At 62.2% G+C, this 54,453-nt stretch carries 56 protein-coding genes, 1 tRNA gene and 2 pseudogenes; 28 read left to right on the forward strand and 31 right to left on the reverse strand.

Annotation, left to right across the window (positions count from 1 at the left end):
- Positions 1-152: 152 nt before the first annotated feature.
- Together RMO25_RS01870 and RMO25_RS01875 are read right to left on the reverse strand one after the other, a co-directional pair.
- Complete coding sequence (locus RMO25_RS01870; protein ID WP_309660907.1) at positions 153-413, reverse strand: recombinase family protein; 261 nt, start codon at positions 411-413, stop codon at positions 153-155.
- Between the two features lie 618 nt (positions 414-1,031).
- Positions 1,032-1,310, reverse strand: coding sequence for a hypothetical protein (locus RMO25_RS01875; RefSeq protein ID WP_309660908.1), 279 nt, complete (start codon positions 1,308-1,310; stop codon positions 1,032-1,034).
- Between the two features lie 426 nt (positions 1,311-1,736).
- Here RMO25_RS01875 and RMO25_RS01880 point away from each other — a divergent pair, with 426 nt between their 5' ends.
- Together RMO25_RS01880 and RMO25_RS01885 are read left to right on the forward strand one after the other, a co-directional pair.
- A complete protein-coding gene (locus tag RMO25_RS01880) occupies positions 1,737-2,039 on the forward strand; it encodes a hypothetical protein (RefSeq protein ID WP_309660909.1) in 303 nt (100 codons plus the stop codon).
- A 197-nt stretch (positions 2,040-2,236) separates the two neighbouring features.
- A complete protein-coding gene (locus RMO25_RS01885; protein ID WP_309660910.1) occupies positions 2,237-2,392 on the forward strand; it encodes a hypothetical protein in 156 nt (51 codons plus the stop codon).
- Between the two features lie 340 nt (positions 2,393-2,732).
- Here the strand turns inward: RMO25_RS01885 and RMO25_RS01890 are convergent, their stop codons facing one another.
- Positions 2,733-2,912: a hypothetical protein gene (locus RMO25_RS01890; RefSeq protein ID WP_309660911.1), complete on the reverse strand. Its 180-nt coding sequence runs from the start codon at positions 2,910-2,912 to the stop codon at positions 2,733-2,735.
- Between the two features lie 9 nt (positions 2,913-2,921).
- Positions 2,922-3,626: a VIT family protein gene (locus RMO25_RS01895; RefSeq protein ID WP_309660912.1), complete on the reverse strand. Its 705-nt coding sequence runs from the start codon at positions 3,624-3,626 to the stop codon at positions 2,922-2,924.
- A gap of 99 nt (positions 3,627-3,725) precedes the next feature.
- Here RMO25_RS01895 and RMO25_RS01900 point away from each other — a divergent pair, with 99 nt between their 5' ends.
- A complete protein-coding gene (locus RMO25_RS01900; protein ID WP_309660913.1) occupies positions 3,726-3,941 on the forward strand; it encodes a hypothetical protein in 216 nt (71 codons plus the stop codon).
- Positions 3,942-4,570: 629 nt separating this feature from the next.
- Here RMO25_RS01900 and RMO25_RS01905 read toward each other — a convergent pair.
- The 4 genes from RMO25_RS01905 to RMO25_RS01920 form a co-directional block, all read right to left on the reverse strand.
- Positions 4,571-5,893, reverse strand: a complete 1,323-nt coding sequence (locus RMO25_RS01905; RefSeq protein WP_309660914.1) for a phosphoribosyltransferase — start codon at positions 5,891-5,893, stop codon at positions 4,571-4,573.
- 57 nt (positions 5,894-5,950) lie between these two features.
- Complete coding sequence (locus RMO25_RS01910; RefSeq protein ID WP_309660915.1) at positions 5,951-6,601, reverse strand: BON domain-containing protein; 651 nt, start codon at positions 6,599-6,601, stop codon at positions 5,951-5,953.
- A gap of 29 nt (positions 6,602-6,630) precedes the next feature.
- Positions 6,631-7,077: a CBS domain-containing protein gene (locus RMO25_RS01915; RefSeq protein ID WP_309660916.1), complete on the reverse strand. Its 447-nt coding sequence runs from the start codon at positions 7,075-7,077 to the stop codon at positions 6,631-6,633.
- A gap of 118 nt (positions 7,078-7,195) precedes the next feature.
- Positions 7,196-8,539: an erythromycin esterase family protein gene (locus RMO25_RS01920; protein ID WP_309660917.1), complete on the reverse strand. Its 1,344-nt coding sequence runs from the start codon at positions 8,537-8,539 to the stop codon at positions 7,196-7,198.
- A 133-nt stretch (positions 8,540-8,672) separates the two neighbouring features.
- Between RMO25_RS01920 and RMO25_RS01925 the strand changes: the two genes are divergently transcribed.
- On the forward strand, positions 8,673-8,999 hold the full coding sequence (locus tag RMO25_RS01925) for a TraR/DksA family transcriptional regulator (RefSeq protein WP_309660918.1): 327 nt from the start codon (positions 8,673-8,675) through the stop codon (positions 8,997-8,999).
- Between the two features lie 295 nt (positions 9,000-9,294).
- Positions 9,295-9,645: a c-type cytochrome gene (locus RMO25_RS13830; protein WP_405051824.1), complete on the forward strand. Its 351-nt coding sequence runs from the start codon at positions 9,295-9,297 to the stop codon at positions 9,643-9,645.
- On the opposite strand, the gene RMO25_RS13835 is transcribed toward RMO25_RS13830, so the two are convergent.
- From RMO25_RS13835 to RMO25_RS01945, 5 genes and pseudogenes are all read right to left on the reverse strand, one after another.
- The gene (locus RMO25_RS13835; protein ID WP_405051822.1) at positions 9,609-9,824 is read right to left on the reverse strand and encodes a rhodanese-like domain-containing protein; all 216 of its coding nucleotides are present in this window, start codon (positions 9,822-9,824) and stop codon (positions 9,609-9,611) included. The genes RMO25_RS13830 and RMO25_RS13835 overlap by 37 nt on opposite strands.
- A pseudogene (locus tag RMO25_RS01930) lies at positions 9,805-9,930 on the reverse strand (heavy metal-binding domain-containing protein); the annotation flags it as partial. The pseudogene RMO25_RS01930 and the gene RMO25_RS13835, both read right to left, overlap by 20 nt.
- Positions 9,931-9,935: 5 nt before the next feature.
- On the reverse strand, positions 9,936-11,318 hold the full coding sequence (locus RMO25_RS01935; protein ID WP_309660919.1) for an MBL fold metallo-hydrolase: 1,383 nt from the start codon (positions 11,316-11,318) through the stop codon (positions 9,936-9,938).
- A 34-nt stretch (positions 11,319-11,352) separates the two neighbouring features.
- Positions 11,353-13,872 (reverse strand): cation-translocating P-type ATPase, encoded by a 2,520-nt coding sequence (locus RMO25_RS01940; RefSeq protein ID WP_309660920.1) that lies wholly within the window; start codon positions 13,870-13,872, stop codon positions 11,353-11,355.
- A gap of 181 nt (positions 13,873-14,053) precedes the next feature.
- Positions 14,054-14,581: a pyridoxamine 5'-phosphate oxidase family protein gene (locus RMO25_RS01945; protein ID WP_309660921.1), complete on the reverse strand. Its 528-nt coding sequence runs from the start codon at positions 14,579-14,581 to the stop codon at positions 14,054-14,056.
- Between the two features lie 272 nt (positions 14,582-14,853).
- Between RMO25_RS01945 and RMO25_RS01950 the strand changes: the two genes are divergently transcribed.
- Complete coding sequence (locus RMO25_RS01950; protein WP_309660922.1) at positions 14,854-15,762, forward strand: universal stress protein; 909 nt, start codon at positions 14,854-14,856, stop codon at positions 15,760-15,762.
- A 10-nt stretch (positions 15,763-15,772) separates the two neighbouring features.
- Entirely contained in the window at positions 15,773-16,807 is a 1,035-nt protein-coding gene (locus RMO25_RS01955; RefSeq protein ID WP_309660923.1) for a 2-hydroxyacid dehydrogenase, read from the forward strand.
- A 7-nt stretch (positions 16,808-16,814) separates the two neighbouring features.
- Here RMO25_RS01955 and RMO25_RS01960 read toward each other — a convergent pair whose 3' ends face one another.
- The 4 genes from RMO25_RS01960 to RMO25_RS01975 form a co-directional block, all read right to left on the reverse strand.
- A complete protein-coding gene (locus RMO25_RS01960; RefSeq protein WP_309660924.1) occupies positions 16,815-17,435 on the reverse strand; it encodes a response regulator transcription factor in 621 nt (206 codons plus the stop codon).
- Positions 17,435-18,586, reverse strand: coding sequence for a PAS domain S-box protein (locus RMO25_RS01965; protein ID WP_309660925.1), 1,152 nt, complete (start codon positions 18,584-18,586; stop codon positions 17,435-17,437). The genes RMO25_RS01960 and RMO25_RS01965 overlap by 1 nt, the downstream gene beginning before the upstream one ends.
- Positions 18,587-18,623: 37 nt before the next feature.
- Complete coding sequence (locus RMO25_RS01970) at positions 18,624-18,974, reverse strand: hypothetical protein (protein ID WP_309660926.1); 351 nt, start codon at positions 18,972-18,974, stop codon at positions 18,624-18,626.
- A gap of 120 nt (positions 18,975-19,094) precedes the next feature.
- Complete coding sequence (locus RMO25_RS01975; RefSeq protein ID WP_309660927.1) at positions 19,095-19,400, reverse strand: hypothetical protein; 306 nt, start codon at positions 19,398-19,400, stop codon at positions 19,095-19,097.
- A 280-nt stretch (positions 19,401-19,680) separates the two neighbouring features.
- Between RMO25_RS01975 and RMO25_RS01980 the strand changes: the two genes are divergently transcribed.
- Entirely contained in the window at positions 19,681-20,676 is a 996-nt protein-coding gene (locus tag RMO25_RS01980) for a L,D-transpeptidase family protein (protein WP_309660928.1), read from the forward strand.
- Here RMO25_RS01980 and RMO25_RS01985 read toward each other — a convergent pair.
- Together RMO25_RS01985 and RMO25_RS01990 are read right to left on the reverse strand one after the other, a co-directional pair.
- The gene (locus tag RMO25_RS01985; RefSeq protein WP_309660929.1) at positions 20,673-21,554 is read right to left on the reverse strand and encodes a ribose-phosphate diphosphokinase; all 882 of its coding nucleotides are present in this window, start codon (positions 21,552-21,554) and stop codon (positions 20,673-20,675) included. The two genes, RMO25_RS01980 and RMO25_RS01985, sit on opposite strands and share 4 nt — an antisense overlap.
- Before the next feature lies 1 nt (position 21,555).
- Positions 21,556-23,085 (reverse strand): thymidine phosphorylase family protein, encoded by a 1,530-nt coding sequence (locus RMO25_RS01990; protein ID WP_309660930.1) that lies wholly within the window; start codon positions 23,083-23,085, stop codon positions 21,556-21,558.
- A gap of 117 nt (positions 23,086-23,202) precedes the next feature.
- Between RMO25_RS01990 and RMO25_RS01995 the strand changes: the two genes are divergently transcribed.
- The gene (locus tag RMO25_RS01995; RefSeq protein ID WP_309660931.1) at positions 23,203-23,631 is read left to right on the forward strand and encodes a hypothetical protein; all 429 of its coding nucleotides are present in this window, start codon (positions 23,203-23,205) and stop codon (positions 23,629-23,631) included.
- A 14-nt stretch (positions 23,632-23,645) separates the two neighbouring features.
- Here RMO25_RS01995 and RMO25_RS02000 read toward each other — a convergent pair whose 3' ends face one another.
- The 4 genes from RMO25_RS02000 to RMO25_RS02015 form a co-directional block, all read right to left on the reverse strand.
- Positions 23,646-23,909, reverse strand: coding sequence for a CC0125/CC1285 family lipoprotein (locus tag RMO25_RS02000; protein WP_309660932.1), 264 nt, complete (start codon positions 23,907-23,909; stop codon positions 23,646-23,648).
- A 348-nt stretch (positions 23,910-24,257) separates the two neighbouring features.
- Positions 24,258-25,394 (reverse strand): glycosyltransferase, encoded by a 1,137-nt coding sequence (locus RMO25_RS02005; protein WP_309660933.1) that lies wholly within the window; start codon positions 25,392-25,394, stop codon positions 24,258-24,260.
- The gene (gene asnB, locus RMO25_RS02010) at positions 25,384-27,303 is read right to left on the reverse strand and encodes an asparagine synthase (glutamine-hydrolyzing) (RefSeq protein ID WP_309660934.1); all 1,920 of its coding nucleotides are present in this window, start codon (positions 27,301-27,303) and stop codon (positions 25,384-25,386) included. Before asnB ends, RMO25_RS02005 begins: the two co-directional genes overlap by 11 nt.
- A gap of 127 nt (positions 27,304-27,430) precedes the next feature.
- The gene (locus RMO25_RS02015; protein WP_309660935.1) at positions 27,431-28,846 is read right to left on the reverse strand and encodes a lipopolysaccharide biosynthesis protein; all 1,416 of its coding nucleotides are present in this window, start codon (positions 28,844-28,846) and stop codon (positions 27,431-27,433) included.
- A gap of 211 nt (positions 28,847-29,057) precedes the next feature.
- Between RMO25_RS02015 and RMO25_RS02020 the strand changes: the two genes are divergently transcribed.
- The 8 genes from RMO25_RS02020 (at position 29,058) to msrB (ending at position 35,280) form a co-directional block, all read left to right on the forward strand.
- Positions 29,058-30,188 carry a glycosyltransferase gene (locus RMO25_RS02020; RefSeq protein WP_309660936.1) on the forward strand — a complete coding sequence of 377 codons (1,131 nt, stop codon included), beginning with the start codon at positions 29,058-29,060 and terminating at the stop codon, positions 30,186-30,188.
- 195 nt (positions 30,189-30,383) lie between these two features.
- Entirely contained in the window at positions 30,384-31,607 is a 1,224-nt protein-coding gene (locus RMO25_RS02025) for a hypothetical protein (protein ID WP_309660937.1), read from the forward strand.
- Between the two features lie 92 nt (positions 31,608-31,699).
- Complete coding sequence (locus RMO25_RS02030) at positions 31,700-32,269, forward strand: sigma-70 family RNA polymerase sigma factor (protein WP_309660938.1); 570 nt, start codon at positions 31,700-31,702, stop codon at positions 32,267-32,269.
- The gene (locus RMO25_RS02035) at positions 32,259-32,555 is read left to right on the forward strand and encodes a DUF4880 domain-containing protein (RefSeq protein ID WP_309660939.1); all 297 of its coding nucleotides are present in this window, start codon (positions 32,259-32,261) and stop codon (positions 32,553-32,555) included. The genes RMO25_RS02030 and RMO25_RS02035 overlap by 11 nt, the downstream gene beginning before the upstream one ends.
- A 212-nt stretch (positions 32,556-32,767) precedes the next feature.
- Positions 32,768-33,325 (forward strand): fasciclin domain-containing protein, encoded by a 558-nt coding sequence (locus RMO25_RS02040; RefSeq protein ID WP_309660940.1) that lies wholly within the window; start codon positions 32,768-32,770, stop codon positions 33,323-33,325.
- Between the two features lie 139 nt (positions 33,326-33,464).
- Complete coding sequence (locus tag RMO25_RS02045) at positions 33,465-34,037, forward strand: sigma-70 family RNA polymerase sigma factor (RefSeq protein WP_309660941.1); 573 nt, start codon at positions 33,465-33,467, stop codon at positions 34,035-34,037.
- On the forward strand, positions 34,034-34,759 hold the full coding sequence (locus RMO25_RS02050) for an anti-sigma factor domain-containing protein (protein ID WP_309660942.1): 726 nt from the start codon (positions 34,034-34,036) through the stop codon (positions 34,757-34,759). The genes RMO25_RS02045 and RMO25_RS02050 overlap by 4 nt, the downstream gene beginning before the upstream one ends.
- 35 nt (positions 34,760-34,794) lie before the next feature.
- Positions 34,795-35,280, forward strand: coding sequence for a peptide-methionine (R)-S-oxide reductase MsrB (msrB, locus tag RMO25_RS02055; protein ID WP_309660943.1), 486 nt, complete (start codon positions 34,795-34,797; stop codon positions 35,278-35,280).
- 82 nt (positions 35,281-35,362) lie between these two features.
- On the opposite strand, the gene RMO25_RS02060 is transcribed toward msrB, so the two are convergent.
- On the reverse strand, positions 35,363-35,587 hold the full coding sequence (locus RMO25_RS02060; RefSeq protein ID WP_309660944.1) for a hypothetical protein: 225 nt from the start codon (positions 35,585-35,587) through the stop codon (positions 35,363-35,365).
- Positions 35,588-35,690: 103 nt separating this feature from the next.
- Positions 35,691-36,008: a hypothetical protein gene (locus RMO25_RS02065; protein WP_309660945.1), complete on the reverse strand. Its 318-nt coding sequence runs from the start codon at positions 36,006-36,008 to the stop codon at positions 35,691-35,693.
- Between the two features lie 173 nt (positions 36,009-36,181).
- On the opposite strand from RMO25_RS02065, the gene RMO25_RS02070 reads away from it, so the two are divergent.
- Positions 36,182-37,033 carry an aldose 1-epimerase gene (locus RMO25_RS02070; RefSeq protein WP_309660946.1) on the forward strand — a complete coding sequence of 284 codons (852 nt, stop codon included), beginning with the start codon at positions 36,182-36,184 and terminating at the stop codon, positions 37,031-37,033.
- 46 nt (positions 37,034-37,079) lie between these two features.
- A tRNA-Ser gene (locus RMO25_RS02075) sits at positions 37,080-37,172 on the forward strand.
- Positions 37,173-37,186: 14 nt separating this feature from the next.
- Here the strand turns inward: RMO25_RS02075 and RMO25_RS02080 are convergent.
- The 3 genes from RMO25_RS02080 to RMO25_RS02090 form a co-directional block, all read right to left on the reverse strand.
- Positions 37,187-39,571: a bifunctional salicylyl-CoA 5-hydroxylase/oxidoreductase gene (locus tag RMO25_RS02080; protein ID WP_309660947.1), complete on the reverse strand. Its 2,385-nt coding sequence runs from the start codon at positions 39,569-39,571 to the stop codon at positions 37,187-37,189.
- 239 nt (positions 39,572-39,810) lie between these two features.
- A complete protein-coding gene (locus RMO25_RS02085; protein WP_309660948.1) occupies positions 39,811-40,233 on the reverse strand; it encodes a hypothetical protein in 423 nt (140 codons plus the stop codon).
- Positions 40,234-40,384: 151 nt separating this feature from the next.
- Positions 40,385-41,176, reverse strand: coding sequence for an alpha/beta fold hydrolase (locus RMO25_RS02090; RefSeq protein WP_309660949.1), 792 nt, complete (start codon positions 41,174-41,176; stop codon positions 40,385-40,387).
- A 130-nt stretch (positions 41,177-41,306) separates the two neighbouring features.
- Between RMO25_RS02090 and RMO25_RS02095 the strand changes: the two genes are divergently transcribed.
- The 7 genes and pseudogenes from RMO25_RS02095 to RMO25_RS02125 all read left to right on the forward strand — a co-directional run bounded on the left by RMO25_RS02095 (position 41,307) and on the right by RMO25_RS02125 (position 48,683).
- Positions 41,307-41,858, forward strand: coding sequence for a 2Fe-2S iron-sulfur cluster-binding protein (locus RMO25_RS02095; RefSeq protein WP_309660950.1), 552 nt, complete (start codon positions 41,307-41,309; stop codon positions 41,856-41,858).
- 14 nt (positions 41,859-41,872) lie between these two features.
- A complete protein-coding gene (locus RMO25_RS02100; protein ID WP_309660951.1) occupies positions 41,873-42,859 on the forward strand; it encodes an RcnB family protein in 987 nt (328 codons plus the stop codon).
- A 101-nt stretch (positions 42,860-42,960) separates the two neighbouring features.
- Positions 42,961-44,817, forward strand: a complete 1,857-nt coding sequence (locus RMO25_RS02105) for a DUF885 domain-containing protein (RefSeq protein WP_309660952.1) — start codon at positions 42,961-42,963, stop codon at positions 44,815-44,817.
- Between the two features lie 95 nt (positions 44,818-44,912).
- On the forward strand, positions 44,913-45,704 hold the full coding sequence (locus tag RMO25_RS02110; protein ID WP_309660953.1) for a YkgJ family cysteine cluster protein: 792 nt from the start codon (positions 44,913-44,915) through the stop codon (positions 45,702-45,704).
- Positions 45,705-45,902: 198 nt separating this feature from the next.
- The gene (locus tag RMO25_RS02115) at positions 45,903-46,838 is read left to right on the forward strand and encodes an aldo/keto reductase (protein WP_309660954.1); all 936 of its coding nucleotides are present in this window, start codon (positions 45,903-45,905) and stop codon (positions 46,836-46,838) included.
- 225 nt (positions 46,839-47,063) lie between these two features.
- Positions 47,064-47,264, forward strand: a pseudogene (locus RMO25_RS02120) (DUF885 family protein); the annotation flags it as partial.
- 258 nt (positions 47,265-47,522) lie between these two features.
- Complete coding sequence (locus RMO25_RS02125; protein WP_309660955.1) at positions 47,523-48,683, forward strand: S8 family serine peptidase; 1,161 nt, start codon at positions 47,523-47,525, stop codon at positions 48,681-48,683.
- Positions 48,684-48,818: 135 nt separating this feature from the next.
- Here the strand turns inward: RMO25_RS02125 and RMO25_RS02130 are convergent, their stop codons facing one another.
- The gene (locus RMO25_RS02130) at positions 48,819-50,369 is read right to left on the reverse strand and encodes a lysine--tRNA ligase (protein ID WP_405051825.1); all 1,551 of its coding nucleotides are present in this window, start codon (positions 50,367-50,369) and stop codon (positions 48,819-48,821) included.
- A gap of 71 nt (positions 50,370-50,440) precedes the next feature.
- Between RMO25_RS02130 and RMO25_RS02135 the strand changes: the two genes are divergently transcribed.
- Complete coding sequence (locus RMO25_RS02135; RefSeq protein ID WP_309660957.1) at positions 50,441-53,140, forward strand: ATP-dependent DNA helicase; 2,700 nt, start codon at positions 50,441-50,443, stop codon at positions 53,138-53,140.
- A complete protein-coding gene (locus RMO25_RS02140; RefSeq protein ID WP_309660958.1) occupies positions 53,137-53,646 on the forward strand; it encodes a histidine phosphatase family protein in 510 nt (169 codons plus the stop codon). Before RMO25_RS02135 ends, RMO25_RS02140 begins: the two co-directional genes overlap by 4 nt.
- A gap of 3 nt (positions 53,647-53,649) precedes the next feature.
- Here the strand turns inward: RMO25_RS02140 and RMO25_RS02145 are convergent, their stop codons facing one another.
- Together RMO25_RS02145 and RMO25_RS02150 are read right to left on the reverse strand one after the other, a co-directional pair.
- Positions 53,650-54,045, reverse strand: coding sequence for a MerR family transcriptional regulator (locus RMO25_RS02145; protein ID WP_309660959.1), 396 nt, complete (start codon positions 54,043-54,045; stop codon positions 53,650-53,652).
- Between the two features lie 8 nt (positions 54,046-54,053).
- The gene (locus RMO25_RS02150) at positions 54,054-54,383 is read right to left on the reverse strand and encodes an integration host factor subunit alpha (RefSeq protein ID WP_309660960.1); all 330 of its coding nucleotides are present in this window, start codon (positions 54,381-54,383) and stop codon (positions 54,054-54,056) included.
- Between the last annotated feature and the right edge of the window lie 70 nt (positions 54,384-54,453).

The raw sequence follows: 54,453 nt of genomic DNA on the forward strand, positions 1-54,453 counted from the left end.
CTAATGTACGCAAGCGTCGAAAGCGAACCTAGGCTTTTAATGTCCGCAATGGGTCGAAAACGGACATGAGCAGTATGAGATCGGAAGGTCCGCTTTCGGGCTTGGGCTAGCCGTGCCGTAGCGACTGGGATGGGCGCTAAACGGACCTTGAACTAGTGACCGCAGGAACGGCAAGCGACGGTTAGCCCTTTGAGAGCGTCCCGGCCGTCCAGTTTAAGGCCACTCTTTCCCTCGTCGGCGTAAGTCCTGACGATCTCGAAGCCACGCGTCGCTGCGTACTTTCGGATGGCCGCTGACTGATTGTCCGTAGAGTATTTCTGATGCTCGGTGGACATACGAACGTATTGAGCCGCTCGAATTAAAGTGACGGCCGACTCGCCCGAACTGTCAGGTTGATCCCATTTAATGACCATCAGCGCCTCGGAGGTCGCAAGTGCCTTTGTTGAAACCGGGCGCTTTAGCGCAGGGGAGCCGGAAAGATGTTTCCAAAGACGGGCAACAAGTTTCCTGAAGGTTTCGTATCCTGCAATGGTGAGTACGCTTCCTCAATTGCCGACGCCCTCCGTACTGAACTGGGTCAGAGCCACCGCGCGACGAAGACGCTCATGCGCTGGACGGGCGCTAGCGACAGGACAGCGAAGAACTGGCTCAGCGGCTGCTTCGGACCGAGCGGGGGTCATTTGATCCAACTCGCCCGCGAGTCTGACATTGTGTTGTCGACCGTCTTGAGCCTTGCCGGCAGGCATCAACACTTAGTCGGAGCCGACCTACTTCAAATAAGGGCGGCCCTCGTAAACGCGACTGCGCTCATTGATGACCTGCTGGGATCCGAGCCAAAACGGTCGGCTTATGGGCCAGAAGCGCCGATCGACTGATCGACCGAACTCGCGGACTCGCTCGCCCGTCTCGGATTTAGCGGCAGGCGCCGTCGCCGTGCGAAGCCGCGACTAAGGGGGGTTCGAACTCCGCTTCACATAAGATGGGTTGTCGCGGGCTCCAGCCCGATTTTCGCTAACGACCCATTGCGGGCGTCAGCGATTCTCGATCCAGCGAAGACCCTCATACACCAGGTCGACAGTCGCACCGCAAAAGAAGCCCAGCAGGGCTGCATAAAGGACGCCTTCCTGCAAGCCGTCAGTGCTGGCAGGTCCACGCGTTGTGAACAGATTTACGATCAGATCTGATGGTCCAATCGGAAGCTGCGCGGCAGCCCACAAACCAACAAAGACCAGTGCCGCTGCTATCCCGCCGGCAAGCCCGAAGCGGAGCACGCGCGCCCCGTCGATCCGATCGGAGGTCATAGTCGCCATAGCTGGATCTCCTTTCCGCACCAGCCCTTAGGACAGGCGAGGATGAGCTTGGATACGCAATCCTGCGTATCCTGATGCGTGCGCGACCTCTTTCAGACTGTCGAAGGGCTATGACGGCTCGAACTCTTGAGCTGTGTCCAACTTCCCCATTGGGGATATCCGCCACGAGTACCAACGGAAAAGACCGAAAGCAGCTTTCACTGCTTCCGGTCTCCCGGCCGCCTCGGATGTTACTCTCCGGCGACAGTTGACTTATGCTCCTCCTGGCGGTGCGCTCATATACGTAGATTCCCCTAGTCCACCGAAAGCTCACTGCCGTTCGGCGCGGAAGCCGCGCTATGGAGTATCACCTAGAGATTGGCAGCGGCAGTGGGCCCATGGTGTCTTCTTAAAGTCGGCACATTCGCCGATCGAATGGAGGCAATCATGGCAACCGCTCAAGTCCCGCAGACGACCATCAAGCAGCGTTCCACGAGTCACATCGGAGTCGTTCGTCTGGCCGCTACAACAGGAGCGGCAGCCGGTCTGATTTTCGTACTATGCTGGCTCGGAACGTTCATATCGTTCGCGAGCCCCACCCACGTTTACATCAGCTTGTTCACCGATGCCGAGACTCAATCGATCCAGGCATTGGTTGAAGGCGGCATTTGGTCGCTGCTGTTCGGCCTTCTGTCGGGAGGCATGATTGCCGGCCTCTATAACCTGTTCGCGGGCCTTGACCGTCGCTAACCACAGTTCGGGCATGAATCACCTATTCAAAGGACAAGATGATGAAGATCAACTTCTAATCAGCAGCGATCGGCTTTGCAGTCGGGCTGGCCGTTACGGCCGCAGGTGCGCAAGCGGCCGTTCAAGCGACGCAACACGAGCACCCAACCCCGTCAGCGCAGAAGCCAGCTGCTGATGCGATGAAAGGGATGGAAGGGATGAAAGACATGGACGTGAAGATGGCCGACCCTGCCATGCGTAAAAGAATGGTGGAGCATATGGGCCAGTGCCGCGACATGATGTCGAAGATGATGCAGCATATGGGTCACGGAGCAGGGATAGAGAAACTGGCGCCGCCACAACCAAAGCACTGATCAACACTCACTTCTTAAGCTGCGCTTGCAACGGTTGAAGTCGCGGCCGGCGCCGCGAAGCTCAGCACACAGACGAAGCCGAAGAATAGAAAAGCCGTCAGAAGATAAAGCGCCGGCGGAATCTCGAATGTGCGATCTTCGCACGCACGCGTCATCGGTGGCGCGACGAGCTCGTTGCGATGAAACAGAATGGCGCGATTTAGTCGTTCAGCCACTCGATCATCCTGTGCTCCACCTCCGCAATGAGTGCGGCGTAGGAGAGTCGCCCGCCATCCGAAATTTCCCGATGTCTGATGGAACTCGCTGGCAACTCCTTGCTACTGTGGTGACGCTCAATCGGTCACGCCTCATGCGCGGCGCATGATCCCCAATCATCGTTCCCATCGGCCGTGATCCGTTCACCATCGACATTGGCGTAACCCACAAACGTCGTTTGCGACCAGCCATCGGGACGTTGCGTCGAGACAGCCATGATCCTGTGCGCGTCGAGGATTCGGATCGCGTCGTTTTCCACGCTCATTGCTTTTTCCTATCCCACCACCGCGCCGAACAGACGACCGACCCCTGCGGTCACTGCCATCGCAAGCGCACCCCAAAAGGTCACCCGTAACACGGAAGGACCGAGCGGAGCCCCACCGGCGCGGGCGCCGAGCCCGCCAAGCACTGAAAGGCAGATGATCGAGACAATTGCGACGGCCGGAACCAGCATCGCGGGAGGCGCCAAAGACACGACGAGTAGCGGCGCTGCAGCGCCAGCGGTGAAAGTCAGGGCAGAGGCTGTCGCCGCCTGCAAGGGACGAGCGGTCATCGTCGCGGATAAACCTAGCTCGTCGCGCGCATGCGCACCCAATGCGTCGCGTGCCATCATTTGATCGGCGACGGCACGCGCAGTTTCATGTTCGACGCCACGCATTTCGTAAATCCGTGTCAGCTCTTCCAGCTCGAGATCCGGTCGCTGCGTCAATTCGCGATCTTCGCGAGCAAGATCTGCTTTCTCGGTATCCGCTTGCGAGCTTACCGAGACGTATTCACCCGCGGCCATCGACATCGCGCCTGCGAACAATGCCGCAATGCCGGCAATAAGTATGGTCGATTGAGTTGCGTTCGATGCCGCGACGCCCACGATCAGGCTTGCCGTGGATACGATGCCGTCATTGGCTCCGAGCACCGCCGCGCGCAACCAGCCAATTCTCGAGGCCGCATGGCGTTCAGCGTGGACGTGAAGTCGGCTCACGGCAGATTGCGCTAATTGATTGAAGCGAGCTTAAGCATGCTCGTCGATCTTTACTGGGGCCTCTGGCCTCCCTCGTGATCCGCCCAGGCCGGAAGCGATATGCCCGGCGAAACGATAAAGCGACGGCTCAGCGGCGTCGCGCGCCAGGGGGTCGACGTCGACGTACCGTTCGGCACCTTCGCTAAGTGGCTCGTCTATCAGGCTGCAGCGAAGTCGGTACGCGTCGGCGAATTCTTTGTGCCGCTCCCGCGCCTCGGGACCCGCAGCGTTGCGCGCGGCCTCCTCCTCCTCAGCAACGCGGCGGCGAAAGTATGAATAGTCATCTCGGCGCATTGGACCCTCGAGCTGTTGAACCTGTCTAAAGCAATACACCGCCAGCCTCGCCACGTGTGGTTGTTCGCCGGCACTGCAACTGTCCGATACTGAGCCCCTTTGAGACGGCGCGCATTAGGTAATGCTGCGGATAGTCTTTGGATCGAGAGCCGTCCGATAGTTCCACAAAACGGGAGAGGTTAAGCCATGACACGCGTAGCTCGCCGGATGGCTTTTGCGGGGCTGTCACTGGAAATTCTGCTTGCAGCGTGCGGATCGCGCGGCAACAGAGATGTACTGCAGCTTGAGTGTCGAGGCGACGAGGTTGTCGACGCTCAACCCGTCAAGCGCTCAGTCAACAGAATCTACCGATTGGATCCTCAAGCGTCTGCGCTGGAGAATTGGGATTCCCAAGCCGGTCGGTTTGTCCGGTGGGGCACCGGGCGAGTTTCGATCGACAGGAGATTTGCTGCATATGGAGGCGAGGTCCGGTCGATGAACCAGGACATACGAGTGAAAAAAGAGCTTGAGTTCAACCGTTCTACGAAGAAGATCCTTGACCGCATCGAGGGCTCGTGGGGCAGTGTGGCTGCGTTCAGTGGCACCTGCGAGGAGCGTTATGGGCCCGACGATCACTCCGCTTCAGCAAGCTGAATCGCGCGATCGTCGAGCAGCCGTTTCACCTCCTCGTCAGTTGTCTGGGTGAAATCATCATAATGAGCGCCGACAGCGTGAAACGGGTCCGGTGTGATAAGGCAGACCACTTCATCGCACTCGCTGTTCAACGATAGCAAGCTGTCGGGAGCTCCGACTGGAACGGCCAGGATCAGCTTGGCGGGATTCTTCTGCCGGATCGCGCGAAGCGCCGCTCGAACCGTGCTTCCGGTGGCGATCCCATCATCGACCACGATCACTGTCCTGCCCGTGACCGGAATGGGTTTGCGTCCGCCCAGATACTGCTCTCGCCTGCGTTCAATTTCCCTAAACTGGCGGTGCGCCTCGTTGTGGATGTAGCCGGACGGAACGGCGAGTTGGCCCACGACGTCCCGATTGATGAGGATCTGCGGGTTGTCGCCGTCGATCACTGCTCCGATGCCGAATTCCGGGTGATGCGGAGCACCAAGCTTTCGAACGAGCAACAGGTCGAGATCGGCGTTTAGCCGCTCTGCGACCTCATAGGCCACCGGAACGCCGCCGCGCGGAAGCGCCAGGATCAACGGGTGTGCATCCTTGAACTTGAGCAGCTGCCCGGCAAGCAGACGCCCCGCCGCCCGGCGATTGGGGAAGGGCAGCTCGACTGGATTACGGTCGCCCGCGTTGAGGTACGTTCCGAACCACCGTGTCGCCCGTGCGACAACCTCGTCGAGCGTGCCGAGCTCCTCGAACAGATGCGAGGCGCCAGGGACGATCGAGAGTTCGACCGTGCACCGCATATTCTGCATCGCCCAGCGGTTGAGCTCGAGCACGTGCTCGTCGCGGCTGCCGACGAGGAGCAGAGTCGGCGCCTCGACCGACGAGAGCGCATTGCCGGCAAGGTCTGGACGGCCGCCTCTGGAGACGACCGCGGAAACATGCTCGGGGTCCATTGCCGCGGCCACGAGCGCCGCGCCGCCGCCGGTGCTCGCTCCGAAAAAGCCAATGGGCAATCGCGCAATCTCCGGCGTCGCTCTTGCCCATTCGGTCGCCTCGACAAGCCGGGAAGCAAGCAGCTCGATATCAAACACGTTGCGGCGATCCGCTTCCTCTTCGGAACTGAGAAGATCGAGGAGCAGCGTCGCGAAACCCTCATGCTCCAGGCGACGGGCGACATGATTGTTGCGCGGGCTGAACCTGCCGCTGCCGCTGCCGTGGGCGAAGATGACCAGACCCTTGGGACTGGCTGGCGAACCAAGCAGCCCCTCCAGATGATGTGGCCCGACGATCATGCGTGTGGGCTGGGTTTGTGCAGGGGCCATTCGAGCCTCCGAAGCGACCGCGGCGGCGGGGCACGCCCGCCGCCGCGCTTTTCAAGTTCAGGCAACGATCAACTTGTCTTCGATCTGCGAGACGCCGGGCGCGGCCCATGCGGCGCGTTCGGCGATGCCCCGCTTGCCCCAAGTGGTCACGGTCCCTTCGAGGGTGATCTTATGCCCGTCGGCGCGGACCTTGATCTTCTCCGCCTCCAGATCCGCCTGGCGCTCGAACGCCTGCTCGATTCGCTGCTTCACGTCGCCGGTGCTCACCGACGGCTTGACGTTGATCCAATTATCGACGCGCAGCACGCCGGTGATCTTGGATGCGTCCTTGAAGGCGAGATCCTTCTGGTAATTCCACTCCACGTCGCCCCGAAGTCGGACGGCGCCATCTTCGACGGTTACGTTGATCTTGTCGTGCGGGACCAGCGAATCCCACTCGATCACATCGGCGACGCGTTTGGCGATCTCGGAGTCGGTCGTCTTGCTTTGGTAGGGGTACCGCACGGCAAGATCCTCGGCGAGAGCGCGAACGCCCTTTACCCGCCGCGCCGTTTTCTCCGCCAACAGCTTCTCCGAATAGCTGCCGACAACGCCCGAAAGGGTGACGACCCCGTCCTTGGCTGAGATGCCGATCTGCTCGTGATCAACTCCCGGTTCCCATTTCAGCTCGTCCATCACGTCTTGCTGAAGCTGACTGTCGCTTTTCATCACAATTCTCCTTTTGACTGGTTGTTGCGTTACGCAAACACGGGGGCCTGGCAGTGCAGGCCGCTTGGCTCGCAGATGTCGGCGAGTGCTTCAGTGACCTCCTTTTTGTCGGGGTCGTGCTTGGCCAAGTCCGCCAGCGCCACCATCCCGACGACCTCGTCGCGACCGTTGCAGACCGGCATGCGCCGGATCTGCTCACGCGACATGAGGGCGAGGACGGTTTCGATACTGTCCTCCGGCGAGCACGTATCGACGTTCTCGCTCATGACCCGGCGCACGGGCGCGTCTGTGGAAATTCCGGCCGCTACGCCGCGGACCGCAATGTCGCGATCGGTTACGATCCCGACGAGCTTGCCGTCGCTGAGGATGGGAAGCGCACCCAGGTCGTTCTCGGCCATTCGACGCGCCGCATCGGCAATGGTGTTCGTGGAGTCGATCGAGTCGACCGACTTGCTCATGATGTCTTTGATTTTCATCGCATCCTCCTTGGACGCTCTGGAAAATCGCAGGTCCTGCAGCAGTCCGCTTTACGGAAATATCCCTAGGTCGCCCGGGCCACCGCCCTGGACCGGCCGGCCCCTCGATCTTCCGGGGCTAGAGGCCGAAGGGATAGGTCTCGGGAGCCCCGTGAGGCCTTTCGTGACCGAGCGGCGTGACGGCGTGGGTTTGCTCGAACCATATCCAGCAGTCGAACTGCTCCGACAGAACGGCCTCGAAATAATGGCTGTAGAGCTCTGTTTCCGGCCGGTAGATCACGCCGATCGCCCGTTCGAGCCGCGGCTCGCGAAGCATTTCCCTGAGCTGGGAACGATCAGGGCTGCGCCACTCCGTGAGGCTCCGCGCCACGCCCGTGCGCCGAAAGACATGCTCGTAACTGTCGGCGCGCGCGGCGCGAACCGACTTGATCTCCATGTCGGCGCCCCAGTCGCTCGCGGCCGCAACCGTTCCGGTATCCGTGCCAAAACCGACGAGCACGGCGCCGTCGCCATAGGCGATCCGGGCGAGCTCGCCGATGTTGAACTGGCCTCGCCAGCCCATTGCGGTCGCGGCGGCATTGCCGACATGGCTGTTATGGGCCCAGACGACGGCCTTGGTCCCAAATCCGCGCTGCGCGACGATCGCCTGAAGCGTGTCGAACATGTGCCGGTCACGCAAGTTCCAGGACTCGTTGGAGCCCTGATACATGATCCGGTAATAGCGCTCGGCCGCGCGAACGATGCGGGCATTCTGGGCCGCGTCGAACCAGGACTCGCCATCCTGGTCGATCCAGTCCAGCCTGTTTGCGAGCATCTCCTTGAGCTGCTCAGCGACATTCGCCTCGCACGGGTCGAGACCGCCGTGAACCACGGCCTGTCCATATTTCGCCGGATCCTCCTGCCACGGAGACAGGCAGCCGTAGCGGTAGCGGGCGCGCTCCGATGCCTGCGGGTCGACGCGGTCCAGATAGGAGATGACGGCGTGTATCGATTCGCTCAGGCTGTAGACGTCGAGCCCGTGGAACGAGGCCTGCCGCTCCGATGACTTGCCCTCATTGTAGCCGCGCAGCCAGTCGGCAAATGCCAGCAGTTCGACATTGCGCCACATCCAGGTTGGAAATCGCACGAAAGAGTCACCGCGCCGCGGTCGCTTCGCGTGGTGCCGGACATAACCGTCGATCCGTGCCGCATCCGGCCAGTCGGCTTCGACGGCAACAACCGTGAAGCCATGCTTCTCGATCAGCCGGCGCGTGATCGCCGCCCGGGCGCGATAGAATTCCGACGTGCCGTGAGTAGCTTCGCCCAACAAGACGACATTTGCATCAGCAAAGCGATCAAAGAAGGCGCCAAATTCCTCAGCGCTTTCCGGCGGCGGCAGGGGCTCCAGATGCGGTAGCAGGGCAGCGGCCAACTGATCCGGCTTCTGGACCTTGCCGACCTCGGGATGCGTTACGATTCTCATAAGGCCACCGTGGATTTCCAAGTGAGCGCCAATTTAGCCGGCAAACCGTCGCCGTCTCTACGCAAGGATACGGATGCCAGCTGGCCGGCGCTGCCGTTATTCGTGCAAGCCATCTCAAGAGGAGTGCCCGTCAATGCCCAACACTGCCGCCGCCAAGGTCCATTTGAACAGGATGCTCACCGAACTGCAGGGACGGGAGCAGCGGATTGGCGAGGACCTTGAGCAGCCACTCAATCCTGATTCTTCCGAGCGCGCCGTCGAGATGGAGGATGACGCCTCGCTCGAAGGCCAGGCGACACTGCTTGAGCGGGAGATCGCATCGGTGAAGCAGGCCTTGGCGCGGATCGAAGATGGCGGTTACGGCGAATGCGTGCGCTGCGGCGAGGAAATCGTAGTGGCTCGCCTGGAGGCCAGACCGGAGGCGGCCCTTTGCATCAACTGCGCGCGCGAGGCAGAGTGACAGTGGTTTGGTTCTAACGCCTTGACGGCGCCGCTCGCGACCGCTCGATTGGCGCCGACGGTAAAGCGATCGGGTGAACTACGTATCCTGCCGTCTGCAAGGGCCGACATATACATGCGGTGCCATGCTGCCGAGCCCGGCGGAAGTGGCGTTTCACCAGGGGAAAGGCCCGCAGTTGATCCGAATTGCCTTGGCATTGACGCTTGTTGGCGTGCCGCTTGCGGCGATGGCCGCGCAGTCAGATCAGGGGCCACCGCGCTGGGCAGCAAACATTGTGCGGAAACAGCACGTCGTCATGAACGGGATTCCGATCCCATACAGGGCCTCGAGGGACCGATTGCCCGATACGAGCGCGAAACTGCGGACGGGCGCGGTTGTATTCGAGCGGCATTGCTCCGCATGTCACGGTTGGAGTGGACAAGGAGGCGGACCAGAGGCCTTCGCACTGGTTCCAGCCCCGGCCGACTTGGAGTGGCTCGAGCGCACCCCAAAGGCTCGTTCGGAGCCTTACATGTATTGGACAATCGCTGAGGGCGGCCGACCTTTCGAATCGGATATGCCTGCATTCAAACGAACTCTGTCCGATAGGGAGATCTGGTCGGTTATTGCTTATATTCGAGCAGGGCTTCCGCGCAGTTCGCCGTAATGGCAACGGTATACAGGTTCGTTTGGAAAACTCGCGTCGACAGCGTCCTTGAAGCTAAGGTTGTACACTTCGGTGTAGCCCATCTCTTGGAGTGTTTTTCCCGCGAGCGCGGAACGGCCGCCCGAGGCGCCGTACAGGATGATTGGCCGATCCTTTTGGCTCGCGGTTGGGCTCTTCATCGAAAGTCGGCGCCGATGGCTCCACGGCCATACCGCAAATGGGGCAATTGCCAGTATGATCCCACCGGATCTGCGGGTGCATCGGGCACGTCCAGATGGTGGCTTGCACCGTCACGTCAGCCTTGTTGCCGAATGGTCGAACTCGAAGACGTCGCCCATTTTCGGAATCACGCAACTCCAGCCGAGTTCAGCCTCGACCCGGTCGCGCAGTGCGGCCGACGAGGCGGGCTCGCCATGAACGACAAAGGTTTTCTTCGGTGGCGAAGTAAAGCCGCTCACCCATCGCAACAACTCATTTGAGTCCGCGTGCGCTGACAGCATGGTGAGGTCGGCGATTTCCGCGCGAATTTCGATCCAATCGCCGTGGATCTTCACGTCGCGCACTCCATCGACGAGGGCCCGGCCGCGGGTCCCGGGAGCCTGGAATCCTGCGAACAGGATGGTGTTGCGCGGGTCCCGCCCGAATGCCTTGATGTGATGCAGCACGCGGCCGCCTGTCGCCATTCCGCTGGCGGAGATGATCACCTTGGGCATCCTGCTGGCGGACAGCATCTTGGAGCCATCGGTATCGCGCACGTAGGTGGCCATCGAGAAGGCCTCGTGGCAGGCAAGCGGTTGCAGGCGGTGGTCGTCCATGTGCGCCGACATAAGATCAGTTGCGTTAATCGCCATCGGACTGTCCACATAGATGGGAACGAGCTGAATCTCGCCGGTCATCTTGAGCAGCCACAGCTGATAGAGCAAAGACTGCGTGCGGCCGATCGCGAAGGACGGAATTACCACCGTGCCGCCACGACGGACGGTCCGGTCGATGACGTCCTTTAGCATCGCTTCAGGATCGACGTTTGGATGGATGCGGTCGCCGTAAGTCGACTCGACGATTAGGTAGTCGGCGTGATCGACCCGCTCTGGATCGACCATGATGGGATCGTTGAAGCGGCCAAGGTCACCGGAGAATACGATCGTCTGCCCGTGCATTTTCAGCTCGACCGTTGCGGCTCCCAAGATGTGGCCGGCGCGCCGGAATAAGAGCGAAGTTCCTTCGCCCAACTCCAGCGGATCATGCCATGCGACCGATTGGAACTGCCCCAAAGCGCGCTCGGCGTCTTTGGTGGAGTAGAGGGGCATCGCAGGCTTGTGCCGGCTGAATCCGTGCCGGTTGGCGAATTCGGCGTCCTTTTCCTGCAGGTGCGCGCTGTCGAGAAGGATCAAACGTGCGACATCTGACGTGGCGCCGGTGGCGTAGATCGGACCTGCGAAACCTTCGCGGACCAACCTGGGCAGGTAACCACTGTGGTCGAGATGCGCGTGCGTCAAAACCACAGCGTCAATCGATGAGGCAGGAACAACAAGATGCTGCCAGTTGCGCTCACGCAGATCCCGCGGACCCTGAAACAATCCGCAGTCGACGAGCAGCCGTCGTCCACCCAATTCGAGCAGATACTTTGAACCGGTGACTGTGCCCGCCGCGCCCAGGAACGTCAGAGTGTGCATGTCAGTCTCCTGAGTTGCAACAATGTTCTTCAAATTAGAGGCTCGTTCGGGTCGAGACGGCTGCGCTCACGCTGGTCGTGACCCTTGGCGTCATCACAAAGCGCGCCGCATACCATCCGCCGCAAAGCAGCCCGATGACGAGTCCGCCGAACAATTCGCTGGAACTCGGCTTTGCAAACCGCATGATTTCTATGACGGCTGGAACTGTGAGGGTCATCGCCAACAGGCCGGAAGCGGCTGCCAGTATCAGCCAGAACATGCGCCGATGCGCTCCAATCAGACCCCGTTCCTTGCTCATGAGCATGGACGCCGCAAGAGACATATGCCCGCTCACGAGAGCGATGAAGGCTGCCGTCCGGGCATGGCCCTCGCTAACTCCGCTATGATTCAGCCATGCATACAGCCCGAGCACACCCGCCAGCAGAATTAATCCCTGAACCACGGCAAGCGCGATCTGAGCTGAACCAAACAATGGTTCGTCTGACCGCCGCGGTGGTTGTCTCATCGCGTCAGCTTCGCTCGGCTCGGCCTCGAACACGATCGAGCAGAGCGGATCGATGATGAGTTCGAGCAGAACGAGATGCATGGGATAGAGCATCGGTGGCAGTCCAAGCAGGAGAGGCAGAAGGGCCAGCGCAGCGACTGGAATGTGGATGGCGGCGATGTAGGTCATGGCTCGGCGAAGATTTACAAAGATCCGTCGCCCGAGGCTGATACCGCTCACAATCGATGCGAAGCGGTCATCGAGCAGGATGAGGTCCGCCGCTTCCCGTGCAACATCGGTGCCGCGCAGGCCCATCGCTATTCCAACGTCCGCCGCCGCGAGGGCCGGCGCATCGTTTACGCCGTCGCCCGTCATCGCCACGACATGGCCAAGTTCCTGGAAGCGGCGAACGAGACTGAGCTTCTGTTCGGGCATCACGCGCGCGAAAACCCGTACGTTCGAGATATTGGGTGCGTTTTCGGCTTCGGCGCCGGTCAAGACACCGGCATTCGTGTCAATGCCCGCTTCGCGCGCCACCGCCAAGGCGGTCGCGGCATAGTCTCCTGTGATCATTGCGATGCTCACTCGAGCTTGCCGTGCAAGATCTAGGGCCGCCCGCACGTCAGCACGCACGGGGTCTTCGAAACCTAAGAGGCCTTCAAAGTCGTAATGGGCCTCATCGGGGTGGAGCCCATCCTCCTTGGCTTGCGCTGTCGCGACGCCCAATACACGCATTCCCGCTGCCGCCATGGCATGGATGGCGCTTTCCGCCTCGGCTCGGCTGTCCTCGTCTAGGTGGCAAAGATCCAGGATCGTCTCGGGTGCCCCTTTCGCGGCGTAGACAAGGCCGTCGGACTGGGCATTCTTCCACACCTGCACGACCGCGAGGAACTCGGGCCTGAGCGGATAGGATCGAACAAGTTCGGAACCATCGCGCGGACCGGCTGCGGTGTGCACCGCAATATCCATCGGGTCCTGCGGCCGGACGGCGGAAGCGAGTTGGGCGGCTTTGATCACAACGCGTGGTTCTGCGAGCAGGTCGTCGTTCATGTCGTGCACTGCCCCTGCCCGCCAGACCCTCCGAAGAGCCATTCGATTCTCGGTGATGGTGCCCGTCTTATCGACGCAAAGCATCGTCGTAGCACCCAACGTTTCGATGACGGCCGAGCGACGCACGAGAACTTTATGCTGGGCGAGCCGCCATGCCCCAATCGCCATGAAGATGACGAGGACCATGGGGAATTCTTCCGGGATCAATGAAATCGCGAGCGTGAGTCCGCTAAGCGCCCCTTGAAACCAATCGTGCCGAATTAGACCGTACGCGAGCGCGACCATCAGGCAGAAGAATATCGCCGCGACGCCTATGCGGCTGACGAGCCAGCGAATATCCCGTTGGACCAGGGTCGGCTGCTCTCGAATGTCGTGGAGCGCATTCCCTATCTTCCCGACTCTCGATGCCGTGCCGGTAGAGGTGATTTCGACCAGCCCCTGACCGCGAAGCACGAGTGTCGAAGCAAATAAGGCAAAGCTTCTCGGCTCTCCCGGCTCAACCTCAGTCGCGTGGGGTTCGCCTGATTCCAGTGGAATTTTTGTAGACGCGGCTGCCTCGCCCGTAAGCGCCGACTCGTCCACCTCGAGGGCATCCCCCTCGAGAAGAATTCCATCTGCCGGGACTCGAGTTCCCTCGGCTATGAGCACAACGTCGCCAGGCACAATCCCCTGCGCGGCAATTGTCCGGGCAATCCCGTCCCTCAAGACGCGCGCCTTGGGCTCGGCTAGTTCATTCAGAGCCTGGAGCGCTCTTTCGCTACGGGCCTCCTGCACGACCACCAGAGCAAGAGAGAGCATTGCCCCTGCGGACAGAAATACACCCTCCGCCAGGTCGCCGAAGATCAGATAGAGCGCCGCTGCTGCCAGTAGCAGAAGAAACATGGGCTCGCGCAGCGTTTCACGAGCGATCCGACCCAAGGTTCTGCGCGTTGGGGCAGCAATGATGTTGGGTCCGTATTGCGCGAGCCGCCGTGCAGCTTCCTGCTGGGTCAGTCCGGAAAGCTGCACTTTGTCTGCCATTGTACTAGTTAGCTGCAAGGCCGCGTTGATGCTTTACGGAAAACCACGGAGGCTCACGATCGGACAGGCGCGTTGAGTTGAATGCCTTCCGGAGAAAGAGGGCTGGGGAGCGAGGAATCTCCGGAAGGCCGCTCCTCTTTCGCGGTCCGTCGCGAGTAGCGGAATACGTAAGAATACCGACTCAGCTTTCAGCTGCCGCGGCGGCCATAAACCCCCAGTCATCTTCGCGTGCGGGCGTCATTTCGACGCCGCCCGGACTTACCGTCAGGAGATCGGCGTGACCGAAGCCCTTCGAATAGTCGAGAATCGTCACGACGCTGCAGTAGGCACGCATAACGGCTGAATGGCCAAGAGCGGGCCTCGGCAGCTTTGCAAGCGCGGGATGTCGCTGAAGGACGAGATCGATTGCCCGCTCGCGTTGTTCGGGATCGCGGACTTCAGACGCGTTGGCCGCTATGGACAGCGCCTTGATTTGCGCAGGGTCCTCGAAATCGCGGCCGACGACGATCGAGACGCGGCTATCCCGTACGATATTCGCGTATTTTTGACTGGCTCGCGAGACGACAAAGTAAAGCAGCAGCCCTTCGTTCGCGTAACTGACCATCGTGGCCTGCGGCCAGCCGTCCGGCCGCAGGGTCGCGACCGCCATCAGCCGGTACTTGTCGAGGATATCGATAGCCTTCTGCTCCATCAGCTGCTTGTCGCCCAATGGAGTGAGCCGGTCGCTACGCAATTTCCCATAAGGGACCTAGTCTAACCCATGATAAGAGGGTTCGGGAAATGGGCGGTTACGGCCACAGCAGAGCGGGAGGACTCCTGTTCGGCGGCGTGACCCGCTCGCTCCTCAAAGCGTGCCTTTTCACCCTGCTTATCGCTCGCTGAAGACGGCCAGGCGGCTAAGGGAAACTCCTCATTTCGAACGCTTGACGAAAGAGGAAGACTCTCTGGCAGTCGTAACGCAGCTTCGCAGGGAGAGAAACAATGCGCAATGATCAACAGCTAGTGATGGATCGGCAAACGAGGCCAGCGGCCGACAAGTCTGTCGGCGTGGGCATCAAAACGATTCTTTTCCACGTCATCGACGACGAGTTTCACAGCGAGAGGATCGAGACGGCCCTTGCCCTGGCGCGTAGCTGCTCAGCGCACCTGAGCTGCCTGCATGTGACGCCGATCGAAGCCTATGTGGCGTTTGACAGCTTCGGCGGCGTCTTCGTAATGAATGACATAATCAGGGCTCTCGACGAGCGTGACGTCGAATTACAGACCAAAGTCGAAGAACGTCTCGCGAAAGAGGACGTTAGTTGGGACTACGAGCAGGTGACGGGCAATGTCGCCTCGAGGGTGATCAGCCAAGCTGCGCTCGCTGACTTGCTAATCACGGCGCGCAATCCGCTTACTCAGGACTTCGTCGGCCCGACAGCCGGATTTCTCGGTGATCTTTTGCAGCGCTCGCGCACGCCGCTATTCATCCCGGGTTCGGATCGCGGCGCATTCGATCCAACTGGAAAGGCACTGATCGCCTGGAATGGAAGCTTCGAAGCGGCCAATACTGTACGTGCATCTCTGGGTCTCTTGAGGTTGGCGAGCGAGGTTCGAGTGCTTCAAGTCCTGGAAAAGAAGCCAGATGCGAAACAGTTCCCCGCGACAAAGCTGCTCGAATATCTATCCCGCCAAGGGGTGCATGCCGAACTCGCGACAGAGCCTTCCCCGACTGGCGACCTCGGCCACGACGTGATCGCCGGCATGATCATCGCTCAGGCTCGGGGTGCAGGTGCGGCATACATCGTCATGGGGGGCTACAGCCACATGCGCATCGGCGAGTATCTTTTCGGCGGCGTAACCCGGACGCTGCTTAGGGAGTGTCCGTTCTCCCTCGTGATTGCTCACTGAGACTGGGAAAATGAAGGTCGCGGTTTACAGCACCAAACCATATGATCGGCAGTTCCTCGAAGCCGCGAACGGCGGACGGCATGAGCTCCGATACCTGGATTGCAGGCTGACGATTTCGACCACCGCACTTGCGAAGGGCGCGTCGGCCGTTTGTCTGTTTGCGAACGACGAGGCGAACGCCACGACGATCATGGCGTTCGCACACATGGGCATTCGTCTGATCGCGTTGCGCGCGGCCGGCTTCAACAACGTTGATGTCGTCGCTGCGAAGTCACACGGAATCGTTGTCGCGAGAGTGCCCACCTACTCCCCGCATGCCGTCGCAGAGCACACCTTCGCACTTATCCTGTCGCTCGTGAGAAAGGTGCATCGTGCCTACAACCGGGTGCGGGAGGGCAATTTCTCGCTCGACGGTCTGATGGGTTTCGATCTCGTCGACAAGACAATCGGGATTGTCGGCGCGGGTAACATCGGGTCGGTTGTCGCCCGGATTGCCACGGGCTTTGGGTGCAAGGTTCTCGCCCACGATCCGGTGCGTCGGTCGGAATGCGAGCGCCTGGGCGTCGAGTATGTCGGCCCGCATGAATTGCTCGAGCAATCCGACATCGTGACGCTGCATTGTCCTCTGAACAGGAGCACCAGGCATCTCATCGATTCGGCGGCCCTTGCGCGGATGAAGGCAGGCGCAATCCTCATCAACACCAGCCGCGGCGCTGTCGTGGACACCCACTCGGTCGTCGACGCATTGAAGCGGCAGAGCCTCGCCGGCCTGGCCATCGACGTCTACGAAGAAGAGGACGCGCTGTTCTTCGAAGATCGCTCGGATCAGGCCATCATGGATGATCAATTCGCGAGATTGCTGACGTTCCCGAACGTGCTGATTACGGGCCACCAAGGCTTCTTCACAGTCGAAGCGCTGACCAATATCGCTGCAACGACAATTGCCAACCTCGACAGCTTCGAGCAGACCGGCCGGCCCTTGCATCCGGTGATGACTGATATCCCGGCCGTGCAGCACGCTGCTCAGCTGGTGCCCGCAAAGTAGAGCCAGACTAATCCGGCTGAGCAGCGAACGCGATGCGGAGCGCCTCAGAGAGACTGCGAACGCCGAGTTTCGTCATAAGATTCGCGCGATGGATCTCCACTGTGCGCGGGCTGATGCCGAGATCGTATGCGATCGTCTTGTTTGGCAGCCCTTGCGCCAGCCCATTCAGAACATCGCGTTCGCGCGAAGTGAGGGCTTGGAGCCGTACTTCGGCATCTTTCCTGCGCTCGCCGGTCGCTTCTTTTTGCGACAGTCGCCGAAAGCCTTGGTCCAGCGATGACTTCAAGGTTTCCTTTTCGAACGGCTTCTCGATGAAATCGATGGCGCCGGCCTTCATTGCCCTGACGGCGAGCGATACATCGCCATGGCCAGTCATGATGATCACCGGGAGAGTGACGCCTTTCTCCTGCAGCGCTTGCTGAACTTCGAGTCCGTCCATGCCAGGCATTCGGATGTCCAGTAGAATACAACCCTCTGTGAGATATCTAGCGGACTTCAGGAGCTCGATTCCAGACTCATAGGTTTGCACCTGGTAACCCGACGTCTTGAGCATGAAGCCGGTGGAGCGGCGGACTGCCGCGTCGTCATCGACGAGGTGCACGACGGGGAGGTCAGAGTCGCTGCTCATCAAATTTCCGCCGTCGGCAGAGTGAAGTGGAAAACAGTGCCGCCATTTACCGCTGGTTCAAACCAGATCCGGCCGCCATGTGCCTCAACGATAGTTCGGCAGATCGACAGCCCAATTCCCATGCCGGTCGTCTTGGTCGTGATGAACGGCTGAAACAACTGAGCCGCGATGGATTTGCTGATGCCGGAGCCACTGTCTTCCACGCTGACCAGCATGAAGTGGGATGACTCGGAACGGGTCCGGATGGTCAGACTTCGCACCGGGCCGTCCATCATAGCGTCAATCGCGTTGCGGATGAGATTGACCAGCACCTGCTGAATCTGGATTCGGTCAACGAACACCCCATCCGCCCTCGCGTCGAGCTCGACGTGCACTTCAATCCCATATTCGTGCGAGCCGACAAGGGCCAGGGCATTCGCCTCCGTGACCAGACGGTGGAGGCTTTCGGTCCGGCGCTCCAACTCGCCCCGGCTGACAAAATCCCGCAGCCGGCGGACGATCTGTCCCGCCCGAACCGCCTGTCCCGCGGCGTCATCCAGCGCCTCGCGAACGACCGCGAGGGTTTCTTCATCGGGAGTGGAGGCGAGGAGATCGCGCAGCGTCTCGCAGTAATTGGCGATCGCGGTGAGCGGCTGGTTCAGCTCATGTGCGAGGGACGAGGCAAGCGTGCCCATTTCGCTGACACGGCCCACATGAGCGAGGTCCGACTGCAGGCCCTTGAGACGGAGCTGGTCTGTCTGCCGCTGAGTGATGTCGTGGATGAAACCCGTGAAAATCCGTTTTTCGCCGAGCCAGGCCTCGCCAATCGAAAGCTCGATTGGAAATGTATGGCCGTTCCGGTGCCGAGCGGTGGTGACCCGTCCGATCCCGATGATCTTTCGTTGCCCGGTTGTTCGGTAATGCTCGAGATAACCGTCATGCCGTTCGCGGTCCGGCGAAGGCATGAGCATCGAGACATTCTCGCCGACAACCTCGCTCTCGGCGTAGCCGAACATCTTTTCTGCGGCTGCGCTGAACGAGAGAATGGTGCCCACGTCGTCGATCACCACCATGGCATCGGGCACGGTCGCTAGGATCGAACGGAGATGCGCTTCAGTGCCGTCCCCGAACTGGACGCTGGAATTCGCTGGCCGATCCATAGGAGGTCTCATACCAGCGCCTCGGTGCGCGACGCCAGAGGTTCGGCAATCAGCGAATGCTGGCGATCCGGAACGCAAGAACGGCGCCGTCCGACTCGACGACAGAGACCTGCTGCCCGAGACGAATCGGTTGGTCGTCGAGCCTTAGCATGCGAGCCGATGCTCCATTCGAGCTCATGGCCAAGGCGCCATTGACCTTCTGAACAAGTCCAGCCTCGTCGGGATCATTTGCCCAATGTCGGCGTACGGTTGCCAGACGAGGGCTATTCAGGAGCGCTCCTTCGTCAACGAGATCGTTATCATCAAGCGGCAGGCGAAGCAGGTACGCGCGGCTCACCGAGCCCGTCGGGAACTCAGGACTTTGCGCAAGCTCAAGGCGGATATTCTTCCAATTATTCATATAGTTCTAAGTGGACCGGCAAAAAGGGCAGCGCACGATACGCAATGATAAGCATGTTAAACCGCCCGAATCCGCGCAGACGAGGCTTGCGACCGGATCCTAAGGGCAACCGACATCTGATCAGCGAGAGCTGAAAGCCGGATTACGATCGGCAGGTTCGGATCGATCTGAAAGCCAGTTCCAGACCAGCGCGAACACCAAGCCGAGCAGTGCACCAATCACGAATGTCAGGCCCACGAGCATCGCTGCTGTCGATATCGTGAAAGGTGCCAGCGTAAAGTTGAACTGGATAAAATGCAGCTTCAGCACGAAGTCCATGACGGCCTTGGCAATGCCAATTGCCACCAGTGTGACCCACATCAGGTGCCAGACAGCAAACACCGCTCCAACTGAAATCGCCGCTTTCGACGGATTGAGATGACGCATTGCAGTTCCCCTTTCGCGACCACCTTCCTTTCTCCACGGGACATTCGCACTCCGTAATGTTCCGGAGGGCCTAAGGAGGTTTCCGTAGCGACCTCCCGCTCTTTGTCTGGGAAGCTTGCCCTCTCAGTCGGAGTCTAGTGATGATTCAGCAAACACCGCCGGACGAAGTCCCCTTCGAAGAGCCAGCCGGCGAACCGCCGCCGGAGCCCAGCCCGTTTCGGGAGCCCTGCCCCGGCGAAACGCCCGGGCCGGAGCCGCAGCAGCTCCCCTGCCTACCCGAATGTCCGCCCGATCCAAGTCAGTTGACGAAGTGAGAAAGCTGGTTTGTGCGGGATTGGCTGCATGGTTTGTGGCATGCCCCCCAGCAACTGCCCAGCAGGTTGATCTGCGTAGCGGCTCGATCGCACAGACGGTGGCCAAGCTTCGAGCTGGCCAATATGTCTGGGCCCCGCAAGCGGCCCCCAGCGGGCCTATATTGCTTATCGTCAACCTCGCCACTCAGCGCGGCATTCTTTTCCGCAACGGCGTGCCGATTGGCGCGACCACGATCTCGACGGGACGCTCAGGCTATCGCACGCCCACGGGCGTGTTCACGATCCTTCAGAAGCAGGTCGAGCATTATTCCTCCAAATACGACAACGCGCCGATGCCTTACATGCAGCGGCTCACGTGGTACGGTGTCGCGCTCCACGCCGGAAATCTGCCAGGTTATCCCGCGTCCCATGGTTGCATCCGGCTGCCGAAAGGATTTGCCCAGCTCCTTTACGGTGCCACAAGAGTCGGAATGACGGTGGTCATCACGGACCATGCCGTGACTCCCCGCCTCGCACCCACGCCTGAGATCGTATTGAGGGGGACTGGGAGTGGCCCGGCGAGCGAAGGCTTCGACTGGCATCCGGAGCTTTCAGCCGCAGGACCTGTCTCGATAATCGTCAGCGCCGCAGACCGGCGCGCCGTCGTATTGCGCAACGGTATCATTATTGGCTCCGGACCTGTGTCGGTCAGTGATCCGGTGACCACGACCTGGGCGTATACCCTTCGCGACATAGATGCCTCGGGTCAGCATTGGATCAGGCTTGAGCTGTCGTCGAAATCAACCGACGGTCTGCAGGTCCCCGCCCAGGAATGGCAGCGGTTCCATGCCCCTGAGGCCCTCCGACGCGCGGTGGCAGCGATCGTGGCGCCGGGCACCACCGTCATCGTCACGCCTGACTCTGTCCGGCCAGGCGGCAAGCCGATCGACATTCTCGAGGGCGAAACGCCGGCGAGGAACTAGGTCGTAACACCGGCGAGCTGCTCCGCGATTAACGGCGCGACACTGAACGCACTGTGCGGATTGGGAATGCTATCGCTCGTAAGAAGGGACTGGGCCAGTCCTTCGATCTCGGCAGCCGTTCTTTCGTCGCAGAGTGCATGGACAGCAATGCAGTAGGGTGGAAGCATGTCCGCAGCCATCAGGATCATCGCTGCTTGGATCATAGTCGCTCCCGATGAGATTATGTCGTCGACGAGAACTGGGGTGCGCATCGCATGCTGATCAAGTGATGGGGGAATGAGCTGCACTTCGCGGTCGCCTCTCCGTTCCTTGCGGAACACCGCCCAAGGGCAGCTCGCGTTTCGGGCTATGTTTTTAGCCCACTGGGCGCTTTCGATATCCGGTCCCAGGATAATCGGCGAAGCCACATGATCGCGCACCCAGCGTCCAATTAGCCCACTCGTATGCACGACGGTCGTAGGAATGCTGTAGATCTCCTGAAGGGACGCAATGCGGTGAAGGTGCGGATCGACCGTGATCAGGCGGTCGAACTCGCGGCTGATCAAATCCGCGAAGATCCGGGACGAGACCGCTTCGTTGGCGGCGAACGCCCGGTCCTGCCGCATGTAGGCGAGGTACGGAGCGATGAGGCTAATGCTTCTCGCGCCGGCCGCACGCAGGGCGCGTGCGGCGAATACCAAGGGCACAAAATGCTCATCGGGATGTGCCAAAGTGCAAACAAGGAATGTGTCGCCCTTCCTCACATCGCCATGGATACGGACATAACTCTCACTGTCCGGAAATCGACGGTACTCGATTGTTCCTGTTTCGGAGGCAGTGAGCACAGAAATCTCGTCGGTCAGGTCCCCATTGCCTGGCATAGCGAAGAACCGAGCCATCTTAGGCTTCGATCCTGAGACCGTTTTCGACCAAACGTGCGTAATCCGCCGCGTAGGCGATCTCCGACTCGGTGTCGGCATAAAGCGTGATGAGCGGCTGGCCGAGCTCGATCTGATTGCCAAGGCGTACGTGAATTCTGAGGCCCGCTGCGGGGTCATCCGGCGCGCCTGCGAACTTGGCAATGCGGGCGATCTTTCGGTTGTCGATCTCTGTGATTCGACCTTTGGTGTTGCTTTCGATCACCCGCTCAAGGGCAGCCTTCGGAGGCTCGCAAAACCGGCCTTGCGCTAGGCAGATCCGCTCGAACTTGCGATAGGCCGAACCGTCTTCGAGCAGCTCCCGGGCTCGTTCATTTCCGCTCTCGGGAGCGGCTGCCTGTCCGAGCTCCAATACCGCGCCGGCGATATCCAGAGCCCGCTCACGCAAGTCTCTTGGTGCATCATATTCGAGTCGCAAGACCGACAGGACGTCGCACATCTCGAGGGCAGGTCCGATAGCCCGGCCGACCGGTTGCGCGCCATCCGAAATCACGCTGACCGTTTCCACCCCAAATCGTGAAGCGACGTCTCGCATCCGCATGGCCAGCTTGTGGCCGGCAGCTGAGCTTCGGACCTTTGCGGTCGGACCGACCGGAATGTCGAGAACCACCCGCTGTGCCCCCGCGGCGATCTTCTTCGAGAGAACCGAAGCGATGAGCTGACCTTCGGGATCGATTTCGAGCTGTCGTTCGACGCCAATGAATATGTCGTCCGCAGGACTCAGCCGAAGCGCTCCGCCCCACGCGAGGCAGCCTCCTTCGGCTTCCACGACTCGCCGGATTGCGGCGAGGTCGAGGTCGACCCGAGTCACCGTTTCCATCGCATCTGCGGTGCCGGCCGGTGACGTGATCGCTCTCGAAGAGGTCTTGGGGATGGTCAGGCCCGCAGCGGCAGCGATTGCGACCACGATGGGCGTGGTTCGGTTGCCCGGGAGCCCACCGACGCTGTGCTTGTCGATAATGTCGCGATCCCAGCGCAATTGCGCGCCGCCTCTCGCCATGGCTCCAGTCAGAGCGACCGTTTCGTCATCGGTAAGCGGGAGAGCGGAGCCCGCAGTAATGAACGCGGCAAGCTGGACGTCGCTGTAACGCCCGGCGACGACATCCTGGACGATCTCGTCGAACGCTGGCGCATCAAGGGTCGTCCCGAAGATCCGGCTGCGGACAGATCCCATCGAATGGAGCGCCGGCGGATGGCTGATCGTCACCCATTCCCCTTCCGAGGCGCCCAACAGCTCCCAGGCAGCTTCGGAGAGACCAATCTCGTCTTCAGCGAGAGTGGCGTCGGCGCCCTGGAATAGAATCGCAACCACTTCGCGACCTTCGGCGCGCAGCAATACTTGCGACCGTGGTGCCAAGCCTTCCGATCTGCAGACCGGACAATCCGTCCGCATGACGACGATCGGCTCACGCTGGGTATGGAGATGCATGCGCCGGATACGCAGCCGCGCGCCGCGCGTCCGAGTCGGTTTTCGCGAAATCACAGCATCCATCACCCCGATCTAATCGGGTCGGTGGACGCAGCCATTACGCAATGGTCCGTACATCCGGGCATTTACGGATCATGGGCCCGTCCTCGGCAGCCTATGTCGATCTATTGGAGGCCCGCGATGCTCGCCAGCGAACTCAATTTCGGAATTCCCAACGTCGACTTGTCATGGAGTTGTGGCGGGACTATCAATCCTAGCTGTTTCGTGGGTCATCAGCTCCTTGTTCTGTTTCTGCCGACAGAGGAACGGCAGCAGGCGGTCGAGTTCGAAAGCTACGAAAAGCTGGCGGATGAACTGGCCGGAACCGATTCCTGGTTCCTGGTCATCGGAACCGAGCAGACGAAGAGCCCTGAGAAGCGACGCATTCCGATTGCCTTGGATCGCGAGGGAGAGGCATGGCGGGCGTTCAGGAAGGTGGCGAAGAAGGTCAAACTTGATCGAGCGGCTGGCGCGGCCTTCTTCTTCACCCGCGGCGGCGCGTTCCACCGGGTGTGGCCAGGACAAGGTCATGCATCCGCAGTAATTCGTGAACTGCTGAGCCGGCAGTAGGTCGCTTCAGCCCTTCAGCCCTTTGGCCGTTCGATCGTCGAGCCGAGATCGCTGAGTACTTTGCGTGCATCGATTGCCCGAGGCTCGCTGAGAGAAATTGGGCTTTTCCGCATCAAGATTTCGGCAGTCGTCTCGAACGCTTCGATACGTCTGACATCGACGCGGTCGGCCCAGAAAGGGCTGCCGCCACGCCAGTAATTCCACCCAGCGCCCGGCATGTAATATCTCCACTCCGGTTGCCAGTAGCCGTAGCCCGGGCCGTACCATGGGCGGTACAAGGAATCTCCTGGTCAGTTTCAGTATCATAGCGGCTATGAATTAACAGCAAGGGGGTCGGCTCGCCTGATAAGTGGCGTAAAAACAGGCAAAACAGGCGGAGACCGGTTCGCGAATGACTGCTTCCACCGCCATGTACCGCTGGCATAATTCTCCCATTGGGGACCAGCGCGCCAAGGCCCCGGGGACAGGGGTCAGCTTAGACGATTGCGGAATCAGCTGAATCGGCTGCGGGTGGGTCACATCAAGCTTGAAAGCACGATCCGCCATCATCGCGTCTAGGTGGAAGACGCCGGGCAACGATCGGAGGCGTTTGCGCTCTAGCGGCGGATAACCGGGTTGATGGTTGCTCAGGTTTGTACGGCCGCCAACAACGCCTCGACGTGGCTCGCGATCCCGTTGTCGATCGAATACCGTTCCGCCACTGCTTTCAATGACGTGGGTCTAGCGAGCGCCAGGGCAGCATCGATCTGTTGCGCAATGCTGGCCGGATCAGGCGCCGTGAGCGCGCATCCTTCGGCAGCGCCAAGCAGTGACTGGGCCGAAGGAAAGCAGTTCGTGCAGATCACCGGGCAGTTCGCGGCCATCGCTTCAAGCACCACCGCTGGAAGACCTTCATAATCTGATGTGAGGACGAACAGATCGCTGGCCCGGAGAGCTTCGGCCACGTCCTTGGCATAGCCCGGCATGGCTACTCGGTCCCGCAGCCCCAATCGATCGATGAGCTCGCTCAAGGCAGCTCGCTCCTCGCCCTCGCCCAGGATCAACAAGTGGGTGTCGGGCTGAGATAGCTGGGCAAAGCCTTGGATCAGGCGGTCGAGCCGCTTCTGCGCGGTCAGGCGGGCGATGCTAATCACCTTCGTGCGCGGCGCTGTCGCGGGCGGCGCCGAGGACGGGGCGAGCATCGCCGGCGTCACATACGGATTGTCGACATGTCGAAATATTCGGGCAAAGCCGGGGAACTCGCGGCGCATTTGCTCGCTTTCCTCGGCGCTGAGCGTCCACATCGCCGTCGTCCAGCGAAAGATCAGACGGTAACTCCAGAGCCTCGCCAAGCGGACCAAGCCCGTATGACGCGACGTCGCAATCGGATTGGTCGTCTTCAAGATCAGGGTTGCGTTACGCAATCCCGCCAGACGCATACCAATGGCGGTTACCAGCGACGTATTGTTGGCGGTCGAGATAATCACGTCCGGTGACTTGCGTCTCAGATGTTGGATCAAGCGCGGGAGTGAACGGATCAGGTCCCACCCGCGCGATTTGCCGGCACGCCCGAGGTAATGGATCGGGATGTCACTGCCGACGAGCTCGGTGAGGATGGCCTCGACTTCTCCGCCTCGGCACAGGACAATCAGATCGAGATTCATGCCGATGGTGGCGAAGCCGCGGGCAAGATAGGCAGCGACGCGGTCGCTCCCGCCCCGGCTGAACTTGTGCAAGACAAGGCTGACCCGCAATCCTGAAGCAACAGCAGGCTCAGGCGGCATTAGCGGAACTGGCGTTCAGTGCGTGCGAGGTCGGCCACCACAGCGCGAAGATGGTGATCGCATAAAGAATCCGGCTGTGATCGGCAGCTCCTCGCTTATGCTCGGCGAAAAGCCGATCGACCGCCGCAAGATTGAGATAGCCGGCTTCGCTGGCGCCGCTGTCATGCCATGCGGTCCGCGCGAAGTCCTGGAACTTCCCCCGCAGCCAGCTCGCCAGGGGAATCTGAAAGCCCTGCTTCGGTCGGCCGATAATGCCCGGTGGCAGCCACGGGGCAATCGCGTTGCGCAGGATGAGCTTGCCGGTGGCGCCACGAAGCTTGAGATCGGTAGGGATGGTCAGCGCCCAGTCGACCATCTTGTGCGACAGGAACGGGACGCGGGCTTCCAGCGAGTGGGCCATGCTTGCACGATCAAGGCGCGTCAGCATGGCCGAGGGCATGTTGAGAGTCAGGTCGGCGAACAAGAATTGTTCGAGCGCCGACGCCGTTCGCGTGATATTTTCCGGAAAATACTCTCTTTCAAGACTGGCGAACGAGCTCTCGCTCTCGTGCCGCGCCCAAAATGCGGGCTCATAGAGCTGCTTGCGTACGGCCGTTCGGCTGATCTGGGTGGCGGCAAAGAATTGTTGAAAGCCATCGGGCAAGCGAATGAACTCCGCGAAGCGCTGCGCGTGCTGGCGAAGAAAGTTGAGCCGCGGAGAGGCCGCGACCGGAAGGCGATCGAACAACGCCGTCAGCGGGTTGAGGACGTCGATCGCCGGCCGGTAGCGCTCGATCAACTTGGCGTTGCGGTGCCGTTTGTAGCCGGCAAACAGCTCATCGCCACCTTCGCCGCAGAGCACGACTTTGACATGTTCCGCGGCCAGCTTGGAAACGATCCAGGTGGGGATCGCGGCCATGTCGGCAAACGGTTCGTCGTAGCATTGCTGGATTTGGGGCAGCGATTTGATTGAATCATTGAGGTCAAGCGCCAAGGCGATGTGTTCGCATCCGAGGTGACGCGCGATGGCGCTAGCCGCATCCGTCTCGTCGATCCGATCGCCGGGATGGCCGATTGTGAAAGCCTTGATGGGATCGTCGGTCGCATGTCTCATCGCCGCGAGAACCGCTGAGGAATCGATCCCGCCCGAGAGGAACGCGCCGACCGGTACATCCGACTGCATGTGGCGCGACACGGTTGCGCGCAGCTTCGACCGCATCTGCTCGGTCCAGTCGTCCACAGAATGCCTGTCGCCGACGCGAAACCGTGGACGCCAATAGGCCCGCACTTGTCTCGCGCCGCTGGCGTCAACGCTCAGAAAATGTCCGGGGTCGAGGGTGGCCACCTCCTTAAATATGGAGCGCGGCCGGCGCACATGCCCGAACGAGAAGAAATCATTGACCGCGCGATCATCAACGGTGAAGTCGTGATCAGGCAGGAGCCTTAGCGCCTTGAGTTCAGACGCAAACGAAATGCCGCCGCGTTGTTCTGTGATATAGAGGGGTTTGATGCCGACGGGATCTCTGGCCAAGGTGAGCGATCGTTGTTGCCGGTCCCAGATGGCGACCGCGAACATGCCTTCGAGCTTGGCCCAGGCATCGTTGCCCCATTTGGCGAAGGCCGCGATGATTGTCTCGGTATCGCTGTGGCTCGAAAACGGGTAGCCGGTCAGCTGAGCGCGTAGCTCGAGGTGATTAAAGATCTCGCCATTGAACACGATCGACAGTCGGCCATCGGCGCTGTCCATCGGCTGATGACCACCCGCGACGTCGAGAATGCTGAGGCGCCGCATGCCGAAGCCAAAGTCGCCATCTATGAACACGCCGGAATCGTCCGGACCGCGGTGGCGGATAGCGTCGCATTGGGCGGTGACGACAGCCGCGCTGACGCTCCGGCCGTTTCGCCTGTACCACCCGGCAATTCCACACATAGGAGGCGCAACCTTCACTGCGTTTCGGAGCGCCCATCAAGGGCGGCCGTTCGCGGGCTCGGCCGATATCAGAGGTCGCAATTCATGGATAGGCGGAGCTCGGTCATGATTTTATCGGGCGCGATAACTATCCTGCTTCGCTGCGCATCATTCGCCTTGCCGACAACAGCAGCGTGCCGCGGATAACAATCGAACTGACGATCGCCGCCACGGCTGCACCGGCCGTCCCAATGGGCCCCAACAAAAGTACGAGAGCCAGAACGTAGGCGATCGCGCCCAGGACTCGGGCGGCGAGAATTTGGCCCGAATAGCCGTGGGCGTTGAGGATCGGCTCTAGCGCAAGCCCGGACAGGTCGATTGCCGCGGCAATCGACAACAACACCAGGTAGGGCTGGGCAAAGGCAAATTCCTTGCCGGAAATGACACTCAGCAGGGTTGGCCCGCCGAACCACGCCAGGATCACCATGATTACCGCCAGCAGAGACGCGATCCATGTCGTCCGCCACGACACCCGCGCCAACGTCCCGCGGTCGTTGCTCGCGGCGAGCCGGGCGAGTTCCGGATATAAGACCCGGGTTACCGTCTCCGCTGGCTTGGCCAGCGCCCCCGCCAACTTGCTGGCGATGCGAAACGCACCGGCCGCTGCCGGGCCGCCGTGGGCGCCCACCGCGAGTGTCCCGGCCTGCTCCCACAGGAGGCCAAGTGAACCCGAGAAACTGTTGTGCACCATGAATCGCCAGAGACGCGGGTTCTCTTTGGCAGCCAGCGCAAAGGCCTTTCGCCCGACGACGAGGCGCATCCCCCGGACGGAATAAGCGGCAATCCATCCAGCCCCGGTCTCGGCAAACGCGGCAAGCGCCCACACCGCCAACATGGCGTAGACCCCCAACCCAAGGCCCCAGGCAATCAGTGCGCCGATCAAGCGCACGCTCGGCCCAATCGACTCGGCGTAGGTCAACAGGTCGAAGCGATTATAGAGACGAAGCATGCCGGTTGCGGTGCCACCGGTCGAAAGCAGCAACACAGCAGCAAAAAGAACCGCACCGTGCTGCTGCTCGATGTTCCAGCCAAAGAGTGGCGCGGCAATCGCGACGCCGAGCGCTGCCAGCACCGCGCCAAGCACCGCGCCTGACAAATCGACTGTGGCGGTATAGCCGAGCAGCCGGGCGAGCCGATCCGGCTGATGTTCAGCGAGATGCGTCGAGCCGAAGCGGAGTACCGCTTTCCACGAGGAAAATTCGATAAAGCTAGCGAACGCTCCGCCGTAAGCGATGATCATGCTGAACATTCCGAACCCGGACACCCCAAGCGTCCGCGCGGCGAGCGCGAGGTAAATGAGGCTGACGACACCGGCAAAACCGCGGCCGCTGAGCAGCCAGCCAGCATTGCGGCCCATTCGCGAAAAGACATGGCCAGGGGTTGACAGCTGAGGCTGGCCGGCCACCGTCTCCTCCACACTGGTATGTCCGGCGACGGGATCGCGGCCCGGTCCGGCGGAATCGGAATTCGGGATCAGAGACGTGTCGATCGGGCCTCGCGTCACATTTCCTCCGGCATCGCAATCGGCGAGCATGGCACTAGCGCAGGGAAATGGTCCCTTCCACCGGCTATTGCGATTCACTGGCGCTGCAATCGGACCCGGAGAGTATCCCTGATCAGGGGTATCGGGTTGTTCGGCGGCATGTTCGGCAAATCCTGCTAGGCGCGTTAGACCCGCAGCAATCGCAGACCGACTGTTGCTCAAGGAGAGAGCTATGAGTTCCAGTGCTGGGGACGGCGGTATTCTCATGACTATGCATCGGCTGAGCCAGGGCGGCGCGGACCGGGTCGCCGTTCTGCTCGCCAATGGCTTTGTTCAGAAAGGCATTCCGACGCGGTTCGTGCTCTTGCGCGACCAGGGTGAGGCGGAACGTGAACTCCTCGACCTGTTGCACCCCGATGTATCAATCACCAGCGCGGGTCCGGCGATCGGCTCGCGCCATTTGGAATTGGTGCGCGGACAGCGGTTCATCCAGCGCGAGATTGTCAGCCACCGACCGGCCGTGGTCCTGGCGAGCAGCAGCAACATGGGCCTTGTCACCGGCCTGGCGTCGAAGGTTCGGCGGGACAATGGGCCGCGCTTCGCGATGAAGTTGACCAATCCGGTTGTACGACCCCGTGATCGAGGGGCCCTGAGAACGCTCTACAGGCACAAGCTCTACGCCTTCATTTTCAACCAATATGATCTCGTGTTGACGCTGTCCGAGGCAGAGCGCCTTAGCCTGCTGGAGATCTATCCGGCGGCTGGGGCGCTGTTTCGCACGGTCCCGAACCCCTATATCTCAAGCGAGATGTTGCAGGATCCGCCACGGCGGCGACCGGCGGGTCCCTGTCGCGTGCTGACGGCCGCCCGAATGATGCCGCAGAAGCGGCTCGATGTGCTGCTGCAGGCTTTCGCGCGCACCAGTCTGCCCGATTCGCGGCTGACGATCCTCGGCGACGGCCCCCTTCGCCCCGCGCTCGAGCGATTGGCGCAATCGCTCGGAATTGCGGACCGGGTGGAGATGCCAGGTTTTGTCGACGACGTGCTGCCATGGCTTCGTCGAACCGATCTTTTTGCCCTGTCTTCCGACTATGAAGGCTTGCCCGCCGTAATCCTGGAGGCGTTTGCCTGCAACGTGCCGGTAGTGACGACGGACTGTTTTGCAGGTGCTCGCCAGATGTTCTCCGAAATCGCGTCCTGTGCAGTCACCCCGGTTGGCGACCCTGCCGCGTTCGCGGCGGCAATCGATCGCTGCCTCACGTCAGCACGCAAACCGGAGGATCTTCGCAAGATTGCCGAAGGCTTCGGTATCGAAGCCTCGATCGCCGCTCACATTCGGGCGCTGGATCACCTGATGAGGTAGGCAATAATCCTCCTCTAGACACCGTTTTCCTGACCGACGGCGGAAGATTTTGCGCAACTCGGGGCTGGGTTAGCGGACTGTTGGCTCCGTCTGGGGGTCAAAATTGACTGAAGTTCCGTTGCGCCAGGCGGATGATGGCCACCTCCCAGCTTGGGTTTTAGTGCGGATTTCGATCAGCCGCGACGTCTTGGTGGCATGCGGATCGGCTTCCTGTTCAATCATGATCAAATCCACCAGGTCGCCCACAGCCTGCCGATCGCCCTCGCGCTTGTGAAAAGCGACCCCGACCTGGAGGTCATTGTCGCGACCACCAACGAAGTTTTGCGCCGCGAAGTGATGCGGATCATCGCCCTCCACGGCGGGCTGGGCCCACGCCTGGTACGTCTTCGTCAGAAAAATCCGATTGTTCGCGGCATCGTCCGGGCCCTCGATGGCGTGATTCCCGCCGCCAAGCTCGCGGTGTATCGCGACAATCTCGAATTCTTTCGATCGCTCGATGCACTGGTCGTTGCCGAAAAAACCTCGGCGGTCCTGAAGACTCGCTACGGGCTCGATAATTTGCGGCTGATCCATACCCGCCATGGCGCCGGCGACCGGGCGGTCGGGTTCAACAAGGCCAGCGCCCGTTTCGATTTCGTGCTCGTTTCCGGCCCGAAGATCCGCGATCGGCTGATCGCTGAAACCGGGCTTCCGCCGGAGAATATGGCGATCGTCGGCTATCCCAAGTTTGATCTTATCCGGAACCGTTCGCTGCCGCCCAAGCTGCAAGGCAATGGCCAGCCGACGGTGCTGTATAATCCGCACGCGTCGCCCCATTTGTCATCCTGGTACCGGCATGGCCGGGCGGTGCTCGATTTCTTCGTCGACAATCCGAACTACAATCTGATCTTCGCTCCCCATGTGATGCTGTTTGAGCGCAAGGTCGTGATTTCAATCGACAAATTGCGCCTGGATTGGCCCGGGCAAATTGCGCCCAAATATTGGGATGCGCCCAATATCCATATCGATCTGGGCAGCGCCGCATCGACCGACATGAGCTACACCGAAGCCGCCGACATCTATCTCGGCGATGTCAGCAGCCAGGTCTATGAATTCCTGCTTCGGCCGCGGCCCTGTATTTTCCTCAATTCGCATCGGTTGGAATATGCGGCGGATCCCAATTTCGCGCATTGGGCGGCCGGCACAGTCGTCGACGATCCGTCGGCATTGGAGGCCACCTTGGCCAGAGCGGCCACCGAGCATCGCAGATATCTTGGCATCCAGCGTGACTTGTTCGCCCGCAGCATTGCATTGACCAAGACCCCGTCGTCCGAGCGCGCGTCGCAGGCGATCCGCCAGTTCTTGCAGATCCCGGAGGGGTCAGCCCCGGCCGCTGCCGCGCGCGCAGCAAGTCGACGGGCGGCGAGCGCCGCTGCCTGACCTCCACACAGGATGGAGCGACGCGCGTCCGCGTTGTCCCCTCACACCGCTTGCTCTAGGCAGTCGGACGTCACCTCGTTCCAAGGGCGTCCATGCCAGCGCAATCGCTGCAAACACTGTTCATGGCGAGCCGCCCGGCGTTGCTCCGTTTCATGCAATTACGTGGCGTTTCGGCCGGTGAAGCCGAAGACCTGGTGCAGGACTTATTCCTGAAGCTCGAGGGCTTGACGATCGGTCCGATCGCCGACCCTCGCGCTTATCTATATCGTATGGCCGACAATCTTTTGCTCGACCGGCGGCGCGCTGCGGCCCGCCGGGTGCGACGTGAGGAACTATGGTCGCAAGTCAGGCCGGGTTCGCCAGCTTCGCCGATCGATCCGGCCGCCGCCGCCGATGACAGGCTGATTGCCCAGCAGCAACTCGTTATTGTCGAATCCGCATTGGCCAGCCTGCCCGCCCGCACGGTGGAAATCTTTCGCCGTTTCCGCATTGATGGGGAGAGGCAAAAACACATCGCGGCCGACTTCGGCATCAGCGTCAGCGCCGTCGAGAAGCATCTGCAACGCGCCTATGAAATTGTGCTCGTCGTCAAAGCCCAAATCGATGAGGAGAATGAACCGCGGCGGCGTCTAGGTAAGGAAAGTGAGTCCGATGCCAACTGAATCCGCCACTGCCCGCGCTCAGGCCATTGCCTGGCATATCCGGTTGCGCGACGGGCAGGCCGGCCACGGGGACGAATTTGCCGACTGGCTGGTGCTGGATCCCCGGCATTCGACTGCCTATGACGAAGTCGCGTTGGCTGATCGCGAGATTGAACCGGCATTGTGCAATTGGGCGAATTCGCAGACCAACGATCACTGGCTGGGGTTGGCCCATCGGTGGATTGTCCGCTGGCGTCGCGCTGGCCGTCTTCGCGCCCATCGGCCACCCGCGCGTCGATTTCTATGAAGTTGCGACGGCGCCGGAAGCTGTCTGAAAAATCTACTGTTTGACAACGGGTGACACTGGCACCCTCGAAAAATGGGTGAAAATTGGCGGTTTACTGAGTGCCGCCTTTCGCCCGCTCCGACATTTTTTTCCGCCTTACTCTGCATCCGCCGCGCCGGTCGCTTCGTAGCTTGACTGACAGCTCGCGAAGCTGGGTAAACAGGAGAGAAATCATGACCAAGTTAAATTCACGCGCCGCTTTGGCGCTGACCGCGGCGGTCGCGCTATCGATCGGAACGGCGGCATCGGCCAAGAACCCGATGGTCGGTGGTGCGGCGATGTATTCGACCAAGACGATCGTCGCGAACGCCGTCAATTCTAAGGACCACACGACGCTGGTCGCCGCGGTCAAGGCCGCGGGCCTGGTCGACACGCTGTCGAGCAAGGGCCCGTTCACGGTCTTCGCGCCAACCAACGCCGCCTTCGCTCGCCTCCCCGCCGGCACGGTCGAGAGCCTGGTCAAGCCAGAGAACAAGGGCACACTGACCACCATCCTGACCTATCACGTCGTCCCCGGACGGATCACCGCTGGCCAGATCGCCAGCATGGCCATGCGCCATCGCGGCACCGCCACGCTCAAGACCGTCCAGGGCGAATCCCTGCGCTTTCGTAAGAACGGCAAGGGCTGGGTCGTGGTCGATTCCAAGGGTGGCCAGGCGCGCATTACGATCGCCAACGTCATGCAGTCCAACGGCGTCATCCACGTCGTCGACCGGGTGCTGATGCCCTAACCCAGTGCAGCCGGCTGTTCCCTTGGCTGGCTGCCCCTCGGCGGGAGTGGACCGGATGCCGACCCGATTTGCATCTGGAGTGTCTGCTCCCGCCGACGTGGCCTTCCCCCCAAACCGCACATGGTTCATTGGGGGGCGAATGGTCCGCACCGCCCAGCCCCCTGAGCAAACCGCCGCAAGTCGGGAACTGGCGCCGCTGTTGCGCGGGGTTGCCGGCGGCGACCACGCCGCGCTGGCAGAGCTCTACCAGCGGACGTCGGCCAAGCTCTACGGCATCTGTATCCGGCTGTTGCCGGCTGAGATCGACGCCCAGGACGTGCTGCAGGACGTGTATCTGACGGTGTGGCGCAAGGCCGGCCTTTACGACCAGGCCAAGGCGAGCCCGATTACCTGGCTGGCGGTGATGGCCCGCAACAAGGCGATTGATCGCCTGCGCGGGCGGCAGCTCGACACCGATCCGATCGAAGCCGCCAACGATGTCGCCGACGACGATCCGAGCGCGTTCGACATTGTCGAGCGGGGCCAGGAGCGCGAACGCCTCGCTAATTGCCTCGGCGAGCTCGAGCCCCAGCACGCGGCGATCATTCGCGCGGCCTTTGTCGACGGCCTGACCTATGCCGAGCTGGCGGCGCGTGACGCGGTGCCGCTGGGGACGATGAAAAGCTGGATCCGGCGCGGTTTGCTGCGCCTGCGCGGGTGCCTGGAACGATGACCGATACGCCGATCACTCCCGCCCAGCGCGACGAGCTCGCCGCCGAATATGCGCTCGGCGTGCTCGACGGCGAGGCTTTGGCCCGTGCGCGTTCGCTGGCAGCCGCGGATCCCTCATTCCGGGCCGAAGTCGCACGATGGTCGGCGCGGTTGGCACCGTTGCTCGATGACGTGGCACCGGTCGCCCCGCCGGCGCGCGCCTGGCCAGGCATCGACGCCGCCATTGGTCGCCCGCAACAAGCTTCCAACGTCGTCACTCTCCATCGCCGCGTGACCCTATGGCGGGGGATCGCCGCCGGCGCGACTGCGCTCGCCGCATCGCTCGCCGTCATCCTCGTCACCCAGCCGGTGGCGACCTCCGCGCCGCCGGTCGCGGTCGCGGCCCAGGTGCCGCTGGCGGCTATGCTCGGCGACGACCAACGCGACTTGAAGCTGATGGCCAGCTACGACCCGGCCAGCCGCCGCCTGATGGTCGCCGCCGCCAGCGACATGCAGGCCGACCCTGGCCATGCGCACGAATTGTGGATGATCCCCGCCGACGGCAAACCGCGGTCGCTTGGCACCATGCCCGGTCCCAGGATGCGGGCGCAATTGCCGATGCTGATGGCCAAGGAATTTCGCGAGGGCGTGACTTTGGCGCTGTCGGTCGAACCGATGGGCGGATCGCCGACCGGACTGCCGACCGGGCCGGTGATCGCTTCGGGCAAGCTCGAGCGTGCGTAATGCATCCGCGGCGCAGTCTCATGCGTAACTAGGCCATGATGACCAAATCCAAACTCGATCGCCGCACCTTGCTCGGCGCCGCCGGGCTCGGCCTCGCGGCTTTGGCAGTCACCCGTGGCACCGCCGCGCAGGGCCGCTTTCCCTACACTTTGACCGACGCCGAATGGCGCCAGCGCCTCGGCCCCGACCGTTATCGCGTCTTGCGCCAAGCGGCGACCGAGCGAGCCGGGACCAGCCCGCTCAACAATGAGCATCGCCGTGGACGCTTCGTCTGCGCCGGCTGTGCCAACCCGTTGTTCGCCTCGACGACAAAATTTGACAGCGGCACCGGCTGGCCGAGCTTTTTCCAGGCGCTACCCGGAGGCACCGCCGAGCGCGGGCTCAAGAACATGTTCTTCGGCACCGAGATCGCTTGCGCGCGCTGCGGCGGCCATCTTGGCCACGTCTTCAATGACGGGCCAAAGCCGACCGGGCTGCGCTATTGCATGAACGGCCTCGCGCTGCGCTTTCAGCCGGCTTGAGGGGGTAACCAATGCTGTTGAGCGTTCGCCTTCATCTTTCGGTGAGTTGCCGGCGCGACCGTTCAGCCGCGCCGGCTTCGTCTTAATTCTTGTTGGCCGGGGTTACCTCGACCGTCGGCACTTCGACGGTCTTATTCTCGGTACCGACCGTCACTTCCGGGGTCTGGACATTATACTCGGGCAGCTGGCCGCCGGTCGTCGTGACATTTACGTCCGGCATTTCGCCTTCCTTGGTCTTTTGGACGTTGCAGGCGGCGGTGAAGGCCAGGCAGCTGACCCCCATCAGGATCTTGATCGCGTTCTTCATGGTCTCTCCCTCGGGTAATCCACCACGGCGAACACGCCATTGGATTCCAAAGGTACTAACCTGAACGGGGGTATCTGGTTCCCAGGCGACCGTTCCGGCGCCCTTACGCGACGATGCGCAGCTTGCCTTTGCGGGGCGGATAACAGGCGACGCCGAGTTCCTCCTGGAGCCGGGCGAGCTCTTTTCCCCGCGCTTCCTTGTAAGCGGCGGCGTAGCGCGTTTCGCAGTCGGCCTCTTCCGCCGTCTGATCGCGGAAGAAAGAGATCGACAGCTTGCGGCCGAACACATCGTCACCCCGCAGCCGCAATTCCGCCTCGGAGTCGGCCGGCAAAACGTCCCGCACGGCGATCAATTTGGCGATCAAATCGTCGAGCGACCGATGGTCCTCGATTTCGACGAATTCCTTGACACGTCGTTGCATTCCAGACCTCCCCCGGCCCCGGAGCATTTGATTACTCGGCGCACGAATCCCTGCGCAACGGCTAATGCGGATTTATCCCCAACGAACTTGCAGGCTTTTGAAGTGTTTGGGGGTTCGAGGAGTAGAAAATGATTGCCGGCCTACCAGTCGTGCTGTCCTCACGGTGCTTGGAAATGGGCGTAAGCCCTTTGATTGGTGGAAGTATTTCCTGGCTCGACCGGATCGACGGTGATCGGCGCCAGGCCGTATTGCGCAATTGCAACAGTGGCGTCGAAAACGTGCTGGACGCCGCCTGCTTCCCGCTGGTCCCGTTCGTCAACCGCATTCGTGGCGGACATTTTACCTTTCGCAGCCGTGACATAGCGCTCGCGCCAAACATGGCTGGCGACCCGAGCCCGTTGCACGGCCAGGGCTGGATGTCGGCGTGGCAGGTCGACAGCGTGGGCGCGTCCGACGCTATCCTGTCGTTCCACCACCAGGCCGGCGAATGGCCGTGGGCGTATTGCGCCGAGCAGCAATTCACGCTCGACGAAAGCGGGCTGACGCTGCGTCTGTCGTGCCGCAATCTGTCGGACGAGCCGATGCCGTGTGGGCTTGGCCTGCACCCTTATTTCAATTGCGGACCGAAGACCCGGATTGACACGCGGGTAAGCAACGCCTGGACCGTCGACGAGCATGTCCTGCCGGTCGAGAAGGTGCCGGCGAGCGAACGCTTCGACCTCACCGATCGCCTGGTGTGCGGGCAGGATCTCGACCACGGTTTTGGCGGCTGGGGCGGGAAAGCGCGAATGACCGACCCGGCGTGGCCGTTCGACCTTGAGCTTTCTTCGCCCGACGCCCGCTTCTTCCAGCTTTATTCGCCGGCGGCCGGCGGCATTTTCGTCGCCGAGCCGGTGACCCACGCCAACGCGGCGCTGAACGCCCCCGAGGAGCAGTGGGGCGAGCTTGGCCTGCGGGTCCTTGAGCCGGATGCGGCAATGCGCCTCGACATGCGGCTCGAGGTGATCGCCAAGGGAGCCGGTTGAACGGCTCGAAACCCGCCCCTATAGCGCCGGTCCTTGCTGCTTTACCGGAGACGTGGGTGAGTGGCTGAAACCAGCGGTTTGCTAAACCGCCGTACGGGGTTAACCCGTACCGAGGGTTCGAATCCCTCCGTCTCCGCCAGTCTTTTGCCCCGATTACACCCGTAGCGCCGCGGCGGCCTCTGCCTCGCGCTTGAGGTTGCGGGCGAGCTGGGCCTGGCCGTTGAGATATTGCGGCGGGACGTGGATGTCGCGGTAATCGAGCGCGGCGGCGGCGCGCAGGGTCCACATCGGGTCGATCAAATGCGGGCGGCCCAATGCGACCAAATCGGCGCGGCCGGCGGCGAGGATCGCATTGGCGTGGTCAGGCTCATAGATGTTGCCGACCGCCATCGTCACCACGCGTGCCTCGTTGCGCAGCTTGTCCGAGAATGGCGTCTGAAACATGCGGCCATACACCGGCGATGCGTCGGTCGAGGTCTGTCCGGCCGAGACGTCGATTAGGTCGGCGCCCTCGCGGGCAAAGGCTTCGGCGATGGCGACCGCCTCGGCCGGGGTGACGCCGTCGTCGCCAGCCCAATCGTTGGCCGAGATGCGCACCGACATTGGCATGTGCGAAGGCAGAGCAGCGCGCATCGCCGCGAACACTTCGAGCGGATAGCGCAGGCGGTACTCCAGTGAGCCGCCATAGTCATCGGTGCGGTGGTTCATGAGCGGCGTAATGAAGCTCGATAGCAGATAGCCGTGGGCGGCGTGCAGCTCGACCATGTCGAACCCCGCATCGACCCCCATGCGGACGGCGGCGACGAACTGATCGCGGACCGCGTCCATGTCGGCGCGGGTCATCGCCCGGGGGTGCTGGTTGACCTTCGACCAGGGCACGTCGGACGCCGCCATCACCGGCCAATTGCCGTCGTCGAGCGGCACGTCATTGCCTTCCCAGCCAAGCTTGGTTGAACCTTTACCGCCCGAATGGCCGAGTTGGAGGCAGATTTTGGCGCGGGAATTGGCGTGGACGAAATCGGTGATCCGCCGCCACGCCGCGCCATGCTCGGGCGCCCACAGGCCGGTGCAGCCGGGGCTGATGCGGCCTTCGGGCGAGACGCAGGTCATCTCGGTAAAGATGAGCCCGGCACCGCCCAGGGCACGCGCGCCCAGATGGACCAGATGGAAGTCGTTGGGCGTGCCGTCGACCGCCGAATACGTGGCCATTGGCGAGACGGTGATGCGGTTCTCGACCGTCATCTCACGCAGCTTGAACGGCGCGAACATCGGCGCCGCGGCCTGGCCGGGGACGCCGGCGCGTTCCCAGAACCATCGCTCGACGCCCTCCAGCCAGTCCTGGTCGCGCAGGCGGAGATTCTCGTGGCTGATCCGCTGGCTACGGGTGAGCAAGGAATAAGCGAATTGCAGCGGCTCGAAATGCAGATAGCGGTCGAGCGTCTCGAACCATTCGGTCGAATTGCGCGCGCTGTTCTGGAGCTTGAGCACTTCAAGGCTGCGCTCGGCCTGATATTCGAACATGGCGGCGTCGAGTGCCAAGGGATCGTCATTGCGAGCGGAGCGAAGCAATCCAGTTTCTTGTCCAGCCTGGATTGCCGCGTCGCCTTCGAATCCTCGCAATGACGGCAAGACGCGAGTGAGGACGTCGGCCAATTTGATCGCATCCTCGAGCGCCAATTTGGTCCCCGACCCGATCGAGAAATGCGCGGTGTGGGCGGCGTCACCCAAGAGGATGAATTTGCCGTGGTGCCAGGCCTCGCATTTGATGCGGCGGAAATTGAGCCACACCGCCGGTCCGGGCAGATGCGCGGCATTGGAGATCAGCCGATGCCCATCGAGATATTTGGCGAATATGGTTTCGCACAACGCGATCGCTGCATCCTGGCCGATGGTATCGAAACCCAGCCCGCGCCAGGTGCTTTCCGAACATTCTACGATGAAGGTCGAGCAGTCGGGCGCGAACTTGTAGGCGTGCGCCCAGATCCACCCGGCCTCGGTTTGCTCGAAGGCGAAAGTGAAGGCGTCGAACGCCTTGGCCGTGCCGAGCCAGACGAACTTGTTGGCGCGCGTATCGACGTCGACCCCGAACGCATCGGCGTGCGCGTCACGGACCCGGCTGTTGATGCCGTCCGAGGCGATGACCAGATCATAGTCGGCCCAACTGGGATCGTCGGGGTCGCACTCGCTTTCGAAGGTCAGCGCCACGCCCAATTCGGCCGCGCGGTCCTGCAAGATTTCGAGCAGGCGCTTGCGGCCGATGCCGATGAAGCCGTGGCCCGACGAGCGAATGATTTCGCCATGGATGTGGACGTCGATGTCGTCCCAATGGGCGAATTCGTCGGCGATGATTTTGGCCGACACCGGGTCGTTGGCCATCAGGTTGTCGACCGTCTGGTCGGAGAAGACGACGCCCCAGCCGAAGGTCACGCCGCGCGGATTGCGTTCGAACACATGCACCTCATGGCCTGCGTCGCGCAGCTTCATCGAGATGGCGAAATAGAGGCCGGCCGGCCCGGCACCAATGCAGGCGATTTTCATCGGAGCAGCCCCGGAAGTTCACTAAGTTCACCCCCCAACGCGTGCGCGCGCGCGGGATCGCGGTGAAACGCAGCGAATGCAGCGATCCCATGCGCGTGCGCGCGTGTGCCCGGGCGCGCGCGAGCCGCTGCAGTCGCTGCAATGATCAGATTGAAATTGAAGGAGCGCATCACCGCAGCATGGCACAGCAGCGCGCCTGTAGGACAGATGCAATGTCCGCTTTGCGTGGAAAGCGGACATTACGGCGTGTGTTGCGCTTTCAACAACTCAGACAGGCAAATGCGTTTCACTGACTGAAGCGCTGGATCATGGACGGAATTCACAGCAGGAATGGCTGCCTTGAAATAGGCACGCATTTCTTTGCGCGTCGGCTCGATCATTGGATAGCCACATGCGTCGATCCATGACGCGTCACGCTTGATGAGACGAAGAACTCCGACGGGGTTCTTGGGCAAGGCCTCGGCAATCACGATAGGAAGACTCTCGCCAGTTCCTGCATCTGTTCCAGGTGCCAACCTCGGCACGAGTCTCAACCAATGCGCATCACCCGACGCTATACCATCAAGCACCTTGTCGAAGTCGCCGAAGTCGGTGTGAGTATCGTTCGGCACGACATTGGACAGCCTTTGAACTGTTTGCCTGGCACCGTAACGATCAATCATTCGCCCTACCGAAGCGGGAGTAACGACGGACGGCGCATGATCGGCCAATAGGGCCGCGCTCAGGAATACAATTAGCAATGTCGAAACTCCTCTTTCGAGCGGAGGTATTATGTCGAGTAAGCTAGTGTCCGCTATGGGGTGAAATCAGGCATTAGGACGAGTGCGAATCCATGTCGCCGATGAAGTCGCCGACCAACGTGTTGAATTCGTCGGGCCGCTCAAGATTAGTAAGATGGCTGGCACGCTCGATCGCTTCGTAGCGCGCGCCGGGAATCAGCTGCGTAAGGTCGTGCGACAGCGCCGGCGGGGTGACCTTGTCTTCGGCTCCGCACAGCACCAGCGTCGGGACTCGAATTTCCGCAGCGCGATCGCGCTGGTCGGCGAGCCACACCGCCCCGGCGCCGATGCGGTAGGCGGCCGGGTCGATCCGGGCCATGGTCTCGACGACTTCCGAGCGGACCGCGGGATCGGCCGGTTGCGCGAGCAAGACATCGACACGCGCTTCGGCCATCGCCCTGAGGTCGCCGCTTGCCGCCAGCGAGCGGTCGTAGATCGCTTGCCCCTCGGGATGCACGGCAAAAGTGTCGGCGAGGATCAGCGACAGGCAACGCGCGGGAGCGAGCGCGTGCACGGCAATGGCGACCACTCCGCCAAGCGATAGCCCGCAGACATGCGCCCGCTCGATGCCCAGCGTGTCCATAGCGCCGAGGATCGCGGCGGCGAAATCGTCGCGCGTCGTGCCCGCAACGGCCGGGTCGCTGTCGCCATAGCCGGGATAATCGAACGCGACCGCCCGGCGCGAGGCGCCGAAATGCGCCAGCTGCGGCGCCCACACCGATTTGTCGGAACCGACTCCGTGCAGGAACAGGATTGGCACCGCATCGCCGCTGCCGGCCTCGTCAACGCCGAGCGCATGGCCCAGGCCCGTGAAAATTCGCGCCATATTACCCTCAATATCGTCACCCTGAACTCGATTCAGGGTCCATCCCGACGCTCGCTCTGCCCTACGAACAAAATGGATGCTGAAACAAGTTCAGCATGACGGCCACGGGGACGCGCGCTACCGTCGATCCATGACCAGCATGACCGTCAATGGCGAGCCGATCCATTATAAGCTCGACCCCGAGACGCCCTTGTTGTGGGCGCTGCGCGACGCGTCGAACCTGACCGGCACCAAGCACGGCTGCGACAGCGGCGATTGCGGCGCCTGCACGGTGATGGTCGACGGCCGCGCGGTGTTGAGCTGCGGCATTAGCATCGCCGCGCTGGAAGGGTCCGATATCGTCACCATCGAAGGCTTGTCGGCCAATCGCCTGCATCCCGTGCAGCAGGCGTGGGCGGTCGAGCAGGTCAGCCAGTGCGGCTATTGCGAGCCCGGCTTCATCATGGCCATCGCCGCCTTGCTCAAGGCCAGCCCGAGCCCGAGCGCCGAAGCGATCGATGCCATCCCCAACATCTGCCGCTGCGGCGCCTATCCGCGCATTCGCAAGGCGATTGCGCGGGCGGCAGCAACCGCCGCGCCGCTGGTTGCGGCTACCCCGAAAGCTGAACAATCGGAGTCGGAACGGTTAAGCAATGGCTCATCTGCGCAAGCGCAAATTCCTGAGCGTAGTCCATCTGGATGAGTAGGGAATTTGTCATGCGTAACAGTCTGTTTTTCTTGCTGCTTGCAAGCGCCGCCATGCCGGCCATGGCCGACGACCAGGATGCCAAAAACGATAGCAAGCGGGCGGCCCGGATCGAGGCTGTCGCCGAGGCACCTTCCGAACGCCAGGCCGAGCGGGCGCAACCGGCCGAGCGAGTGCAACAGCCGGAGCGCGTTGAACCTCCGGCACAAGGCCGGACGTTCGAACCCCGCCAGCAGGACCGGCCGCAAATGGTCCAGCAACCGGCGGAAGTCAGCCGTGAGCGAGTGATGGAGCATCGGTCGAACGGCGGCTTCGGCGGGGCTCCGGCGAGCCCGGCGATGGAACAGCGCCGCGAGTCGGTCGACAGCGTGCGGGACTGGCGGTCGCGGGAGCGCCGGGTCGACAACCCCGCGGCGGCGGTCGAGCAGCCAGGCGACACCACCGACAGTGTCCGCGAATGGCGAGGCCGTGAGCGCCGAGTCGACAATAATCCGGCACAAATCGGGCAGCACAATGGCTCGCTCGGCAACGGCTCATTTCGCGAGCTGAGGCGCGAGCCGAATGGACGCGATGGCATCGGCAATCGTCGCGGGCCGCTGTTCGGCAGCATCCCGCAGCCGGGCACGCAACCCCCGCTGCCCAACAGCAATAACCAGTGGCGCAACAACCGGCTGTCGAGCCTGACGGCGCAGCATTGGCGCAACGATTGGCGATCGGACAATCACTACGACTGGCGCAACCATCGCCAGCGTCACGGCTCGCTGTTCCACCTCGGCTTTTATTTCGACCCGTTCGGCTGGAATTACCGCCACTATTCGATCGGATCGCGCCTGTGGTCGAACTATTATCAGAGCAATTATTGGCTCAACGACCCGTGGCAATATCGTTTGCCTTATGCGCCGCCGGGATATCGCTGGATCCGTTATTATGACGACGCGATTTTGATCGACACGTGGGACGGCCAGGTGGCCGACGTGATCTACAACTTCTTCTGGTAGACAGGGTCATCGCGTTGGTCGAAGGGGCGTTGCGGATTGTCCGCGGCGCCCCTTGCCGCATTTGGACTCCGCCGTCCCATTTTTCGAAAGCGCGCTTCCCGATGCCCAGCCTGGCCCGTCAACTGATCGTTTCCGTGTCCGTACTGGCGCTTGGCGCTTGCGCCACCGCGCCCGCGCCCGCGCCCGCGCCGCCGCCAGCCGCGGCGGAGATCGCGCCGCCGGTGCCGATCGTGGTTGAGAAGAGCGCCCACGACCGCTTGTTCGAGCTGTTCAAGGCGAGCGACGACGCTAGCCTGGTGCGCAATCCGCTCAACGCATTGTCGCGCGGCGACATGCGCTTCGCCGACCGGCTCGGCGACAATATCACCGACGAATATTACGCTGGCGAGCGCGGCGCTGCCGAGGGCGATCTGGCGGCATTGCATGCGATTCCCCGCGAGGCATTGAACGCCACCGACCAGGTCGCTTACGACGTGTTCGATTATTCGACCAAGGACACGCTGCGCGGGCTGCAGCCGGACATGCTGGCGCTGACCGCGGTGCGGCCGATGAACCATTTCTTCGGCTTCCACACATTCTATCCGACGTTCGCCAGCGGCAAGGGGACGGCGCAGTTCAAGACGCTCGCCGACTATGACAATAATCTGAAGCGCCACCACGATTTCGTCACCTACATCGACCGCGCCATTGGTCGCTTCCGCCAGGGCGAGGCGAGCGGCGTCGTCGAGACCAAGATGACGGTCAGGAACATGATCGAGCAGCTCGACACGCAGCTGAAACAGAAGCCGGAAGATTCGCCTTATTATGGCCCGGTCAAAGAATTCCCGGCCGAAATCAGCGATGCCGACCGGGCGCGGCTGACCCAGGCCTATCGCGCCGCCATCACCAACGAGCTGTATCCGGTGCTGACCCGGCTGCGCGATTTCCTGCGGGACGACTATCTGTCGCACGCCCGCGCCGGCGCTGGGCTGATGTACATGCCGGGCGGCGACAAATTGTACCGCTATCTGGTGCAGTCGACGACGACGCTGCCAATGACGCCGGAGGAAATCCACCAGCTCGGCCTCAACGAAGTCGCGCGGATCACCACCGGCATGGAGCAGGTCAAGCAGGAGGTCGGCTTCAAAGGCTCGATGCCGCAATTCTTCGACTACATGCGGACCAGCCCCAAGTTCCAGCCCAAGAGCCGGGAAGCACTGACCCAGGGCTTCTATGCGATCGGCAAGGCCGTCGAAGCCAAGGTCCCGCAATATTTCTCGACCGTGCCCAAGACCAAGCTGGTCATCCAGCCCTACCCGTCGTTTCGCGAGAAGTTCGAGGCCGGCGGCAGCTATGACCAGGGCACGCCCGACGGATCGCGCCCCGGTACTTTCTATTTCAACGCCTATGATTTGCCGTCGCGCAGCACCTGGGGGATGACCACCTTGTTCCTCCACGAGGGCGAACCCGGCCACCATTTCCAGATCAGCCTGGCGCAGGAAAATGAGGCGTTGCCGAGCTTCATGCGATTCGGCGGGAATACCGCTTATCAGGAGGGCTGGGCCCTCTACGCCGAGACGCTCGGCTATGACATGGGCTTCTATAAGGACCCGTTCCAGCGCTTTGGGACGCTCAATGACGAGATGCTCCGCGCAATGCGGCTGGTGGTCGACACCGGCATCCATTCGAAGGGTTGGACCCGCGAGCAGTCGATCGCTTACATGCTCGGCCATTCGGGCATGGGTAAGACCGACGCCACCGCCGAGGTCGAGCGCTATATCGCGATCCCGAGCCAGGCGCTGGCCTACAAGGTCGGCGCGCTGACCATCCAGCGGTTGCGTAAACACGCCGAGGCCGAGCTTGGCGACAAGTTCGACATCCGCGATTTCCATGCCCAGGTGCTGATGACCGGCGCCCTGCCGCTGGCCATCCTCGAGCAAAAGATCGACGCTTGGATCGCGGCGAAGAAGGCGAGCTAGGGAGCTAGCGCCGGAGTCCGGGCAGGGCGCAGCTGAGCGAAGACGCGAGCCGTCCGCTTCTGGCGCTGGCGGCGAATGAACATTATGACTGGCGCATGGGACGCATCGAACGCCGGCGCCAGTTGAAGGACGACCAGAAGCGCATTGCGCGAGGTCTCGATGTGCGGAATGAAGATGCCGACGAGCTGGCCGCATTGATGCGCGTCCTTCATCAGCTGGTTCAAACGAGCATTGAGCGGCGATCGGTGAGTCCACTCATGCAATTCGTCTGCTCGAACCTGACGGCTGGCGCGAAACACATCGCGAGCGTTCAGATAGCATGCGTTCGTGGATGCTCTCACTGCTGCAACCTATGGGTTGATGCCAGCCCGCCGGAGGTCCTCTTCACCGTCAAGCAGATGGATGCCGCGCAGCGATCGAGGGCAATCAAGGCGGTCGAAGCGGCGTGCAGCCAAACGGCCGGCGCAAGCTTTGAAGCGCGCGCTGCGATGCTGACTCCGTGCCCGCTGCTGCAGGGGAACGAATGTGGCGTCTATGCGGACCGTCCGCTGGTTTGCCGAACGGCAGTGTCGCAAGATGCCGAGATCTGCCGCCGATCGCTCCTGATGTTTAGCGGCGAGGAAATCCCCACTACACCGCAATGGACCGCCCTGCGCAACGGCTACCGCGTCGCTCTCGACGGGGCGCTTTTTCATGCCGGGCTCGCGTACCAGTCCAGGGAATGGAACGAGTCCCTTCGCATCGCCCTCGTTGACATTGACGCCGAGGCAAACTGGTTGGCTGGCAGGGATGTGTTTGCGGGCCTTCCGATGCAGCAAGACACAGCGACATTCGCGCATCCGCATTTGCGATCGCTCTATGTTCATGCGTTCGGGTCATTGCCTTGATATTCTGTCGGCTGGCGTGTCGGTTACAGCCCGATCCTTGTTGGTGAAGGCCGACACTCGCGACCCCTGGTGCTTTAACCTAGCCGTCAACTTTCGGCCCACGCGACAACGATTATCCCCATCCAACCGCAAAGCGCGGCGTTTGTGTGACGGGCAAACCACCGTAGGTTTGCAAACCGCACTGCATTTGGAGGTGGCATGACGTTGAAACTGTCGGAACTCGATCGGATTTGGTTTGGGTGTGGCAATTTCGGCGGGATTGGTTCGTCGCCGGACTTGCGCAGCGCCGGCGACAGTGAAGAACAGGCGTTGAAGCTGCTCGATCATGCCCGGCGCGTCGGCCTTCGACGGTTCGATACAGCAAACACCTATGGTGGCGGATCAAGCGAGATCGTGCTTGGCAAATGGCTAAGGTCTCAGGGTGCTTCGTTCCGCCACAACGCCCAGATTGCCACCAAAGTCGGCAATCCTCACGGCTGCCCGCCTGGGGACACGCCGCTCAGCCGGATCCAGATCGCCTGGCACCTCGATCGGTCCCTGCTCCGGTTGGGAGTCGAGCGGATCGACCTCTATTACATTCACGAGTTCGATCGCGTGACGCCCCTGGAAGAAACGCTCGACGCCATGACGCGCGCTGTGGAAGCAGGCAAAATCGCCAGCTTCGGCATCTCCAACGCCTCGCTCTCCGACATCAAAGCCATCAGGAGCCTGGCGGGCAGCAACCTCGCTTCGCGCTTCGAACATGTCCAGAACGAGTACAATCTGCTCGCCACGGCCGACGCCGAGGCGCTGATCCCGTTCTGCGCCGAGCACGGTCTTCGTTACATTGCGTTCAGCCCGCTCGCCGGCGGGCTCCTCAGCGGCAAATATCGGTCCGGCGAGGAGGCCCCGCCCGGCAGCCGCCTGGCCCATGCGCCGGAGGCCTGTGCCAGTTATCTGACCGAGCAATCCTTCGCCGCGATCGAGCGGCTGAGGCGATCGGCCGAGGCGCGGCAGGAGACGATGACGGAGGCCGCCCTGCGCTTCGTGCTCGACACGCCCGGGATCGACGGCCTGCTCATCGCGCCGCGGCGCGTCGAACATTTCGTGAGTTTGGGTTTTGAGCCGGCTGAAGGAGCCGGGCTAGACCGGTGAGATTGAAGCAATTCTGAAAAGGGGCTCGCCGGTCGCAACGATCACAAACGTGTCGCCATCGACGCGTCTGACCGGTTCGCCAAAATCGAGCGCGAGCGGCTTGTTGCTTGCACCACGTAGCAGACCAAGCGCCGTGAGCGGGGGTACGAACCGCTGATACTCATGGAGATCAGCTCGTCCCCGTTGGTGTCCCTGACCGGAATGGCCTCGATTACGTCTTCCACAATTGCCATCCCCAGCCAGGCGCTGGCCTATAAGGTCGGCGCGCTTACCATCCAGCGGTTGCGCAAGAAGGCCGAGACCGAGCTCGGCGACAAGTTCGATATCCGCGACTTCCATGCCCAGGTGCTGATGACCGATGCCCTGCCGCTGGCCATCCTCGAGCAGAAGATCGACGCCTGGATCGCGGCGAAAAAGGTGAGCTGATCAGCGCCATCGAAGCGGCACGCCGTGACCTGTGTCTACCTTGAGTGGATTCCGGTCCGGCGGTTCTCCGGCGAGCAAAGCTAGCATTCTGCCGTTCGCGACTGGTCGGCTCGTGGACCGGAAGTCGAGGGTCTCCTCAGCAAGTGGCATCGAATTCCGGCCTTCTACAACTTCAGTAAAGCGGTATTAGCCAAGCTTTAAAGGCCAGATAATGTCTGATAAGTTAACAGTCCAAACGTCCAGTCAGGGGAACGAGCCATGAGAATTCTGGTCAATCTGGCGTTAGCTGTTGCAAGCGTGATGTTTGCATCACCGGCCGAAGCCCAGGTCGGGGCTGAGCCGACTGCTCAATCCGACGCCTCTCGGATACCGAATGCCAACCAGTATATCTGTACGTTCAATGCCGGCATCTTGCGCGGCGCCGTAGCGGCTGAGACCGCACGGAGCATCGGGCCAGAGCTTGGTGAAACTCTTTTTATCTATTCGCACGTACTAAAGGGATTCGCGGTCAGACTTCCCGCCATTCCGGGCGGTGCCGCTAGCGTCACAGCGCGCCTTAGATCACACAATCCGAACATTCGTTCCTGTGAGCGCGACGGTATCGTTCGCGCGGCTGCGATCCCGACCGTGGGTCGACCCGTCGGCGGGGCAACGCAATCTACTCCGTGGGGCGTGACACGCGTGGGAGGACCGGGCGATGCAAGCGGGTCGAATGCGCGAGCATGGATTATCGATAGCGGAATTGACCTCTCCCATCCTGATCTCAACGTCGACGCTGCCGATGGGGCCAGCTTTTTGACGAGCGACTCCAGTCTGAACGATACGTACGGCCATGGAACGCATGTCGCTGGAATCATCGGCGCCAAAAACAATTCAATCGGCGTCGTAGGGGTTGCGGCCGGTGCGAAAGTGGTTCCCGTCCGTGTGCTCGATGGGACCGGCACAGGTCCGGATTCCGGGGTTATCGCAGCGCTTGACTATGTCGCGCAACACGCCGTTCCGGGCGACGTTGCCAACCTCAGCCTGATCGCCGATGCGGTCAGTGTTACCATGGATCAGGCGGTTCTTAATCTTGGCGCTCTGGGCGTGCCCGTCGTCATTGCCGCCGGCAATAACTCGGCCAACGCCAGTAACTACAGTCCGGGCCGCACCAATGGCCCCAATGTTTTTACCGTTTCGGCGTTCAATTCTCGCGATACCTGGGCCAGTTTCTCCAACTATGGCTCCGCGATCGATTGGAGCGAGCCCGGCGTCAACGTGACCTCAACATACAAGAACGGGGGCTACGCTACTCTGTCCGGGACCTCGATGGCTGCTCCCCATCTCGCGGGTATCTTGCTGCTCCAAGCCGCTGCGAATAGCGGCGGAACCGTCAAGCGTGACCCCGATGGAGTGCCTGACAGCATTGGCGTTCGTTAGAAGGTCTTCCGGGTCTCCGTACTGTAAGAAGAATAGCGGTGCCGTGACGACCGCCTCGGATATCGCCAGCGTGTCCCACCAACGAATTCTGCTCGATTCTATCTAGCTGAACGCGAAACGAACGACGGCTTGCGGTTAAAGCCGTTCGAGCGCTTCCGCGATCAGGCGGCGGGTGTTGGCGATGCCGTACAGCGCGATGAAGCTGCCCATTCGGGGGCCTTGCGGCGACCCGAGGAGGGTTTCGTAGAGGGCTTGGAACCAGGCGCGGAGCGGGTCGAAATTGTGGCGCTTGCCGATTTCGAAAACGATGTTCTGGATTGCGTCGGCGCGGGCGTCGGGGGCGAGCGTGGCGAGTTCGGCGTCGAGGTCCTGCAACGCGACGCGCTCGGCGTCGGTTGGGGCGCGGCGCTTGAGCGTCGGAGCGACGAAGTCTCGCGCATAATTGACCGCCAGGCCGATCAGCTTGTCGAGTTCGGGATCGGTGTCGGGCGTCGTGCCGGGGGCATATTGCTGGACGAAACGCCACGCGGTGTCCTTGTCGCCAACCCCGGGGAGCGAGGCAAGGTTCAGGAGCAACCCATAGGTCAACGGCAGCCCGCCCTCGGGCACCTGGCCGGCGTGGATGTGGTGGACCGGATTGCCGAGCTGCTGCTCGATCGGCTGCTGCGCATAATTGCCGCGGAATTGCCAATAGTCGTCGACCGCGCGCGGAATTACGCCGAGGTGCAGGCTCTTGGCCTTCCTGGGTTCGCGGTAGATGTAGAACGCCAGGCTCTCCTCGCTACCGTAGCGCAGCCATTGCTCGAGGCTGAGGCCATTGCCCTTCGACTTGGAAATCTTCTCATTGTTTTCGTCGAGGAACATCTCGTAGTTGAAACCCTCGGGCGGGCGGCCACCGAGGACCCGCGCGATCTTGCCCGACTGGACGACCGATTCGATCAGATCCTTGCCCGCCATTTCATAATCGACGCCGAGCGCGACCCACCGCGCCGCCCAGTCGACCTTCCACTGCAGCTTGGCGAGGCCGCCCAATGCTGACTGGGTGACGGTCGCGCCATCTTCGTCGGCGAAAGCAATGGTCCCGGCGGCGGCATCGACGACCTCGACCGGGACTTGCAGCACCCGGCCGCTGGTCGGCGAAATCGGCAGTACCGGCGAATAGGTCTGGCGCCGTTCCTCACCCAGCGTCGGGAGCATCACCGCCATGATCGCGTCCCAGTTGGTCAAAACCTGGCGAATGACGTCGTCGAACGCGCCGCTAGTGTAGCGGTCGGTCGCGGAGGCGAATTCATAGTCGAAGCCAAAGCGATCAAGGAAGTGGCGGAGCATCGCGTTGTTGTAATGGGCGAAGCTCTCATCCTCGCCGAACGGGTCGGGGATTTGGGTCAGCGGCTTGCCCAGATGCTCGGCGAGCATCTCGGCGTTCGGCACATTGTCCGGCACCTTGCGCAAGCCGTCCATGTCGTCGCTGAAGGCGATCAACCGGGTCGGCGCGCCGCCGCTCAGTTCGGCATAAGCATGGCGGACGAAGGTGGTGCGCAGGACTTCGTTGAAGGTACCGATGTGCGGCAGCCCCGACGGTCCATAGCCGGTTTCGAACACGATCGGCTCGCCGCCTGGCTTTCCCTCGGGCCAGCGCTTGAGCAATTTGCGCGCTTCCTCATAGGGCCACGCCTTGGCTTGCATCGCGGCGGAACGGAGGGTTTCTGCGTCCAATCTCGTTGCTCTTTTGTTCTTGGCCCGCCAAATACAATGGAATGGCCGCTCCTTTGCCTCTTCCAGCCTTGCACGCAACCCACGCCGGCATCTGGCTCGCCGACACGGACGGCGAGATGCGCGAAGCGCAGCGCGGCGAAGCGATCGCCCGCGCCGCCGAAACGCCGCACATTATTTTGAACGCGCCGCTGATCGGGCAGCGGCTCGGCTATCCCGATTTGTCGGGCCTCGATTTGCTCGAGCTGTTCGCCTTCATTCACCCGGCGCGGTTCGCGGTGCCGACGGTGGCCGGGCTGAGCCGGGCGCTCGGGCTGGCGCCGCCGCCGAGCGAGGCGGAAGCGGCGGCATTGCTGCCGGCGATGGCGGCGCAATTGCTCGCGACTCTCAAGGACGGCAACTGGCCCGAGCGCGAAGGGGCGTGGACCGCTAATGCCACACTGGCCAGGCTCGGCTGGATCTGGGCACCGTTGATTGCCGCCCGGCTCGAGCGACCGGAAGCGGGCGAACGGATGCTGTTCTCGCGGCTGGCGCAGTGGGAGGAAGCCGCCGACCGGCCGCCGCCGCGCACGGTCGTGGTCGAACCCGCCGCCGCCCAAACCAGGCTCGATGAACTGACCAGCGACGGCGCCGAGCCGCGCGACGGGCAGCGAGCCATGGCCGCGGCCGTGACCTCGGTGTTCGCGCCCAAGCCGGGCGAGGGCGCCCCCAATCTGTTGCTCGCCGAAGCTGGCACTGGCATCGGCAAGACGCTGGCTTATCTCGCGCCGGCATCTTTGTGGTCGGCGGCGTCGGGCGGCACGGTGTGGGTGTCGACCTTCACCAAGGCGTTGCAACGCCAGCTCGATGCCGAAGGCGCGCGCCTGTTCGCCGACCCGGCCGAGCGCGCCAAGAAAATCGTCATCCGCAAGGGCCGCGAGAATTATCTCTGTCTGCTCAACTTGGAAGACGCGATGCAGGGCGCGTTTGCCGGGCGCGCGGCGATTCTCGCCCATCTGGTCGGGCGCTGGGCCGCCTACAGCCGCGACGGCGATATGGTCGGCGGCGATTTGCCGGGCTGGCTGCCGAGCCTGTTCCGGCGGGCCGGAGCGACGGCACTGACCGATCGTCGCGGCGAGTGCGTGTACGCCGGCTGCCCGCATTATCGCCGCTGCTTCATCGAGCGCGCCGAGCGCGCCGGGCGCGAGGCCGACATCGTCATCGCCAATCATGCGCTGGTGATGATCAACGCCGCCCGGGCGCGCGAGTCGGCGCCATCGCGGATCCTGTTCGACGAGGGCCATCATCTGTTCGACGCCGCCGATTCGACTTTCGCGGTGTCGTTCGGCGGGCAGGAAGCGATCGAACTGCGGCGCTGGATCGTCGGACCCGAAGGCCGCTCGCGGGGGCGGCGGCGGGGGCTGGCGGCGCGTTTGATGGACGTCGCCTCCTATGACGACGAGGGCGGCCAGGCACTGGACGCGGCGATTGAGGCGGCGCGGGCGTTGCCGTCCGAAGGCTGGCTGGCGCGGGTCGCCGAGGGCGATCCGTTCGGGACCGTCGAAGCGCTGCTCGCCGAAGTGCGCGGCACGGTCTACGCCCGGGCCAAGGCGCAGGAGGCTGGCTACGGCCTCGAAACCGAGCTCGCCGAACCGGACGGGGCGCTGGTCGCGGCGGCGAGCGCCGCGCTTGAAACGCTCGACGCGCTGCAGAAGCCGCTGGCGGCGCTGGCCCGGCGGTTGGAGGCGGTACTGGAAGACGCGCCCGACTGGCTCGACGGCCAGGCGCGGGCGCGGGTCGATGGGGCGATTCGCGGGCTCGCGTGGCGGCGCGAAACGCTCGCCGCATGGATTGCGCTGTTGGGACGGATTGGCGGTGCAGCCGACCCGAATTTTGTCGATTGGCTGGCGATCGAGCGGGTTGAAGGTCGCGAATATGATGTCGCCATCCATCGCCGCTGGCTCGACCCGACCCGCCCGCTCGCCAACGTCGTGATGGCCCAGGCCGATGGCGTGCTGGTGACCTCGGCGACGTTGCGCGGCGGCGACGGCTGGGACGCGGCCGAGGCACGGACCGGTGCGCTCCATCTGCCCCGCGCCGCCCTGCAATTCGAAGCGCAGAGCCCGTTCGATTATGGTGCTTGCTCGGAAGTGCTGATTGTTACCGACATCAAGCAGGGCGATGCCGCAGCACTGGCGGGGGCCTATGCGCGGTTGATCGAAGCGGCGGGTGGCGGCGCGCTCGGGCTGTTCACCGCCATTCAGCGATTGAAAGGCGTGCACGCGCGGATCGCTGACCGGCTGGCGCGCGCGGGCCTGCCGTTGCTTGCCCAACACGTCGATCCCATCGATGCCGGAACGCTGGTCGATATCTTCCGCGACGACCCGAGCACCTCGCTGCTCGGCACCGATGCCTTGCGCGACGGCGTTGACGTGCCGGGCAATTCGCTCCGGCTGGTGGTGTTGGAACGCGTGCCGTGGCCACGGCCGACCGTCCTTCATGCGGCGCGGCGGATGGCCAGCGGCGGCAGCGCCTATGACGATCGCGTCGTCCGGGCGCGGCTGGCGCAGGCCTTCGGGCGCCTGATCCGCCGCGACAACGACCGCGGCGTGTTGGTGATTCTGTCGGCGGCGATGCCGTCGCGGCTGCTGTCGGCCTTTCCGCCCGAAGTCACGGTCCGTCGCCTGCCGCTCGATCAGGCGATTGCGCGAGTGAGCGAACGCCTTGCTACGGCCGAGACCGCGAGGCCGGTGTTGGTCGCATGAAGACGCTGCTCGTCCTGCGCCATGCCAAGGCCAGCCAGGATTCGCCGTCCGGCATGGATTTCGATCGGCCGCTCAAGCCGCGAGGGCAGCGGCAGGCCCTGGCCCTGGGCCGCATGATGGCCGAGCGAAACCTGGCCGTCGATGCCATGGTCGCGAGCCCGGCAGCGCGGGTGGTCGAGACCGTGACAGGCATCATCGCCGGCAGCGGGTCTGGGGCCGAGCCAGTCTACGACCGGCGAATCTATAATGCCTCGCTCAATGCGCTCATCGCGGTGATTCGGGACGCGGACGATCACGCCCAGCATTTGCTCATCGTCGGTCACAACCCCGGGCTGCAATTGCTCTTGCTCAATCTTGCGGAGGATGACGGCGATGGCCGGCGCGGGGAGGTCGCTGCCGGCTATCCGACGGCGATGCTCGCTGACCTCACATTATCGGTCGACCGCTGGCGTGATGTCTGGCGGCAATGCGGCCGGATCGTCAGCCTGATTCGCCCCCAGGACTGATCGTCAGTGGTCGAGCGCGTCCGCGAGGCGATCGCGTAAAGCGACCAACCGGTCGATGTCGACACCGGGACGGGTCTGAGTTTCGGGATTCAATTGTACCGGCGGCGCTGGCGGCGCCATGATCGCCGGGGCTTCGGGTGCATCGTCGCCGGACTTGCTACGCAGGAGTTGCTGGACGCCGCGAACGGTGTAGCCGTCCTGGCTCAGCAAGCGGTGAATCTTGCGGGCAAGGTCAACGTCGGCGGGCCGGTAGTAACGGCGATTGCCGGCACGTTGCAGCGGTTTCAACTGGGGAAACTTGGTTTCCCAATAGCGCAGGATGTGCTGGGCGACGCCCAATTCCTGCGACAGTTCACCAATCGTCCTGAAAGCGCCGGGTCCTTTGTCGGCCGCCGTCATCGCAACGCCTATTTCGCGATCCGGTCGCGCATGATCTGGCTGGCGCGGAAGGTCATTACCCGTCGGGGAGCGATCGGCACCTCGACCCCGGTCTTGGGATTGCGGCCAACGCGTTGACCCTTATCGCGCAGGATGAAGCTGCCGAAACCAGAAATCTTGACGTTTTTGCCATGGGCCAGAGCGGAGCACATGTGGTGCAGCACGCGTTCGACCACGCTGGCCGATTCGGCCCGCGACAGCCCCAGCTTGCGATGGGTAACATCGGACAAGTCAGCGCGGGTCAACGTCCCCCCGACGCCTGCTTCATTGCCCATTCGGGCGATTCCAAGATCTGCCATTTCATTCTCCCGCCCTAAACGACGTGCCCCCCGTCGCGGAATTTAACTGTAACTTAACCGAAACGATCCG

Source organism: Sphingomonas sp., from assembly GCF_031361285.1.
Taxonomy (GTDB): domain Bacteria; phylum Pseudomonadota; class Alphaproteobacteria; order Sphingomonadales; family Sphingomonadaceae; genus Sphingomicrobium.

What these genes read in the sequence shown, in the direction of transcription:
- RMO25_RS01870 (WP_309660907.1), bottom strand. Translation starts at nt 413, where the DNA reads ATGGTCATTAAATGGGATCAACCTGACAGTTCGGGCGAGTCGGCCGTC.
- RMO25_RS01875 (WP_309660908.1), bottom strand. Translation starts at nt 1,310, where the DNA reads ATGGCGACTATGACCTCCGATCGGATCGACGGGGCGCGCGTGCTCCGC.
- RMO25_RS01880 (WP_309660909.1), top strand. Translation starts at nt 1,737, where the DNA reads ATGGCAACCGCTCAAGTCCCGCAGACGACCATCAAGCAGCGTTCCACG.
- RMO25_RS01885 (WP_309660910.1), top strand. Translation starts at nt 2,237, where the DNA reads ATGAAAGACATGGACGTGAAGATGGCCGACCCTGCCATGCGTAAAAGA.
- RMO25_RS01890 (WP_309660911.1), bottom strand. Translation starts at nt 2,912, where the DNA reads ATGAGCGTGGAAAACGACGCGATCCGAATCCTCGACGCGCACAGGATC.
- RMO25_RS01900 (WP_309660913.1), top strand. Translation starts at nt 3,726, where the DNA reads ATGCCCGGCGAAACGATAAAGCGACGGCTCAGCGGCGTCGCGCGCCAG.
- RMO25_RS01905 (WP_309660914.1), bottom strand. Translation starts at nt 5,893, where the DNA reads ATGGCCCCTGCACAAACCCAGCCCACACGCATGATCGTCGGGCCACAT.
- RMO25_RS01910 (WP_309660915.1), bottom strand. Translation starts at nt 6,601, where the DNA reads ATGAAAAGCGACAGTCAGCTTCAGCAAGACGTGATGGACGAGCTGAAA.
- RMO25_RS01915 (WP_309660916.1), bottom strand. Translation starts at nt 7,077, where the DNA reads ATGAAAATCAAAGACATCATGAGCAAGTCGGTCGACTCGATCGACTCC.
- RMO25_RS01920 (WP_309660917.1), bottom strand. Translation starts at nt 8,539, where the DNA reads ATGAGAATCGTAACGCATCCCGAGGTCGGCAAGGTCCAGAAGCCGGAT.
- RMO25_RS01925 (WP_309660918.1), top strand. Translation starts at nt 8,673, where the DNA reads ATGCCCAACACTGCCGCCGCCAAGGTCCATTTGAACAGGATGCTCACC.
- RMO25_RS13830 (WP_405051824.1), top strand. Translation starts at nt 9,295, where the DNA reads ATGAACGGGATTCCGATCCCATACAGGGCCTCGAGGGACCGATTGCCC.
- RMO25_RS13835 (WP_405051822.1), bottom strand. Translation starts at nt 9,824, where the DNA reads ATGAAGAGCCCAACCGCGAGCCAAAAGGATCGGCCAATCATCCTGTAC.
- RMO25_RS01935 (WP_309660919.1), bottom strand. Translation starts at nt 11,318, where the DNA reads ATGCACACTCTGACGTTCCTGGGCGCGGCGGGCACAGTCACCGGTTCA.
- RMO25_RS01940 (WP_309660920.1), bottom strand. Translation starts at nt 13,872, where the DNA reads ATGGCAGACAAAGTGCAGCTTTCCGGACTGACCCAGCAGGAAGCTGCA.
- RMO25_RS01950 (WP_309660922.1), top strand. Translation starts at nt 14,854, where the DNA reads ATGCGCAATGATCAACAGCTAGTGATGGATCGGCAAACGAGGCCAGCG.
- RMO25_RS01955 (WP_309660923.1), top strand. Translation starts at nt 15,773, where the DNA reads ATGAAGGTCGCGGTTTACAGCACCAAACCATATGATCGGCAGTTCCTC.
- RMO25_RS01960 (WP_309660924.1), bottom strand. Translation starts at nt 17,435, where the DNA reads ATGAGCAGCGACTCTGACCTCCCCGTCGTGCACCTCGTCGATGACGAC.
- RMO25_RS01965 (WP_309660925.1), bottom strand. Translation starts at nt 18,586, where the DNA reads ATGAGACCTCCTATGGATCGGCCAGCGAATTCCAGCGTCCAGTTCGGG.
- RMO25_RS01970 (WP_309660926.1), bottom strand. Translation starts at nt 18,974, where the DNA reads ATGAATAATTGGAAGAATATCCGCCTTGAGCTTGCGCAAAGTCCTGAG.
- RMO25_RS01975 (WP_309660927.1), bottom strand. Translation starts at nt 19,400, where the DNA reads ATGCGTCATCTCAATCCGTCGAAAGCGGCGATTTCAGTTGGAGCGGTG.
- RMO25_RS01980 (WP_309660928.1), top strand. Translation starts at nt 19,681, where the DNA reads ATGTCCGCCCGATCCAAGTCAGTTGACGAAGTGAGAAAGCTGGTTTGT.
- RMO25_RS01985 (WP_309660929.1), bottom strand. Translation starts at nt 21,554, where the DNA reads ATGGCTCGGTTCTTCGCTATGCCAGGCAATGGGGACCTGACCGACGAG.
- RMO25_RS01990 (WP_309660930.1), bottom strand. Translation starts at nt 23,085, where the DNA reads ATGGATGCTGTGATTTCGCGAAAACCGACTCGGACGCGCGGCGCGCGG.
- RMO25_RS01995 (WP_309660931.1), top strand. Translation starts at nt 23,203, where the DNA reads ATGCTCGCCAGCGAACTCAATTTCGGAATTCCCAACGTCGACTTGTCA.
- RMO25_RS02005 (WP_309660933.1), bottom strand. Translation starts at nt 25,394, where the DNA reads ATGCCGCCTGAGCCTGCTGTTGCTTCAGGATTGCGGGTCAGCCTTGTC.
- asnB (WP_309660934.1), bottom strand. Translation starts at nt 27,303, where the DNA reads ATGTGTGGAATTGCCGGGTGGTACAGGCGAAACGGCCGGAGCGTCAGC.
- RMO25_RS02020 (WP_309660936.1), top strand. Translation starts at nt 29,058, where the DNA reads ATGAGTTCCAGTGCTGGGGACGGCGGTATTCTCATGACTATGCATCGG.
- RMO25_RS02025 (WP_309660937.1), top strand. Translation starts at nt 30,384, where the DNA reads ATGCGGATCGGCTTCCTGTTCAATCATGATCAAATCCACCAGGTCGCC.
- RMO25_RS02030 (WP_309660938.1), top strand. Translation starts at nt 31,700, where the DNA reads ATGCCAGCGCAATCGCTGCAAACACTGTTCATGGCGAGCCGCCCGGCG.
- RMO25_RS02035 (WP_309660939.1), top strand. Translation starts at nt 32,259, where the DNA reads ATGCCAACTGAATCCGCCACTGCCCGCGCTCAGGCCATTGCCTGGCAT.
- RMO25_RS02040 (WP_309660940.1), top strand. Translation starts at nt 32,768, where the DNA reads ATGACCAAGTTAAATTCACGCGCCGCTTTGGCGCTGACCGCGGCGGTC.
- RMO25_RS02045 (WP_309660941.1), top strand. Translation starts at nt 33,465, where the DNA reads ATGGTCCGCACCGCCCAGCCCCCTGAGCAAACCGCCGCAAGTCGGGAA.
- RMO25_RS02050 (WP_309660942.1), top strand. Translation starts at nt 34,034, where the DNA reads ATGACCGATACGCCGATCACTCCCGCCCAGCGCGACGAGCTCGCCGCC.
- msrB (WP_309660943.1), top strand. Translation starts at nt 34,795, where the DNA reads ATGATGACCAAATCCAAACTCGATCGCCGCACCTTGCTCGGCGCCGCC.
- RMO25_RS02060 (WP_309660944.1), bottom strand. Translation starts at nt 35,587, where the DNA reads ATGAAGAACGCGATCAAGATCCTGATGGGGGTCAGCTGCCTGGCCTTC.
- RMO25_RS02065 (WP_309660945.1), bottom strand. Translation starts at nt 36,008, where the DNA reads ATGCAACGACGTGTCAAGGAATTCGTCGAAATCGAGGACCATCGGTCG.
- RMO25_RS02070 (WP_309660946.1), top strand. Translation starts at nt 36,182, where the DNA reads ATGGGCGTAAGCCCTTTGATTGGTGGAAGTATTTCCTGGCTCGACCGG.
- RMO25_RS02080 (WP_309660947.1), bottom strand. Translation starts at nt 39,571, where the DNA reads ATGAAAATCGCCTGCATTGGTGCCGGGCCGGCCGGCCTCTATTTCGCC.
- RMO25_RS02085 (WP_309660948.1), bottom strand. Translation starts at nt 40,233, where the DNA reads ATGATTGATCGTTACGGTGCCAGGCAAACAGTTCAAAGGCTGTCCAAT.
- RMO25_RS02090 (WP_309660949.1), bottom strand. Translation starts at nt 41,176, where the DNA reads ATGGCGCGAATTTTCACGGGCCTGGGCCATGCGCTCGGCGTTGACGAG.
- RMO25_RS02095 (WP_309660950.1), top strand. Translation starts at nt 41,307, where the DNA reads ATGACCAGCATGACCGTCAATGGCGAGCCGATCCATTATAAGCTCGAC.
- RMO25_RS02100 (WP_309660951.1), top strand. Translation starts at nt 41,873, where the DNA reads ATGCGTAACAGTCTGTTTTTCTTGCTGCTTGCAAGCGCCGCCATGCCG.
- RMO25_RS02105 (WP_309660952.1), top strand. Translation starts at nt 42,961, where the DNA reads ATGCCCAGCCTGGCCCGTCAACTGATCGTTTCCGTGTCCGTACTGGCG.
- RMO25_RS02110 (WP_309660953.1), top strand. Translation starts at nt 44,913, where the DNA reads ATGGGACGCATCGAACGCCGGCGCCAGTTGAAGGACGACCAGAAGCGC.
- RMO25_RS02115 (WP_309660954.1), top strand. Translation starts at nt 45,903, where the DNA reads ATGACGTTGAAACTGTCGGAACTCGATCGGATTTGGTTTGGGTGTGGC.
- RMO25_RS02125 (WP_309660955.1), top strand. Translation starts at nt 47,523, where the DNA reads ATGAGAATTCTGGTCAATCTGGCGTTAGCTGTTGCAAGCGTGATGTTT.
- RMO25_RS02130 (WP_405051825.1), bottom strand. Translation starts at nt 50,369, where the DNA reads ATGCAAGCCAAGGCGTGGCCCTATGAGGAAGCGCGCAAATTGCTCAAG.
- RMO25_RS02135 (WP_309660957.1), top strand. Translation starts at nt 50,441, where the DNA reads ATGGCCGCTCCTTTGCCTCTTCCAGCCTTGCACGCAACCCACGCCGGC.
- RMO25_RS02140 (WP_309660958.1), top strand. Translation starts at nt 53,137, where the DNA reads ATGAAGACGCTGCTCGTCCTGCGCCATGCCAAGGCCAGCCAGGATTCG.
- RMO25_RS02145 (WP_309660959.1), bottom strand. Translation starts at nt 54,045, where the DNA reads ATGACGGCGGCCGACAAAGGACCCGGCGCTTTCAGGACGATTGGTGAA.
- RMO25_RS02150 (WP_309660960.1), bottom strand. Translation starts at nt 54,383, where the DNA reads ATGGCAGATCTTGGAATCGCCCGAATGGGCAATGAAGCAGGCGTCGGG.